The 57,671-nt window shown below is 40.4% G+C and carries 51 protein-coding genes and 1 pseudogene (1 of these 52 only partly in view); 2 read left to right on the top strand and 50 right to left on the bottom strand.

Going from position 1 to position 57,671, the window contains the following annotated elements:
• Window positions 1–110 precede the first annotated feature (110 nt).
• The 7 genes from prmC to nth form a co-directional block, all read right to left on the bottom strand.
• Window positions 111–989 (bottom strand): peptide chain release factor N(5)-glutamine methyltransferase, encoded by an 879-nt coding sequence (gene prmC, locus Q0376_RS07250; RefSeq protein WP_298705880.1) that lies wholly within the window; start codon window positions 987–989, stop codon window positions 111–113.
• The gene (prfA, locus tag Q0376_RS07245; protein ID WP_298705877.1) at window positions 982–2,067 is read right to left on the bottom strand and encodes a peptide chain release factor 1; all 1,086 of its coding nucleotides are present in this window, start codon (window positions 2,065–2,067) and stop codon (window positions 982–984) included. Before prfA ends, prmC begins: the two co-directional genes overlap by 8 nt.
• 34 nt (window positions 2,068–2,101) lie before the next feature.
• Window positions 2,102–3,004: a DUF1385 domain-containing protein gene (locus Q0376_RS07240; RefSeq protein WP_298705874.1), complete on the bottom strand. Its 903-nt coding sequence runs from the start codon at window positions 3,002–3,004 to the stop codon at window positions 2,102–2,104.
• 60 nt (window positions 3,005–3,064) lie between these two features.
• Complete coding sequence (rpmE, locus tag Q0376_RS07235; protein WP_298705870.1) at window positions 3,065–3,262, bottom strand: 50S ribosomal protein L31; 198 nt, start codon at window positions 3,260–3,262, stop codon at window positions 3,065–3,067.
• 83 nt (window positions 3,263–3,345) lie between these two features.
• Window positions 3,346–3,651: a YdbC family protein gene (locus Q0376_RS07230; RefSeq protein ID WP_298705867.1), complete on the bottom strand. Its 306-nt coding sequence runs from the start codon at window positions 3,649–3,651 to the stop codon at window positions 3,346–3,348.
• A gap of 63 nt (window positions 3,652–3,714) precedes the next feature.
• Window positions 3,715–5,289: a hypothetical protein gene (locus tag Q0376_RS07225; RefSeq protein WP_298705864.1), complete on the bottom strand. Its 1,575-nt coding sequence runs from the start codon at window positions 5,287–5,289 to the stop codon at window positions 3,715–3,717.
• Between the two features lies 1 nt (window position 5,290).
• Entirely contained in the window at window positions 5,291–5,929 is a 639-nt protein-coding gene (gene nth, locus Q0376_RS07220) for an endonuclease III (RefSeq protein ID WP_298705861.1), read from the bottom strand.
• A 159-nt stretch (window positions 5,930–6,088) separates the two neighbouring features.
• Here nth and Q0376_RS07215 point away from each other — a divergent pair, with 159 nt between their 5' ends.
• Window positions 6,089–6,319, top strand: coding sequence for a DUF896 domain-containing protein (locus tag Q0376_RS07215; protein WP_298705858.1), 231 nt, complete (start codon window positions 6,089–6,091; stop codon window positions 6,317–6,319).
• 202 nt (window positions 6,320–6,521) lie between these two features.
• On the opposite strand, the gene Q0376_RS07210 is transcribed toward Q0376_RS07215, so the two are convergent.
• The 16 genes from Q0376_RS07210 to mraZ form a co-directional block, all read right to left on the bottom strand.
• Window positions 6,522–7,772 carry a pyridoxal phosphate-dependent aminotransferase gene (locus tag Q0376_RS07210; RefSeq protein WP_298705945.1) on the bottom strand — a complete coding sequence of 417 codons (1,251 nt, stop codon included), beginning with the start codon at window positions 7,770–7,772 and terminating at the stop codon, window positions 6,522–6,524.
• A gap of 233 nt (window positions 7,773–8,005) precedes the next feature.
• Window positions 8,006–8,584, bottom strand: coding sequence for an outer membrane beta-barrel protein (locus Q0376_RS07205; protein WP_298705855.1), 579 nt, complete (start codon window positions 8,582–8,584; stop codon window positions 8,006–8,008).
• Window positions 8,585–8,791: 207 nt separating this feature from the next.
• A complete protein-coding gene (ftsZ, locus tag Q0376_RS07200) occupies window positions 8,792–9,802 on the bottom strand; it encodes a cell division protein FtsZ (RefSeq protein ID WP_298705851.1) in 1,011 nt (336 codons plus the stop codon).
• 167 nt (window positions 9,803–9,969) lie between these two features.
• Window positions 9,970–10,314 (bottom strand): small basic family protein, encoded by a 345-nt coding sequence (locus Q0376_RS07195; protein WP_298705848.1) that lies wholly within the window; start codon window positions 10,312–10,314, stop codon window positions 9,970–9,972.
• The gene (locus Q0376_RS07190) at window positions 10,311–11,009 is read right to left on the bottom strand and encodes a DUF881 domain-containing protein (RefSeq protein ID WP_298705845.1); all 699 of its coding nucleotides are present in this window, start codon (window positions 11,007–11,009) and stop codon (window positions 10,311–10,313) included. The genes Q0376_RS07195 and Q0376_RS07190 overlap by 4 nt, the downstream gene beginning before the upstream one ends.
• A 13-nt stretch (window positions 11,010–11,022) precedes the next feature.
• Window positions 11,023–11,928: a cell division protein FtsQ/DivIB gene (locus tag Q0376_RS07185; protein ID WP_298705842.1), complete on the bottom strand. Its 906-nt coding sequence runs from the start codon at window positions 11,926–11,928 to the stop codon at window positions 11,023–11,025.
• 15 nt (window positions 11,929–11,943) lie between these two features.
• Window positions 11,944–12,876, bottom strand: coding sequence for a D-alanine--D-alanine ligase (locus Q0376_RS07180; protein WP_298705838.1), 933 nt, complete (start codon window positions 12,874–12,876; stop codon window positions 11,944–11,946).
• Between the two features lies 1 nt (window position 12,877).
• The gene (gene murC / locus Q0376_RS07175) at window positions 12,878–14,257 is read right to left on the bottom strand and encodes a UDP-N-acetylmuramate--L-alanine ligase (protein WP_298705835.1); all 1,380 of its coding nucleotides are present in this window, start codon (window positions 14,255–14,257) and stop codon (window positions 12,878–12,880) included.
• Between the two features lie 57 nt (window positions 14,258–14,314).
• Window positions 14,315–15,421 (bottom strand): undecaprenyldiphospho-muramoylpentapeptide beta-N-acetylglucosaminyltransferase, encoded by a 1,107-nt coding sequence (gene murG / locus Q0376_RS07170; protein ID WP_298705832.1) that lies wholly within the window; start codon window positions 15,419–15,421, stop codon window positions 14,315–14,317.
• On the bottom strand, window positions 15,421–16,830 hold the full coding sequence (gene murD / locus Q0376_RS07165; RefSeq protein ID WP_298705829.1) for a UDP-N-acetylmuramoyl-L-alanine--D-glutamate ligase: 1,410 nt from the start codon (window positions 16,828–16,830) through the stop codon (window positions 15,421–15,423). The genes murG and murD overlap by 1 nt, the downstream gene beginning before the upstream one ends.
• 12 nt (window positions 16,831–16,842) lie before the next feature.
• Complete coding sequence (gene mraY, locus Q0376_RS07160) at window positions 16,843–17,820, bottom strand: phospho-N-acetylmuramoyl-pentapeptide-transferase (protein ID WP_298705826.1); 978 nt, start codon at window positions 17,818–17,820, stop codon at window positions 16,843–16,845.
• A gap of 128 nt (window positions 17,821–17,948) precedes the next feature.
• A complete protein-coding gene (gene murF / locus Q0376_RS07155) occupies window positions 17,949–19,325 on the bottom strand; it encodes a UDP-N-acetylmuramoyl-tripeptide--D-alanyl-D-alanine ligase (RefSeq protein WP_298705822.1) in 1,377 nt (458 codons plus the stop codon).
• 1 nt (window position 19,326) lies between these two features.
• A complete protein-coding gene (locus Q0376_RS07150) occupies window positions 19,327–20,757 on the bottom strand; it encodes a UDP-N-acetylmuramoyl-L-alanyl-D-glutamate--2,6-diaminopimelate ligase (RefSeq protein WP_298705941.1) in 1,431 nt (476 codons plus the stop codon).
• Between the two features lie 120 nt (window positions 20,758–20,877).
• The gene (locus tag Q0376_RS07145; protein WP_298705819.1) at window positions 20,878–21,324 is read right to left on the bottom strand and encodes a septum formation initiator family protein; all 447 of its coding nucleotides are present in this window, start codon (window positions 21,322–21,324) and stop codon (window positions 20,878–20,880) included.
• A 155-nt stretch (window positions 21,325–21,479) separates the two neighbouring features.
• Entirely contained in the window at window positions 21,480–22,412 is a 933-nt protein-coding gene (gene rsmH, locus Q0376_RS07140) for a 16S rRNA (cytosine(1402)-N(4))-methyltransferase RsmH (protein WP_298705816.1), read from the bottom strand.
• A gap of 161 nt (window positions 22,413–22,573) precedes the next feature.
• The gene (gene mraZ, locus Q0376_RS07135; RefSeq protein ID WP_298705813.1) at window positions 22,574–23,005 is read right to left on the bottom strand and encodes a division/cell wall cluster transcriptional repressor MraZ; all 432 of its coding nucleotides are present in this window, start codon (window positions 23,003–23,005) and stop codon (window positions 22,574–22,576) included.
• Window positions 23,006–23,531: 526 nt separating this feature from the next.
• On the opposite strand from mraZ, the gene Q0376_RS07130 reads away from it, so the two are divergent.
• Window positions 23,532–24,881 carry a threonine/serine exporter ThrE family protein gene (locus Q0376_RS07130; protein WP_298705810.1) on the top strand — a complete coding sequence of 450 codons (1,350 nt, stop codon included), beginning with the start codon at window positions 23,532–23,534 and terminating at the stop codon, window positions 24,879–24,881.
• 306 nt (window positions 24,882–25,187) lie between these two features.
• Here the strand turns inward: Q0376_RS07130 and trxA are convergent, their stop codons facing one another.
• From trxA to fabD, 27 genes and pseudogenes are all read right to left on the bottom strand, one after another.
• Window positions 25,188–25,511 (bottom strand): thioredoxin, encoded by a 324-nt coding sequence (gene trxA / locus Q0376_RS07125; RefSeq protein WP_298705807.1) that lies wholly within the window; start codon window positions 25,509–25,511, stop codon window positions 25,188–25,190.
• Window positions 25,512–25,606: 95 nt separating this feature from the next.
• Window positions 25,607–25,981: a CoA-binding protein gene (locus Q0376_RS07120; RefSeq protein ID WP_298705804.1), complete on the bottom strand. Its 375-nt coding sequence runs from the start codon at window positions 25,979–25,981 to the stop codon at window positions 25,607–25,609.
• 26 nt (window positions 25,982–26,007) lie between these two features.
• Window positions 26,008–26,973, bottom strand: coding sequence for a tRNA glutamyl-Q(34) synthetase GluQRS (gene gluQRS, locus Q0376_RS07115; protein WP_298705801.1), 966 nt, complete (start codon window positions 26,971–26,973; stop codon window positions 26,008–26,010).
• Window positions 26,974–26,986: 13 nt separating this feature from the next.
• Entirely contained in the window at window positions 26,987–29,026 is a 2,040-nt protein-coding gene (locus tag Q0376_RS07110; RefSeq protein WP_298705798.1) for an ABC-F family ATP-binding cassette domain-containing protein, read from the bottom strand.
• 40 nt (window positions 29,027–29,066) lie between these two features.
• Complete coding sequence (locus Q0376_RS07105) at window positions 29,067–30,317, bottom strand: type II secretion system protein GspD (RefSeq protein WP_298705795.1); 1,251 nt, start codon at window positions 30,315–30,317, stop codon at window positions 29,067–29,069.
• A gap of 230 nt (window positions 30,318–30,547) precedes the next feature.
• A complete protein-coding gene (locus Q0376_RS07100) occupies window positions 30,548–31,300 on the bottom strand; it encodes a hypothetical protein (protein ID WP_298705792.1) in 753 nt (250 codons plus the stop codon).
• A 169-nt stretch (window positions 31,301–31,469) separates the two neighbouring features.
• Window positions 31,470–32,456, bottom strand: a complete 987-nt coding sequence (gene galE, locus Q0376_RS07095; RefSeq protein ID WP_298705788.1) for a UDP-glucose 4-epimerase GalE — start codon at window positions 32,454–32,456, stop codon at window positions 31,470–31,472.
• Window positions 32,457–32,470: 14 nt separating this feature from the next.
• Window positions 32,471–33,904, bottom strand: coding sequence for a glucose-6-phosphate isomerase (locus Q0376_RS07090; protein ID WP_298705786.1), 1,434 nt, complete (start codon window positions 33,902–33,904; stop codon window positions 32,471–32,473).
• 146 nt (window positions 33,905–34,050) lie between these two features.
• Window positions 34,051–34,827, bottom strand: coding sequence for a ribonuclease H family protein (locus Q0376_RS07085; protein ID WP_298705783.1), 777 nt, complete (start codon window positions 34,825–34,827; stop codon window positions 34,051–34,053).
• Between the two features lie 36 nt (window positions 34,828–34,863).
• Window positions 34,864–35,373, bottom strand: a complete 510-nt coding sequence (ybaK, locus tag Q0376_RS07080) for a Cys-tRNA(Pro) deacylase (RefSeq protein ID WP_298705780.1) — start codon at window positions 35,371–35,373, stop codon at window positions 34,864–34,866.
• 91 nt (window positions 35,374–35,464) lie between these two features.
• Window positions 35,465–36,463 (bottom strand): nucleoid-associated protein, encoded by a 999-nt coding sequence (locus tag Q0376_RS07075; protein ID WP_298705777.1) that lies wholly within the window; start codon window positions 36,461–36,463, stop codon window positions 35,465–35,467.
• 87 nt (window positions 36,464–36,550) lie between these two features.
• Window positions 36,551–37,165: a rubredoxin-like domain-containing protein gene (locus Q0376_RS07070; protein WP_298705774.1), complete on the bottom strand. Its 615-nt coding sequence runs from the start codon at window positions 37,163–37,165 to the stop codon at window positions 36,551–36,553.
• 147 nt (window positions 37,166–37,312) lie between these two features.
• A complete protein-coding gene (locus tag Q0376_RS07065) occupies window positions 37,313–38,230 on the bottom strand; it encodes an NAD-dependent epimerase/dehydratase family protein (RefSeq protein ID WP_298705771.1) in 918 nt (305 codons plus the stop codon).
• A gap of 33 nt (window positions 38,231–38,263) precedes the next feature.
• Complete coding sequence (gene brnQ / locus Q0376_RS07060; protein ID WP_298705768.1) at window positions 38,264–39,610, bottom strand: branched-chain amino acid transport system II carrier protein; 1,347 nt, start codon at window positions 39,608–39,610, stop codon at window positions 38,264–38,266.
• A 1-nt stretch (window position 39,611) separates the two neighbouring features.
• The gene (uvrC, locus tag Q0376_RS07055) at window positions 39,612–41,462 is read right to left on the bottom strand and encodes an excinuclease ABC subunit UvrC (RefSeq protein ID WP_298705766.1); all 1,851 of its coding nucleotides are present in this window, start codon (window positions 41,460–41,462) and stop codon (window positions 39,612–39,614) included.
• Window positions 41,463–41,547: 85 nt separating this feature from the next.
• Window positions 41,548–44,388, bottom strand: a pseudogene (gene uvrA / locus Q0376_RS07050) (excinuclease ABC subunit UvrA); the annotation flags it as partial.
• 166 nt (window positions 44,389–44,554) lie between these two features.
• A complete protein-coding gene (gene uvrB, locus Q0376_RS07045; protein ID WP_298705760.1) occupies window positions 44,555–46,786 on the bottom strand; it encodes an excinuclease ABC subunit UvrB in 2,232 nt (743 codons plus the stop codon).
• Window positions 46,787–46,819: 33 nt separating this feature from the next.
• Window positions 46,820–47,254: a hypothetical protein gene (locus tag Q0376_RS07040; RefSeq protein WP_298705757.1), complete on the bottom strand. Its 435-nt coding sequence runs from the start codon at window positions 47,252–47,254 to the stop codon at window positions 46,820–46,822.
• A complete protein-coding gene (ftsY, locus tag Q0376_RS07035) occupies window positions 47,251–48,162 on the bottom strand; it encodes a signal recognition particle-docking protein FtsY (protein WP_298705754.1) in 912 nt (303 codons plus the stop codon). The genes Q0376_RS07040 and ftsY overlap by 4 nt, the downstream gene beginning before the upstream one ends.
• Window positions 48,162–51,713, bottom strand: coding sequence for a chromosome segregation protein SMC (gene smc / locus Q0376_RS07030; RefSeq protein WP_298705751.1), 3,552 nt, complete (start codon window positions 51,711–51,713; stop codon window positions 48,162–48,164). The genes ftsY and smc overlap by 1 nt, the downstream gene beginning before the upstream one ends.
• 150 nt (window positions 51,714–51,863) lie before the next feature.
• Window positions 51,864–53,009 carry an elongator complex protein 3 gene (locus Q0376_RS07025; protein WP_298705748.1) on the bottom strand — a complete coding sequence of 382 codons (1,146 nt, stop codon included), beginning with the start codon at window positions 53,007–53,009 and terminating at the stop codon, window positions 51,864–51,866.
• A gap of 311 nt (window positions 53,010–53,320) precedes the next feature.
• Window positions 53,321–54,058, bottom strand: a complete 738-nt coding sequence (gene rnc, locus Q0376_RS07020; protein WP_298705745.1) for a ribonuclease III — start codon at window positions 54,056–54,058, stop codon at window positions 53,321–53,323.
• Between the two features lie 27 nt (window positions 54,059–54,085).
• Window positions 54,086–55,330: a beta-ketoacyl-ACP synthase II gene (gene fabF / locus Q0376_RS07015; protein ID WP_298705742.1), complete on the bottom strand. Its 1,245-nt coding sequence runs from the start codon at window positions 55,328–55,330 to the stop codon at window positions 54,086–54,088.
• 37 nt (window positions 55,331–55,367) lie between these two features.
• Window positions 55,368–56,324, bottom strand: coding sequence for a nitronate monooxygenase family protein (locus Q0376_RS07010; RefSeq protein ID WP_298705740.1), 957 nt, complete (start codon window positions 56,322–56,324; stop codon window positions 55,368–55,370).
• A gap of 63 nt (window positions 56,325–56,387) precedes the next feature.
• A complete protein-coding gene (locus Q0376_RS07005) occupies window positions 56,388–56,624 on the bottom strand; it encodes an acyl carrier protein (RefSeq protein ID WP_006554975.1) in 237 nt (78 codons plus the stop codon).
• A gap of 40 nt (window positions 56,625–56,664) precedes the next feature.
• On the bottom strand, window positions 56,665–57,408 hold the full coding sequence (gene fabG / locus Q0376_RS07000; protein ID WP_298705736.1) for a 3-oxoacyl-[acyl-carrier-protein] reductase: 744 nt from the start codon (window positions 57,406–57,408) through the stop codon (window positions 56,665–56,667).
• Window position 57,409: 1 nt separating this feature from the next.
• Window positions 57,410–57,671: the final stretch of an ACP S-malonyltransferase gene (gene fabD / locus Q0376_RS06995; RefSeq protein ID WP_298705733.1), read on the bottom strand. 680 nt of this gene lie beyond the right edge of the window; only the last 262 of its 942 coding nucleotides appear in the window; its start codon lies off the right edge, out of view; the stop codon is at window positions 57,410–57,412.

Raw genomic sequence — 57,671 nt, 5'->3', positions numbered from 1 at the left:
GTTCTTCCTGTGCCACTCTCTTTCAACCTCCTTATGCCAGTCGCTTTATGTCATCCCTATGAGCTGTTTACTTTTTAGTCACTTACTTTTTAGTCCATTTTATTAGTCTCTTACTTTTTAGTCCATCTTAGGGCTCGTACGATGCCACCTAAATCTTTAGTCATCGTCACATCCCCATAGGCACCATTGGATTTTGCCAATTCGATAATTGCCTCTTCTTGATGAATGCCTATTTCAAAGGCTAATAAACCACCGGTCTTTAAAAATCGAGGGGCCTGTTCTATTAACTGACGATAAAAATCGAGTCCATCTTCACCGCCATCTAAGGCCACATGCGGTTCATTTAATACTTCCGGAGCTAATGTTTTCATATCATCACTAGGAATATACGGTGGATTAGACACAATCACATCAAAGGCCTCTTCATACGTTGTTGGATCTTGTAATAGGGCCGTAAACATATCAGACTGCCATAATTTAGCCCGGTCTACTAAATGTAATTCGTCACGGTTTAAGGCCGCCATTTGCAAAGCCTCTTTAGAAATATCTAAGCCTAATCCCGTAGCCTTAGGTAAATAATGAAGCAAACTATATAAAATAGTGCCAGGTCCCGTACACATATCTAAAATATAGGGCGCTTCATCAACCGATATTTGACTAAGCAAATCTTCGATAATCGTCTCTGTATCAGGGCGAGGAATTAATACATCCTTTGATACATTGAACATGAGGCCCATAAATTCCTTCTTCCCTATGACAGCTGCCACACTATAACCACTGGCGCGCTCTATAACTAAAGGGCGAAATTTATCTAATTCTTCTTTAGTCATAGGCTTATCATAATGCGTATATAAATATATGCGGTCAACCCCTAGAACGTGAGAAAGCAGTACTTCCCCATCCAAGCGACTCGATTCGACGCCTTTACTGTGAAAATACTGCTCTGTCCATTGGAGCAGTCGACCTATTGTCCAAAGCTCCTTAGGCATTGTTATCCGTCTCCTGCATCTTAGCTGCTTGATCTGCAGCGATTAAAGCTTGAATTAATTCATCTAAATCGCCATTTAGAATTTGATCTAATTTATAAAGCGTCAAATTAATGCGGTGGTCTGTAACACGACCTTGTGGAAAATTGTACGTACGAATACGTTCGCTTCGATCGCCAGTACCAACTTGACTCTTACGATCCGCTGCTACGCTAGCCGCCGCTTCTTGTTCCGCTTTATCTTGCAACTTAGCACGTAAAACGCGCATTGCCTTATCTTTATTTTTTAATTGTGAACGTTCATCCTGACAAGCTACTACAATACCTGTTGGTTTGTGAGTAATACGCACGGCTGATTCAGTACGGTTAACATGCTGTCCACCAGCCCCACTTGCACAATAGGTATCAATTTGTAAATCCTTATCATTAATTTCAATATCCACGTCTTCTGCTTCAGGAAGCACCGCTACCGTAACTGTAGAAGTGTGAATACGACCAGATGATTCGGTCTCTGGTACACGTTGCACGCGATGTACACCAGATTCAAATTTTAATTTAGAATACGCACTATTCCCATCAACGGAAAATACGACTTCTTTAAAACCACCCAATTCAGGTGCATTGGCATCAATAATTTCACAACGCCAACCTTGTGCTTCTGCGTACTTCGTATACATGCGGAATAAATCCCCAGCAAACAAAGCCGCTTCATCACCACCAGCACCGCCACGGATTTCTACAATAACATTCTTTTCATCATTAGGATCTTTAGGCAATAAAAGAATATGTAGGCGCTCTTCTAATTCGTCTTTCTTTTCCTTTAACTCCTTTAGTTCCTCTTGTGCCATTTCACGAAATTCTTCGTCCATGGATTTATCTTCTAACACTTCAAGAGCTTCATCAATCCCTGCTAGGGTTTGTTTATACTCTCTAAATGCATTAACTGTTTCTGTTAGACTTGCGTGTTGACGCGTTAGTTTTTGCCATTCTTGTTGACGGGCAATCACCTCAGGGTCACTAATGCGCTGTTCCAAGTCCATATATTTATCTTCAATTACTTGTAGTTTATCAACTAATACCATCGAAAAAGATACCCCTTTCAGGTTAAACTAAAGTCTAATTTTCATACGCTTCTGCTTCACTAGGTCGCACCGCTTCTAAAGCCTTAATAGCCACTTCAATTTGATCATCTTCTGGCTCACGAGTAGTCATATATTGCAACCACAAGCCAGGAGTGATGAAAAACTGCACCACTGCACTCTCACTGCGCCCTGCTAAACGAATTAACTCATAAGCAATCCCTGCCACTACAGGCATGAGAATAACGCGAGATACAATGCGTTCCCAAAGACTTGGCCAACCAAGAAACGCAAAAACAAAAATGCTTGTTACCATAACAATTAACAAAAAATTAGTGCCACAACGGGCATGTAAACGCGAATGACGTCGTACATTCTCCACCGTTAATGGCATATCGTTTTCATATGTGTGAATCGTCTTATGTTCAGCGCCATGATATTGAAATACACGCTGAATATCCTTAGTTTGTCCAATGCCCCAAATATAAGCTAAGAACAAAACTAAGCGAATCAAGCCTTCAATTATGTTTAATAAGAAATGATTGTCCCCAATGCCAGGAATTAATTTCACAGCATAGGTCGGGAGAGCTAAAAATAAGCCTATCGCCACCACCGTGGAAAACACCATCGTTAAGGCGATTTCTTTATTCGTCATTTCTTCTTCCTCTTCACCGGCCGCTTTAGCTGAAAAAGCTAATGCTTTCATGCCAATAACTAAGGATTCATATAGGGCTACACAGCCGCGCAACATAGGTTTCTTCAAAATAGGATACTTGTCACTAATAGACGAAGTCGTATATGAATCAACCACTATATTACCGTCTGGCTCGCGCACTGCTGTAGCTGTATATCTTGGGCCGCGCATCATAACACCTTCAATGACTGCTTGGCCTCCAACAAATTTCTTTACTCTTTTTTCTTCCAAAGCGTCTCCTCTCATAAACAAATATAGGCAGAGCCGAAGCTCTGCCGTATTATTTGTATAGCTAGACTACAGTAATTATTTACCGTAACGCTTGTTGAATTGTTCGATACGACCGCGAGCTTGAGCAGTACGTTGCTGTCCTGTGAAGAACGGATGGCAGTTGGAGCAAACGTCAACGCGAAGATCCTTTTTAACAGAACCAGTTTTAAATGTATTGCCACAGCCACATGTTACGGTAGCTTCACCATAATTAGGATGAATTCCTTCTTTCATTCTATACACCTCTTTCCACTGTCCAAAACTATGCTTATTGATTATATCATGGAGAATCAGTTAATGCAACTATAGATACAAATTTATTCTTTCTCGCTATCTTGTTCAGCTGCTTTTTCAGCGGCCTTAGCTTCAGCGCGTTCTTTTAATGACTCTTCCATAGCTTCTTCCAAGTCTACTTCATTTAGTAAATCACGTAACGCAATGATTTCTTCTAAGGATAAGGTAATCCCTTTAGTCATACCATTGTATTCACTATCCCAAGAACGAAGGTCAAATTTAGGATTATAACGTCCCCAACTTGTACAAGTTAACTGTTTTTTCCAACCATCTTTATTTTCAGACAAAGTGCCTAATACTTTATAAATTTCAAAATTTACTACTGCCATACTATCCCTCCTCATCTACTGTTATACTGTAGCTTAATTACGTAGGTCTGTCAATTTAGTTTTTTAATTATCAAAGCGCATCGTATCTGGAATAATCTCTTCACTAAAGGAATCCATACGTGCTTCATGAGCCGCTTTTACTTTAGCAAGCTCCCTATCATAAATGAGCGCCTCATCTTTTAACGCCGCAACCAGTGAGTCCAGGGCTTCGCCCTTAATAATTTGACGTCGCACACTCCCCATCAGTTGTAAGAGAGCCGGCGTAGATACGACCATTTGTGCTAAAGTCTTTAAAATACGCTGTCCCTTTTGGCTAGTAAAGAAGCTATACCAAATATACGCGGCCCGCTCATCTGGGAAAAACCAAAATGCCTCATCTTCACGCATCGTTGGCAAATCGGTTTTAACAAGCTCTTCATACTCTTCTTCACCCATAGAACCAGAAAGACTAATAGTCGGTTCTAAAGGAACTAATGCTACACTAGGGGTAGTGCCTTGGCGCTTAACCACTAATTTCATGCCCCCCGCTGCATACATGAGCTTTTGACGATAGGCAGGTAGTTTTGTATCCACCGCCATATAGCCATCTTCACCTAAGGTAGGTAGCTGAGCTTGTAATGCCGGCGCTATACCACATAAGGATAAGCCATAGGCCACCAAAGAGAAGGTGTCCATACTGGCCAACACTTCATGAGGTAAGGCAATAAAGGATGTATCGCGTACCACGCCTTCCTCTACAGGACCAGTACTCTTAAAGCCTGAACTTAGCACTTCAGTAATAAGCAATTTAACTTTCTTTACTTCTTCAGGCATATATACAAATTCATACACACCAAGGGGCGCCCATTCACGCACTAAGTTCAAACGTTTTTGCAAGAGCATAAACTGAATAGCCATACGATTAATGCCCATTTGGTCCTGTACAGCACTAATAGGAATTAAGATATGAGCCGTTCCGTCTTCCGTAGTATTACCTACACGTGTAGCTAATTCTTCCATAATCGTTACAGGCGCTCTAAAAAGTCCTGTCGATGCCGCTACGATATGGTCAAAAATAACATCATCTGGCCATTCTGTAGTAATTGGTGCCGTAGGACATAACTCTTTTACCATGCCCGCCGTTGTGTCGGCAGGAATGTAAAAAAGTAATCGCTCTGGAGAAATTTGAGTCATAATCCAAGGCAATAGATTAATATATTCTTCCACATAGGCAAATAAAATTATACCCTCTTTGTGAGCTAATTCTGTGACAATATTTTTAATAGGCAAGGCTAAAAATTCACTACCAGAAATCCCTTCACCATAGCCCATTTCACTCACAATCATAGGTAAGGCCCCACAATCAGTGGCCCCTGGCACAGAGTTTACATACAAGGCCTTTACAGCATCTGGGTCTACTAGCAATTCATTATAAGGCAATGGTCCAAAATCGCCTTCCGTAACCTTCGCCGTGTCTAATAAAAGCTGTGCTGGCACAGCTGCTGGATTCGTTTTAAAGGACTCATCCGTTCCATCTATAATTCGCTTCATCGCAATGGCACGGACAATTTCATTTATAATTGCATCCCCTTTGATACCTAATGCCTCATAAGGCTTTAAAATTTCTCTTTGAAAATATGATGTATTGATACTTGCCATCTTACGCTTCCTTTCCTGCTGACGGACACACCTGAGCTAATGGACACTCACCACACAAAGGCTTGCGAGCCTTGCAGACTTTTCGTCCATGCCATATAATCCAATGATGTGCGGCACTCCATTTATCCATAGGAATGGCCTTCTTTAATTTTTCCTCCACTTCATCCGGTGTTTTCCCGCGAGCGAGGCCTAAGCGATTGGATACGCGAAATACATGGGTGTCCACTGCAATAGCTGGTGTGTTGAATAAAACGGAAATCAACACATTCGCTGTTTTACGTCCTACCCCAGGTAAAGTAACAAGTTCATCAAAATTCTCTGGTACCTCCCCATGGTATTGATCGACCAAGATTTGACAAGTTTTAATTAAATTAGATGCTTTAGCTCGATATAGGCCACAATCTCTAATTAAGACTTCTAGTTTAGGAACTCCTAAAGCTAACATTTTAGCTGGATGATTATAGGTTGGAAATAAACGTTTCGTAATAATGTTAACCCGTTCATCCGTGCATTGTGCAGATAGCACAACAGCCACTAGGAGCTCAAAAGGATTGCCATAATCTAACGCCACCTTCGCATCCTTATATACTGTTTCTAATATATGAATTTGTTCATTTTTTATCGCTTTTGTTACGCGCATAAGTCACTCCAACTTTTATACTAACTCATTCTAACTTTGCTGCTTTATTATAGCATTATATTACATTATCTCCAAAAACATTCTCACCATACAATAGAGAATAGTCCCTTTATCTATTGCAAAATATGATATAATACAGTATATACATGGGAGGTATCTATGAACATAAATGAAACTTTAAAACGAATTAATGAACTAGCACATAAAAAGAAATCTGGTATTCCCTTAACTGAAGAGGAATTAGCAGAAAAAAAAGAACTCTATAAAGTGTACTTAGGCTTCATCCGCAATCAAGTAAAAGATCAATTAGATCGCATTGAATTTGTAGATGAAGAGCCTACTCCTAAGCAGAGTAATACACAAGCTACGCAATCAAACAAGAAGCACTAGAGCCTAGCCTAAAGCCACAAAAACAAAGCTTATAAAAACAAAAAGCTATAAAATAAACTAAAAACAAAAGCTATAAGAATAAACTAAAAGCAAAGGCTATAAGAGTAAACTAAAAACAAAGGCTATAAGAATTACAATATTATAATAAAGAGCATAAAAATGAGCTCCCTAGTTACTACTAAGTAAACTAGGGAGCTATTTTTTATAAAGCGCCTAATTCTTTCATTGTATTATAAATAGTGGTAGCTAATCCTTGCATCTTTGCCTTAGTAACACTGCAAGCCGCTACACGGACACCATGCCCTAGAGGTACTACAAAGATATGTTTATTGGCCAATGCCTCCACAATTGCCATGCTATCTTCTGTAGGAATGGTCAAGAAAAAACCACCACAATAAGGCAAGCATGGTAAGCCCACAGTCTTAGCTTCTTCTACGAAAATGCGTGCCCGGTCTTGAATCAACTCGCAGTATTCATTGCGCTCTGCCTCATAAGCAGCGAGCTTAGCTGGGTCATTTACAATATTCGCCATAGTGCGCATAGCGGGACGACAAATATTAGACCAAGTAGCACGAGAAGTAATAGCATTGATTTCTTTAAATTCATGCGCTACCTCTTCATCAGAACTAACGCCAATCATAGCGCCTACACGTTGGCCATACATAGTAAAGCCCTTTGATAAGCTATAGCAAACAACCACTAAAATTTCCTTTGGTAAATGGCTGAATTTTTTAAAGAAACGGCGAACCGTCTGTTTTTCACCTGAATAATCAATATAGGCTACGTCACAGGCAATAATTACTTTATTCTTGCCCTTTTGAACCAATTCTTTAGAATATGCAATTACCTTATCCCAGTCAGCATCAGTCAAGCTAAAACCTGTTGGGTTGTTACCTGGCGAGTTAAAGATCAATACTACATTCTCTTGTGCCGCTGCAATAGCATCGGTTTCAGCTTTAAAGCTTTGAAAATTAAACTCTCTATTTTCATCAAATAATTGATATGTTTTTAGATAGCGATGATTGTCATTGCAAATTTGATTATACGCGCCCCAATACCAGTCAGCAGTGAGTACTGTATCTTCAGCATTAGTATAATTATGTACTAAATGATGAATGCCACCGGTGCCACCAGCTGTAGCAACAGCTTCAATAAAGGCATCAGGCTTAGATTCGCCAAAGCACTCCTTTACTACGGCCTCTAAATAATCTGGCAAACCAGCAATCGGAGCATAGGCTACATATTCATTTCTTGGTAAATTTAAATATTCCTTCTCTACTGTTTTTAAGAAAACAATGTCTCCATTTTCATCCATGATGGATCCAATTGTACCATTTATTACCTTATCTTTCCCTAATACTTTAGCCTCTTCTTGCGCTCTTGAATTCAATGCAAAAATGCAGTCTTTTGATTTTTTTCCTCGTGCATGCGAGGCTGCCATACTCATAGTCATATACGACACCTTCCCATCTGTCATAAGTAAATTACTCTTTTATAATAACGAAAATAAACGTCTCTTACAAGAGGAAAAAGCTCCAAACGAGCAAGATTTATGTGTTTTTAGAAAAGAATATTGTATACACTATGGTATTTAAAAATAAAAAAAGGAGTATCTTCATAAAGTATATTTTATGAAGATACTCCTCAATTATAATAGCATTGTATCTATACTACAGTCTAATCAAATTAGAAGTTATAGCCTACACCAGCGTGGAAGCCTTTTACAGTAGTATCATTGCCATTTAAATCGTATTTATCATATTGATAATATACATTTAAATCCCATTCATGAGTTAATGCATAGGAAGCACCTACTTGGTAAGTGTTTTTAATATCATTACCGAAGCCAACTTTTGCATAACCATTTAAGCGATCAGTGAAAGGCATGTAGCCAATAACACCAGCTTGGAAACCAGTTTCATGGTCGCCATCTACACGTACATAAGTACCGCCTGCATAAAGATTGAAATTAGGGTGAATATTGTAAACAGCAGTTAATTCATGATCTTTTAAATCGCTGCCATTGTCAACATTTACACGATTATAAGAATACTGCAAACCCCATTCATCAGTCAAACCTGTTTGCAAGGAAGCACCGAAGCCATCAGCATGACCACTTTCGCCAGTCACCTTTTGATCAAAAGAGTATTCTACAGCCACTTTATTTTGGCCTTCTTCGATTTGAGTTACAGGTACGGAAGCTGCAAAAGCTGCCCCAGTTACCATCATAGCTGCTAAGGTAGTTACTAAAAATTTGTTCTTCATTGTAATTCCTCCCTTTTACTTATAAATCAATCATATTGAATACTTATTCTGTATATAGTGTATCAAAAAACAGACTGCAATAAAAGTTTTTTTTAATTCAATACTAAGATAAAGCTACCAATACTAGGTCTATTTCACCACTATGAGGCAATCAGCCGCCTATACACTTACAGGCGGCCCGAATGGTATTTACAAGAAATTAACTGATTAGCGTTTTGCTAAGAAGCTAGGAATTTCATTGTTGCTCATGCGATCAAATGGAGATTTAGCTACGCCAGTTTTTGGTTGATTGCCAAAGCCTGTAGCGATAACTGTAATTTGAATACGATCGCCAAGATTTTCATCAATAACAGAACCAAAGATAATATTAGCTTCTGGATCTGCTGCTTCAGAAATAATTTCAGCCGCTTCATTGATTTCAAATAAAGCTAAATCGCTGCTGCCAGTAATATTTAAGAGAATGCCTTTAGCCCCTTCAATGGAAGTTTCAAGTAATGGGCTATTGATTGCCATTTTAGCGGCTTCCACAGCACGGTTTTCGCCTTCCCCAATACCAATGCCCATAAGAGCTTCCCCTTGATTGGACATAATGGATTTTACGTCAGCAAAGTCAAGATTGATAAGACCATTTACAGTAATCAAATCAGAGATGCCTTTAATCCCTTGACGAAGTACATCGTCAGCAGTGCGGAATGCATCTTGTAAGCTAGTCTTTTTGTCAACAACTTGTAATAATTTATCATTAGGAATCACGATGATTGTATCAACCTTGCTAGTGAGCATATCTACGCCACCTTCAGCTTGGCCTTTGCGTTTTTTGCCTTCAAAAGTGAATGGCTTAGTCACAACGCCCACTGTTAACGCGCCGAGCTCACGAGCGCATTCAGCTACTACAGGAGCTGCACCTGTACCAGTGCCACCGCCCATACCAGCAGTAACGAATACCATGTCAGCACCTTGTAATGCTTTCATAATTTCTTCGCGGCTTTCTTCGGCTGCTTTTTCACCAACTTCTGGATTACCACCAGCACCAAGGCCTTTAGTTTCTTTTTCGCCAATTTGAAGTTTAACTTCTGCTTTAGAGCTTTCTAATGCTTGAGTTTCTGTATTTGCTACTAAAAAGTCCACTCCTTGTAGACCACTATCAATCATGCGATTAACGGCATTGCTACCGCCGCCACCTACACCAATAACTTTAATGTTTGCGAAATCTGACATTTACGTTCCTCCTCCTGTTGCCCGTAAGTTTTCTATGTATAGTAAGTAATTCGTATTCTTCTTTATTATAACTAGTTTCATTTCATTTTACACTATTTTTTTGAAATTATCTACTCTTTATATAAAGCCAAAGTATTTTGTTGCGCAAAAATTAATCTAAATTGCTCTTATTTAGTACGACGTGACAAAACTAAGCGACGAATGGCCGCCATATTTTGGAAAAGGCGTAAGCCAAAACTAATAAGTGCCACATAGTATAAGTCGATGCCTACAATATTTCCTAAGAATACTAATAAGGCTGCCAATAAAGAATTTGAAAAGAAACCGGTTAAAAAGATAGACAAATTGAATACCCGTTCTAAAGCAGCTCGGGTACCACCAAATACACTATCCAAAGCTGCAAGTAAAGCGACTGAAGTATATTTAGCATAAATAGGAGATATTTCTATAGGCGACATCACACCTAAGAGAATCCCTATAATTAATCCGCCGGCGATAAATACATAAATCATGACTTCCTATCGCCTCCTTCAGCCGTCACTTTTACATGCTCTTCTCTAAAAGTACCTGAAAAGGCTGGTATAGCAATTTGCTCTTCTTTTTGAATTTTAAGTTCAATCCCCCAATACTTTAATGTATCTACTACGCCACCGCGCATAGTAAGGGAGGCGGATAAAGTTTTTGGATCACCAATAGCTTTAATTACAAAAGGAGGGCCAAATACTTTCCCATTGACCATAATGGTAGGTCCTGCGCAACGAACTTCTGAAGTACCTAGTAAACGTTGATCGTTTACTGCAATTGCTTCTGCACCACCAGCTCTCAGTTCGTTGAGGACTCGCAAAATATCTTCATCATGAATTAAATATAAGTTAGGATTTTCATTATCCTTCACGGGAACCTTACTATCATTTATCGTAATGACCACCCCTGGGCCACTCACATCAGTAAGGCCTGCTCTTTGTTTCAGCAAGTTAATGTCCTTCATGGCACTGGCCGATACATCGCCTTGCTGAATTTTCTCTAATTGTTCTCGAAGTTCATCGCGCTCCTTCTGAGCTGCAGTTAATTCACGTGCCAAGTCACCAGCACGTTGTAAATTTACATTGCTCTGCGCTATAGTCTGTGTCATCCGATATTGACTCACAAACATCAAGCCCATGAGCATGCTAACGGCCGCAATGGCCCAACGACCTTGCTTTAACATGATTCCTCTTCCATTAAGGCGTCTTTACAAAAGGCGCCTTTACATTAACGTCAACATATTCAGCTGCTACCCCACGAGCCTTAATATCGCGCAGCATATTTTCAGATAAAGGCCCTTTTTTATCTAAATCCGTCATATCGCCTAAACGAAGTGGCAGTCCATCTACAGTATATGCAACTAATTGCTTAGTATCGCCTACATTAATTTCTGATATACTCTTAGTGCCCTCTTCACTTAAAGAGGATAAGTAGGTCAACGCTCCTTTAATGGCTTGGTTTTCAATCATATCACCAAGCAGCACATTCCCTAGTTTAACACCAGAAATAATGGGCGCTGTCGTATCTTCGATGGCGGGTCCTATATTGATTACACGACCAGCTTTATCCAAAGTGGCAAATCCAAATTGAGTCGCCACCACAGCAGCCGCCTTGCGATCTTTAATAGTAACCTCTAAGGTTAACGGAAAGGCATAGGAAACTTTCGCCGTCTCTACCCGTAAATCATGCTGTAAGCGCTCTTCCAAGTGATTCGGATTAATTTGTACTAAATTAATAGGATTGCGAATATTTCCCGCTGCCATTACATCAGCCACCGTAACCTTATCGCTACCTATGACCTGAATCGTACCAAAGGGAATTGGTAATACCAGCAATAAGAGCCACAAGGCTAATAAAGAAAGTCCAATAAGGGCTAACCGTTTACGCCAAGTACGCCTTGGCCCACTAGAACCATTTGCCCCACCAGGACGTTTTACCACTTTTCGCCGTGGCGCTATCTCTTCCTCATCAGAAGGCTCTTGATCAAAATCATATAAAGGACGCGCCCTGCGATTTTGCTCTAAATCCTCTGCAAAGGATCTCATTTGTTTGGGCTCTACAATATAAGAGTTTGACGAATCACGACCATGTTCTTCACTCATATATGTGTCTCCGTATTAAAATTTACCTAAGCCTGCGGAGAGTAAAATTCGTTCACAAAGTTCTGGGAATTCAATACCTACGGCCTTAGCTGCTTTTGGCACTAAAGAAGTAGCTGTCATGCCTGGAATCGTATTGTATTCAAGAACATATGGCTCCCCTGCATCATCCGTCATAATATCTACGCGGATTGTACCAGCACATTGAAGTTCAGCATATACAGTCTCTCCAATGGCCTGCATCTTTTTAGTCAATACCTCATCAATTGGTGCAGGCACTAAATAATCAGTAGCACCAGATGTGTATTTAGATTGGTAGTCATACTCACCAGAATGAGGGCGTATTTCAATAACTGGCAATGCTTTGCCATCTAAGACAGATACAGTGAATTCACTACCTGCCAAGTATTGTTCAACCACTAAAATAGGGTCATATGAAATAGCCTCTCTAATGGCTTCATCAAGTACAGCCTCATCACGTACAATGGTAACGCCAATGCTAGACCCCTGAGTGGCAGGTTTTAACACAACAGGCAAATTAAATTGCTCTTTAATATGTGCCACAATAGCCTCTGTGCTAGTCAATTTAGCATTATACGATACGGAGCGAGCTGTAGGAATCTGTGCCCCCATGAATACATCTTTACTGATTTTTTTATTCATCCCCACCGCTTGTGCCATAATGCCAGAGCCAGTGTAAGGAATGCCAGCAATTTCTAAAAGACCTTGTACAGCTCCATCTTCACCAAATTTACCATGAATGGCAATAAATACAACATCGCCCTTCAAGCGTTTAATATCTTCAATTAACGTAGCTGGCTCAAATTCTAAGGCCGTTACTTTGTAGTCTAAACTTTGTAAAGCCTCTGCAATAGCGACCCCTGTGCGTCTTGATACTTCTGCTTCTTTTGATGGTCCCCCCATCAATACAATAATATGTTTATTTTTCATTTCAAGCCTCACCCTTTAATACTTCAAGTAGTTTAGGACCGTATTGATTGATATTGCCAGCCCCCATAGTCAACACTAAATCATCGCGTTTTAATAAAGGTGCCACCACCTTTGGTACATCATCTATATTAGCAATATAATGTACCTTTTGGCCTGTAGTGGCTTGTACCATATTAGGTATGGAATGCCCATCAATACCTCTGATTGGATCTTCCCCTGCACTGTAAATATCAGTGATGAATAGTACATCCGCTTTCTGAAAAGCAGAACCAAATTCTTTTAATAATAAACTAGTTCGCGTAAAGCGATGTGGTTGGAATATACATACTACGCGATGTGATTCCAACGCTTTAGCAGCACTTAATGTGGCATTGATTTCTGTAGGATGATGAGCATAATCATCAACTACCCAAATACCTTTTTCATGGCCTTTTGTCTCAAAACGACGTTTAGCCCCAGTAAACTTACTCAAGGCATTTAAAATATGCTCCATAGGGATGCCACATTGACGAGCTAACAATAACGCTCCTAAGGAATTTAACGCATTATGAGTGCCTGGCACACGAAGGCGCACTTCACCAAGTATTTCTCCCGCAGCAGTAGTCGCTTCATATACTAAAATGCCTTTATCATAATGTATATTTTTAACCACTACATCATTGCCTTCTTCTAAACCATATGTCATGAACTTACGGTCTACTTTAGTCATAATATGTCGAATATTTTTATTATCACCACATACTACAGCCGTACCTTCTTGAGGCATTTTTTCTACAAATTGAGTAAAGGCCTGTAGTAAATTTTCCATAGTACCATAATGGTCCATATGGTCATTTTCAATATTCGTAATCACAATGTACTGAGGATTGAGTTTTAAAAATGAACCATCACTTTCATCAGCTTCCGCAATGCTGTATTCACCTTTGCCCCATGCACTGCTGCCGCCTAGATAGTCAACTTCCCCACCAATAATAACTGTAGGATCTAAGCCGGCTTCCACGAAGATTTGACCTAACATTGAAGTCGTCGTGGTTTTACCATGAGCACCTGCTACAGCAATGCCTTTAGTAATATCTAATACAGCTTTTACAATATCCGAGCGATGTAGCACAGGAATACCAGCCGCTTGAGCTGCCACAAGTTCTGGATTATCTTTATGAATAGCCGTAGAACGAACTACTGCATCAACACCATTTACATAGTCTGCATTATGACCGATATGAATGGTAGCGCCCATTTTACGGAATTTTTCAGTCGTTGCTGACTCTTGAATATCAGATCCTGATACATCATAGCCTTGACTGATTAAAATATTAGCAATAGCTCGCATACCTGAGCCAGCAATGCCTATGAGATGAATTTTATGTATGCCTTCTAACATGGATGAATACTCCTTACAATTTTTATTTACAAAGTCGCCGCTTATTAGCGATGTCTATTATTTCGCAATTTCAAGGGCCAGTTCCGCAATATGATGGGCTGCCTCAGGTTTACCTAATTCTTTGGCGGCCTTAGCCATGCGCACTAACTCACCAGGATTTTGTTTATAATATTCTATTTCACTAATTAAATCTTTACCGCGAAGCATCTTATCTACAATCATGCGTGCTGCCCCAGCACTCACTAAGGCTCTCGCATTATAGGTTTGATGGTCCTCAGCGGCATAAGGATAGGGAATTAATAATGAGGGAATGCCACGCACCGTAAGCTCTGCGAGACCCACAGCACCGGCTCTAAACACCGCTAAATCTGCTGCAGCTAAGGCTTTCGGCATGTCATGCATGTACGGCACAATGAGAGATGATTCGCTATAACTATCACCGCTCGTAGCACCTAATGCGTTTAACACAGATTCGTATTCATTCGTCCCAGTCACATGAATGAGTTTAATACCTTTTACATCCTTAAAGTATTTGTGAACTTCAATCATCGCTGTATTAATGCTGCGCGCCCCTCTAGAACCACCAGCAATTAACACTGTAAACTCATCATCACGTAAGTTAAAAAACGCGCGTCCTTCCTCACGTGAGTCCACTAATACTTCAGGTCGTACTGGATTGCCCGTATATACTACGCGCTTAGCACGATGAAAAGCTTTCTTTGCATCTTCAAACCCTACTGCCACCACGTCTACAAAGCGACTTAATATCTTGTTGGTTACCCCTGCAATAGTGTTTTGTTCTTGAATTAAGGTAGGCACTTTACGCAATGCAGCCGCTAATAAAATAGGGCCACATACATAACCACCCGTTCCGATTACAATATCAGGTTTAAAATCAGAAATAATTTTATTCGCTTTTACTAAGGAGCCCATTGTTTTGCCTAAGGTCACCAACGCACGCCAAGACAAATTGCGATCTAAGCCTTGCACAGGTAGTGTTTTAAAAGGGATGCCTTCCTTTGGTACAATATTTGCCTCTAAGCCATGGTCTGTACCAATGTATAAAAACTCTGCATCGGTCATGGCTGCTATTTCTTTGTAAATCGTAATGGCTGGGTAAATATGTCCCCCTGTGCCACCACCAGAAATAATGATTCGCTTCATTATAGTGCTCCTTTTTCTGTTGAAGCCACCGAACGCCTCATGTCTTCAATAGACTGAGCCAAGGTCTTTACTTCATGTTTAAAATCATCACCGCGTTCTTCAAAACAATGATACCAATCAAAGCTTGAGCAAGCTGGCGATAGTAATACAATATCATCAGGAGAGGCTAATTCAAAGCCTTTAGCCACCGCTTCTCCCATAGAATTTACATAATAAATCTGTGTCACACCGGCAGATTGAGCCGCTTCACCAAAACGTTTGGCTGCTGCCCCCATAAGAACCAATGCTTTAGTACCATGCGCTACGGCTTTCATAAAGTCCGTTAAATCCGTCATTTTATCATACCCACCGGCTAATAAAATAACGGGCTTAGTAAAGGCTTCTAAAGCCTTAATGGCGGAATCCGTATTTGTTGCTTTAGAATCATTATAAAAAGTAACGCCTTCAATGGTGCTCACTTTTTCAATGCGATGTTCCACCCCTTGGAATTGAGCAATTACAGTATGTAATTGTTTCGCCTCCACGCCCAAATGATAAGCCAAGGCAATAACAGCCAAAATATTTTCAATATTATGATGACCTGGAATGTGAATCTCTGAAGTGGTAATAACAGCTTCCGATTCACCACCTCGTGCAGCATAGCAAGTTTGGTCTAAAAAATACGCTCCATCAGTGACGCGCTTTGTTTGACTGATGCAAAGTACTTTTCCTGGCACTCGATTCGCCATGCCAGCTACAATCGGATCATCTATATTTAAGACAGTAACATCTTCAGGCCTTTGATTTTTGAAAATCTGTTCCTTCGCCGCTTGATACGCTTCCATCGTCTTATGACGTTGCAAATGGTCTGGTGTAATATTTAGAACAATGGCCCCTACGGGTCTAAATTCATTTACACTTTCCAATTGATAACTCGATAGCTCTGCTACTAAATAACCATCCGCGGGAATTTGAACAGCTTCTTCACTAAGAGACTGTCCAATATTGCCACCCACTTTAATAGGCTTGCCCGTCATAGCCATGGCTTCTGCCAACAAAGTGGTGGTAGTAGTTTTACCATTAGTGCCAGTAACGCCAAGAATCGGGGCCTTTGACACTTGGTAAGCAATCTCTACTTCACCCACAATATCTATGTGGCGACGCTTAGCTTCTTCTAAAATAGGAATTGTAAGAGCAATGCCTGGTGATACTACGACCAAATCAGTAGTATCGAGCAAATCATTTTCTTGATATCCTGTAATAATGGTAACACCACTCTCAGAAAGCAAGGTTGTATCTTCTGGGGACAATTCAATTTTTTTATAGTCATTTAATGTCACCACCGCACCTAATGAGCCTAGTACATGAGCAACGCCCATGCCACTTCGACCAGCCCCTAGTACGAGGATTTGCTTACCCTTAAAATTCATAATAACGCCTACCTATCGCATAGCAAATAATAATAAACCTAGCACTGCACAAATACAGCTAGCTAACCAAAAGCGAGTAACAACCTTTTGCTCTCCCCAACCGGATAACTCAAAATGATGATGAATTGGACTCATTTTAAATACCCGAACACCACGTGTTTTAAAGGAAATAACCTGAATAATAACCGACAGTGCTTCCATAACAAACACCCCACCGATTAAAATGAGGAGCAATTCTGTTTTTGTTAGAATCGCCATACCCGCAAAGGCGCCACCTAGTGCTAAGGAACCTGTGTCCCCCATAAACACTTTAGCAGGATTTGAGTTGTAGTATAAAAAGCCTAACACTGCACCACAAAGGGCAATGCTAAAGAAGGATACACTCGCACCTGCTGCATTATCTTGAAATACGAGCATGCCGATTACTGTATACGCTATAGCCGCGGCGGCAGACGTACCAGCAGCCAAACCATCTAAGCCATCTGTCAAATTAACGGCATTAGTAGTACCTACAATGATAATAAATACTAAGACATAATAGAACAATCCTAAATCAACGGATATATTTACTAGAGGAATCCACAAGGATGTCGATAAAGTCATGACTTCTGTTGCTAAGTAACAGAAAATAGCAGACATAATAATTTGACCCAAGAGCTTTTGTTTTGCTGTAAGGCCTAGATTACGCTTCTTAACTGATTTAATAAAATCGTCAGAAAAACCTAATAAGCCGTGACCAATAGTGAGAAATAGCAAGATCCAAGTACTCAATGTCCAAGGAGCAAAAATAAGAACCCCCACTACCAATGCTAAGAGTAAGAAAATCCCACCCATTGTTGGCGTACCAGCCTTTGCTTGATGCGCTTTAGGTCCTTCCTCACGAATACTTTGCTGCGCATGTAAGCTCCGTAACATGGGTATTCCTATTTTTCCTAATACTAACGTTATTACCAAAGATGTAATAAACGTATATAACAATTGCATGGTCATTGCACAAATCGCTCCTTACTTTCTATATATAAAGGCATATATAATTATAGGCCGTTATCTATGGTAGTACATTACACTAAGTAATGCAAATATATTTCCTCACTTTTTGAAAAAAACAGTATATTAGCTTATTTTCCTGCTTCACGCTCTTTAATTTCAGCTACTACCCGTTCCATCCGAAGACCGCGGGACCCTTTAACTAAAATGACATCACCTTTTTGTCTATTATCAAAATACATATTAGCCATATCGAGATGACTCGAGCACACATACGAGGCTTTAAGGCCCGCGGCCTTAGCTTCGCGGGCAATCCAACGAGCGGCTTCACCGAATGTATATACTTCACTATATTGTTCTTCTACGAGTAATCGACCAATTTGACGGTGACTCTCTTCTGTAAATTCGCCTAATTCCAACATATCGCCTAACATGGCAATTTTTCGCTTACCTTCTAATTGGCCCAATGCTTTAATCGCTTCGCCCATAGAAGCCGGATTCGCATTATACGAATCGTTTAATATAACAATATCAGGGAAGGATATAATTTCTTGACGCATAGGCATGCCACTAAAATGACCAAGACCTTTAGCAATTTTCTGCGATGATATGCCCAACGCGCGCCCCGCTGCAATAGCTGCTAAGGCATCGTACACATTGTGTTCCCCAATCATAGGTAAGAACACATCGAATACTTCATCAAAGGCGCGGCAAGTAAATTTAATGCCATCTTTTTTATAGCGCAAATTAAATCCAGAAATAGTAGCGGCCTCTTTAATGCCATAAGACATTTTCTTACCCTCAGTAAACTGTCCCATTTGGCTCACTATATCATCATCTTGATTTAAAATAGCTACCCCATCGGATTTAATATGATGGATTAATTCGGCCTTTGCTTTGCCTATATTTTCGCGAGACCCTAGCAATTCAATATGGCTATTGCCTACATTCGTAATAATCCCCATAGTCGGTTCAGCAATGCGCGCTAATTCATCAATTTGGCCCAAACTACGCATGCCCATTTCAACTACGCAGGCTTCATGATCTGGAGTAAGTTGCAATAATGTCTTAGGCAAGCCAATTTCATTATTATAATTTTTCTCTGTTTTTAACACCTTAAATTTAGTGCTAAGTACAGCTGCCACCATTTCCTTAGTTGTCGTTTTGCCCGAAGAACCAGTAATAGCTACAACCGGAATATCAAAGCGTTTGCGATGGTAATTAGCTAATTGTTGATAGGCCAGTAAAGGGCTTTCTACTTCTACGCAAATAAGGCCTTCTACAGCTTTCCCTGTCTTTACAATAGCCCCGATAGCACCATGTTGTTTAGCTTGATCTAAAAAATCATGTCCATCAAAAGTATCACCAGTGAGAGCTACGAACAAAGAATCCGCTCCAATGGTGCGTGTATCCGTTGATACACTAGTAAAATTTGTTGTACCTTCTGTTTTGCCTTGATAGGTGCCTCCGGTTACTGACAACACCTCCTGAAGCGTAAACTCTGCCATATTATCTCTCCTTTAATGCCTCTCTAGCTACTTCACGGTCATCAAAATGAATTGTTTTATCTTTAAGAATTTGATAGTCTTCATGGCCTTTCCCAGCAATAATGACTACATCACCTTTGCGCGCATCTTTAATAGCTTCAAAAATCGCTTCACGGCGATCTGTAATCACCTTGTAAGACGACTTATCTCGCAAATGCTCTTTCACACCTGCCGCCACTTGCGCCACAATTTGTTCTGGATCTTCTGTCCGCGGATTATCGGATGTTACATAAATCTTATCCCCATATTGAGCGGCAATACCACCCATAATTGGTCGCTTTGTAGCATCCCGATCGCCACCACAGCCAAAAACTACTAAAATTTGATTATCTACAATCTTCTTCGCAGTTTCTAAAATATTTTCTAAGCCATCTGGCGTATGTGCATAATCTACAACTACCGCAAAATCTTGCCCTTCTTCTACTAGTTCAAAACGCCCTGGTACAGCTGTAAAATTAGCCAAAGCATGAATAATTTGTTCCATGGATACACCTTCAAATAAAGCGGCTCCAATGGCTGCCAATGTATTATATACATTAAATAAGCCAGTAATCTTCATATGAATGGGATACGCTTTGCCTTTATACATCACATCATATTGCGATGTTTTAGACGTAATCGTTAAATGTTCCCCTTCTAATGTGCCCTCTCCTTTAGTGCCATACGTAATAAGGGGCGCACTATTTTTCTCCATGACGCGCTTACCATAAGGGTCATCGATATTAATAACAGCACCCTTTTTAGCTTTACTCTGATTTGGGGCACTAACTTGCTCAAATAATTTGCACTTCGCAGCTAAATAATTTTCAAATGTTTTGTGAAAATCTAAATGGTCCTGCGTCAAATTAGTAAATACCGCTGTATCATATTCCACTCCAGCTACGCGGCCTAGGGCTAAGGCGTGGGACGACACTTCCATAATGCAGTGAGTTACCCCTTCCTCAACCATTTGACAGAGAATATGCTGTAAATCCACCACATCAGGAGTCGTATTATGAATAGGATAGGATGTATTGCCAATCAGCGTGTGAACGGTACCAATAATCCCCACCTTATGTCCTTGACTGCGTAAAATATGACCAATAATATGTGTCGTTGTAGTTTTACCATTTGTACCAGTAACGCCAATCATGCGCATTTTACTAGCTGGATAGTCATAAAAAAACGGCACACATTCCTGCATAGCCACTCTTGTATCTGCCACTGTAATAACTGCCACATGATTAGGTACCGAAACAGGTTCTGATACTAACAATGCAACAGCCCCAGCGGCTATAGCCTTATCGATAAAAGTATGACCATTTACATGTGCACCGGTTAAACAAATAAATAAACTCCCTGCTTTGACTTCTCTTGAGTCAGCCGTTATGTCCTTTACTTCTGTTGTGCCCATGCCACTCGTTAGGTTTGCACCAGTTATACTCTGTAGTAATTCATTTATAGTTTTCAAAATTAGTTCCTCCACTTCAAACAAGGAAAAGCAGCTCCCATTTAGAGCTGCCTCTTACCATAGCTAATCAACGATTGGTTTCGTAACCTTAACCTCACGTTCTACAGTAGTACCTTTGCTATTAAACACAAAAGCATCGGGCAAAACCATTCCCAATTTATCTTGCGCTATTTGTTGAATCCGTGTGGGCGAGCGAAGCTCAGCTACACTTAAACTTAATTCATCATTATCTCGTGAAAGTTGGACAATTTCATTTTGCATTTTTACTAATTCATAGCCCGCATCCACTTTTTGATGTACCATATAGTCTTTAATTGACATAAAAATAGCCAACATGGCCAATATGGAAAAAATTGCACGCAATTCCCGACTTACAGCACTAAAATTAATCGTACCCGCTCGTTGCTTAGCACCAACTTGTGCCGGTACATAAGCTTTTGCCTGTGGCTCTAAGGCTCTCATGCCTATAGTCTTTCTCGCCAACATACCATCATCTCCCACAACTTTCATATATCTAAAAACTCATTTTTTAATTTTATGAGTTATACATACTAAATCATTTTTGTAACTTACCTTAGCGCTTATCTCTTTTCAGCTAGCTTTTTCAAGCATTTCTATTATCTACTCAAAAGGTTTTGCTATGCACTTACGCTTTTGTAAGTCACTTAAATTTTTTCTGCTACCCGCAACTTCGCACTTCGTGCTCTCGGATTGTTTTCTACTTCTTCAACACTAGGCTCAATAGCCTTATTGCGAGCTTTCACAACAGCCTTGTGATGACATACACACACTGGAATATTCGGTGGGCAAATACAGCCTGTACTTAATTCCTTAAAAGTCTGTTTTGTTATGCGATCCTCAAGAGAGTGGAATGTAATGACCCCAATCCGGCCTCCTGGCTTCAAGAGGCTAACAGCGTCTACAAAGCTATCATGCAAAATGCTTAATTCTCCATTAACTTCAATGCGAATGGCTTGGAATGTGCGTTTTGCCGGATGAGGACCTTCCCGTCTAGCCCCTGCAGGAATTGCCTTTTTTATAATTGCCGTCAATTCACTAGTCCGCTCGAGAGGCTTTTCTTGGCGCCCTTCAACGATGAACTGGGCAATGCGTTTAGCCCATCGTTCTTCGCCATAATCCCAAATAATACGAGCTAAATCAGCCTCGCTATACGTATTAACAATAGTAGCGGCGCTGATTTTTGACGTCTGATTCATGCGCATATCTAAGGGGCCATCATGCATATAAGAGAAACCCCGATCAGCTGTATCCAGCTGATAACTCGATACGCCAAGGTCAAAAATGAAGCCATCCACTTCATGAATCCCCTTCGCTACTAAAGCCTCTTTTAAATCACTAAAATTTGTAGGAATCGTCATGACCTTACACTTCAATGATTTAAGTCGCTCTGTAGCTACCGCCAAAGCATCTTGGTCTTGATCTAAGCCGATGAGCAAACCATCTTCGCTCAATAAGGATCCTAAAGCTAATGAATGCCCCGCTCCACCGAGCGTACAATCTACATAAGTGCCATGAGGATTCGTCATGACAGCCTTAACAGTTTCTGTTAGCAATACACTAACATGATTAAATTCCACCTTGGCACTCCTTTCTAAAACTACCTTGCACAGGCTAACCTATTACCCTACACATAGGTAAAGCTCAGACTACTATTCACATAGGAAAATCAGTCTCATATGTAAAAATCAGTTTATAAAATACGTGTGAGATTCAAATTATAGCTGTATAAATTTAGATATTAAAAATCTAAATCTTCCATGCTTTCTGTAAGCGCCTCTATACTTCCTGACGTAGCACCATTATATGCTTCCCACTGAGGGCGGCTCCAGATTTCAATAAACCCACCTTGCCCCACTACGATAGCTTCTTTGTCTAAAGAAGCATGCTTACGCAATGGTGCGGGCACTAAAATACGGCCCTGTTTATCAAATTCTACTTCGGCTGCATTACCAAAGAAATGACGTTGTAAGGCACGTACATTAGCCTTGGTACTTGGCATAGCATTCAGTTTATCCGCTTTCTTTTGGAAGGTTTCTAGAGAATACACGGCGAGACAATTATCGAAACCTTGGGTAATTACACAGCGTTCTCCCAAATCTTCGCGCATTTTTGCTGGGATAATCATTCGTCCCTTCGTATCAATCGTATGTGAATGATTGCCTAAAAACATAATTGTCTCACCTCCTTACAAGCCCTCTTTCTAATCCTCCACTATATGCTAAATTCTACCACAATTCCCCACTTATTAACAACAACATATACAAAATTTTCTGTAATTTGTCAAAAAAAATATTTTTTTCTTACTTTTTTCTTATTTTTTCTCTTTATTGCCGATGTTTTGTACTATTTTAAAGAGTGTATGTTCGACTTTTAAAGTAATAAAAAGAGTGGCTTCTGCCACTTTACGTTATTGATAAAATTTTTAAACCACTTTCTACCACCATAAAAATTTTTGAACCACTTTTTACCACTATAATTTTTTAACTACACTTTAGAACTACAAAATTTTTGAACCACTTTTTACCACTATAAGTTTTTAAATCACACTTTAGAACTATAAAATTTTGAAGCCTATCCCCCTATACTCTTTTACTGTCCTCCACCATCCGTCCCTAGCACATTTATGAACACATTATTATTCCTACTCGTCCTATGTTATACTGTGTATATAAAACAAAAAGAAAGGATTTATTCTCATGGGTAGAACAACTGAATGCTCACCAGCACAAGTCTTTAATCATCCCTTTAGGGAAATTCATCGAAAAATGGATTTATTGCTTTTTTTAGGTCGATTATTGATGGAAAATGGCGCCAACACCAATCAAATTGTCCGCGATGTTATGCGCGCCTCCACTTATATGGGTATTCCTCGCAATTATGTGCACATGCACATAACATATACAACACTAATGCTCAACATTCACACCGACGAACGGTCTTACACGGCCTTCCATAAAACCTTGCATCATGGCGTGAATATGACTACCTTATCATTTTTAAGTAAATTAACATGGCGTGCCTTAGATGAAAATTACACGCTCGATGAGTTTGAGGCTCAACTTCAAGAAATTGCCTCTACGCCATTAAAATATCCCACGCCTATTTTAGCCATTGCCGCGGGCATAGCTTGTGGCGCCTTTGCCATAAATTTTGGTGGCGACCTATTATCTGCACTAGGCACTATACTATGTGCCCTTATCGGTTTTTATACAAGACGATGGTGCAATCATTTTCAAATTAATTTCTACTTTGGCATTGCCACTGCCTCTTTTGCAGCCACTGCCGTATCATTCTTATTGCATGCTCTTACAGGGTGGAATTCGCTGCTCTATTCTATGATTAGTTGTACTCTATTCATGGTCCCAGGCATACCACTCATCAATGCAGTAGACGATACAATCAATAACCACATTATGTCCGGCATGACTCGTGCCATTAATACATTACTTATTGTAGGCAGCATGTCAGTGGGGATTGCCACGGCACTTTACTTTGATCACATCTCCACCTTCACCCACATTAGTGTGACACCTGCACAGCTAACACCTTATCAAATGGTGGCCGGTGCGATCGGGGCGATTTGTTTCTCCCTAATTTTCAATACGCCCTATCGCCTGCTCTACTTAATCGGCATTGGTGGTGCCATTAGTATATTAGTGCGCAATGTGCTTATTGTCCAACTAGGATTCACCACTATTGGTGCTAGTTTTGTAGCCGCTGCCATTATTGGTATATTAGCACTTAGCATTTACAAAAAAGTGCGCACTGCCCCCCTTGTCATTGCCATCCCATCAGTTATACCAATGATTCCTGGGGTGCTGCTCTATCGTTTTCTATATGGTGTACTCACCATCAATACCTTAACGCCTGAAAGCTTTATGATAACCTTACGAAGCGGCATAACTGGTGCTTTAATTATCATCTGCATTGCCATAGGCGTTTCCATTCCACATATTTTGGCCCGTGGATATTTAGACCGAAAAAAAGAAAAAAACTTACAGCAATTTATTCATGCTCGTCGCCATCGTCAAATTAATTACGATTAAAATAATAATTATAAATTCTCCATAAAATAATAATTATAAATCCTTCGTAAAATAGTCTTATTCGATCCCATAGTCTTGCATGAGCCCTTGGCCTTGTACGAACCCTTGGTCTTATAGGACAAAATGGCATAAAATCTAGGGTTGTAGGACAAAATATACAATACTATAAATCTTGAATAATCGCATAAAAAAGCCCCGTATGTACTGGACTGATGAGTTCAAACTCATTTTCAGCCCATCCATACGGGTTTTTCATATTATAGCTTAATACGCACTTTTATGGCTTACTACAAACTTTTCTAACTATTAAACATGTGCCATAATAGCAGCTTTTAATTCTTCTTTTGGTACGAAACCGATTTTGCGATCAACTACTTCGCCATCTTTAAGAATTGCAAAAGTAGGTAGTACTTCAATATTGAATTTTTGTGCAAGTGCTGCTACTTCATCAGTATTTACTTTTGCAAAATTAACTGTATCGCCAAGTTCACCTGCTAATTCTTCAAAAATTGGCATCATGCGTACGCAATAACCGCACCATGGAGCCCAGAAATCAACCACCGATACACCTGCTACAGATGCTACTTCTGCGTCAAAATTTTCTACTGTTAATTCTTTAATGTCTGCCATAATAATGACCTCCTTATATTTTGTATTCTTTCGAATATGTTACCACTAAATCAGAATTGAAGTAAGTTAAGCTTAAGCTTTACATCAATTAGCCATTACTTAATTTGAACTAATACACAGTCTTGAATTACATCAAGCCCTAATTGTTTAGCCTTCGCCACCACCGCCGGTTTATCAGCACCTGGCTGCAACCATACAGTCGAAATATTTAAGCGTTTACACTCATCAAGGGCAATTAATCCCACTGTTTCTGGTACCACAAAGTCTACAACATCTGGCACCTCTGGTAAATCGCTTAAAGCGCTATAACAAGGCTCGCCTTCGATTTCCTCTACATTCGGATTTACTGCATATACAGTGTAGCCATGTTTACGAAGATGCATTAAAATTTTATAGCCAAATTTTTCTTTTCGACTCGTTGCACCTAGTACAGCCCACACTTTTTTTTGAATTGCTTCACTAAGGTTCATTTTGTCACCTCAATTCCCTTCTCTTATTATATCTCAATATCGAAATTTGTCAATTTGATTTCTTTATCTTTTAGATATAAATTCTCAAAATAAATATCTTTAATCGAGTCCATAGAAAGGCTACTAAATCGCTCTAAATAAGACTCCTTGATAAGCCCTGCTGCAGACGCTAAACGACCTAAAATCATAGGCGCACTATAGCCAGCTTCACGGAGCTCTTTAATAGTAATGCTCTTTTGCCTCTTTGATAAACGGCACCCTTTTTCGTCCACCACTAATGGCACATGACCATATTGAGGGGGCCTTTCGCCAAATACTTCATAGAGCCACAGCTGGTCCCCTACAGCCGGTAATAAATCATAGCCGCGCACAACTTCCGTAACTCCCATATGAATATCATCATATACAACGGCTAAATTGTAAGCAAACATACCATCGGCGCGTTTTACTATAAAATCATCGAACGCCGGACGAATGTAAGCCTTTTGTGGGCCTTGCCACAAATCATTAAATGCATATGAACGCTCTTCCACCTTTAAGCGCCACGAAGGCATTTTTTGTTGCTGTAATTGCTTTCTTTCAATATCACTCAAATGACGGCAATGACCATCATAATGAATAATGCCATCAGCGCCATGAGGTGCTGAACTAATACTATGGAGGCGTGCCCGATTGCAATAACAAGGATAGATTTGCCCCTGCGCTTCCCATTGTTGAAGCACCGCTTCATATAAATGAGTCCGCTCACTTTGCCAATACGGTCCATCAGGCCCACCTACCCGTGGACCTTCATCCCAACTCAGGCCAAGCCATTCGAGATCAGCTATTTGTGCTTCCCCTAATTCACGTTTTGACCGTTGCGTATCAATGTCTTCCATACGAAGCACATAGCGACCATTTTGCTGCTTACAATGTAGCCAAGACAGTAAGGCTACCCAAATATTGCCCAAATGTAAATGCCCCGTTGGGCTCGGTGCAAAACGACCTTTCATAGTAGCCTCCTTATTAGGAAGACGCCAATTCTTCCCAAGTTTCATACAATTTACTTAGGGCCTCATTAGTTTCTTCCAAAGCCTTCGATGTGTCTGTCAAGAGTGCCGTATCATTAATTACTTCAGGATTTTGTAATTGCACTTCATACATTTTAATAGTCGCCTCTAAACGACAAATCTCAGTCTCCACTTCCGCTAATTTCTTGGATTGCATAAAGGCATTTATTTTTTTCCCTGAGTTAGACTTATTTTCAGAATTGGCTTTATTCCCTAAATGGGCTTTATTATCTGAATTAGCATTAGCTCCTAAATTAGGTGTATCTACAGAATCAACTGTACTATCTAAAGTCCCCTGTTCAGTATAAGATTCATTTCCAGTCCCTTGAAGTGCTGAATTTGCTGAGCCTTGATTAACTGACTTAGCCTCTTTTACTACATCCTCTTTTTGAGAAGCACCTAAGGCCTTTTGCTCATTTAATTTTTCTTTATAATAAGAATAATTCCCCTCATAGGACTCTATATGCTGGCCTCCCAATACTAAGGTTCGCTTTGCTACTTTATCTAAAAAGTAACGGTCATGAGATATAACCAGTAAGGTGCCAGAAAAATTCATCAATGCCTCTTCCACAACTTCTCGAGTCGGTATATCTAAATGGTTAGTCGGTTCGTCAAGGATTAAGAAATTATCACCTTGTAAAAATAATTTAAGCAAACTAAGACGCGCTCTTTCACCACCTGATAATTCCTTCACGAGTTTAAACACATCGTCTCCTCTAAAAAGGAACATGCCAAGCACATTACGGGCCTTTTCTTCACTGTAATTAAACTCGCTCATAATCTCTTCCGCTACAGACCAATTAGGATGCAATTCTTCATGGTCCTGCGAAAAGTAACCAATGGACACGCGACTACCTAAATCAATAAAACCAGCTTCAGGCTGTAAATCACCCACAATGGCTTTCAAAATAGTAGATTTCCCCGCTCCATTAGGTCCAATTAAAGCAACTGCTTCACCACGGCGAATCATAAAGCTCACATCTTCTACAATATCGCGTGTGCCATAAGCTAAAAATAACTCTTCAACAGTTAATACCTTATCAGCGCTAATCTGTGCTTTAGGGAATACAAATTTTAAATTTTCTGAACTTTCTGGTGCATCCAAGCGCTCTAAGCGATTTAATTGGGATTGGCGGCCGCGCGCCATTTTACTCTTAATACCAGCCCGATATTTATCAATATATTCTTCTGTTTTACGAATGTATTCTTGTTGCTTGTCATAGGCCGTTTGCTGCGCCTTGCGCTGCGCCTCTCTTTGCTCCACATAGCGACTGTAATTGCCGCGATAACTTTGTGCCACTTCATGGTCAAGCTCTACAATACGAGTGGTTACACGGTCTAAAAAATAACGGTCATGGCTAATAATCAAAATACCGCCACCATAAGAAGTAAGATAATTTTCTAGCCACTCTAGCATATCCATGTCTAAATGGTTAGTCGGTTCATCTAAGAACAAAAAATTAGGGCGACGCACCAAAGCCTTCGCTAAATTAATGCGCGTTTTTTGTCCCCCTGAAAACTCCGATACAGATTTTGTCAAATCCTCATCACTAAAGCCTAAACCATAGGCAATACGCCGAGTCTGCATTTCATAATCATAGCCACCTAACCACTCTAAACGATCTTGAATTTGTTCTAATCGCTTTAATAGGCTTTCATTTTGTGGTGAAATCTCTAACTCCTTAGTTACCGCATGTAGTTCTTGTTCCCAATGCTGCACATCAGCAAAAGCTTTTTGAATTTCTACGGCCAAACTTTCATCGCCTAAATTAATATCCTGTTGTAAATAGCCAATGGTAGTAGCTGAGTCCTTTACTACTTGTCCATCGTCTAAGTCTTCAATACCTAAAATGCATTTCATCAATGTAGATTTACCAGCTCCATTAGGACCTACTAGGCCCACCCGTTCGCCGCGCTTGATTTCAAACGACACATTGGAAAATACACTACGCACGCCAAAGGATTTAGATAAACCTATCATACGGATTCGTTCCATTACTTAATTCCTCCGTTCTATACTATCGTTACTTATTATATCACAGACCGGAGGTATTTGGCTGACGTAAGAGGTCTGCCTTTACAAAAATATATAATTCCACCCTGTCCTTAGTTTTACGGGCATGCTGAAATAATTTTCCCAATAATGGTATATCCCCTAATAAAGGTATTTTAGACATTTGCTTGCTCGCACGATTATCCATAAGGCCACCAATGACAAGCACATCGCCAGTTTCTAAATGAACTCTCGTCTCTGCTTGTCGCGTCGTAATACGATAGGCCTTTAATTCATTAACCATAGTGGGGCTACTCACTTCTGCATAAATCTCTGCATCCACCCCTGAATCAGCACTAATTGTGGGCGTACAAGTAAGGCGAATCCCGGCCTCTTCGTATTCTACAGTGGTTCGACTTTCTGTGCCATCCTTAGTTTCTACTAATACAGGTATGCGGTCACCTATAAGTATTTTCGCTGTCTCTCCATTTACAGTTGTTATCGAAGGTCTTGCAATAAGAACTGTACGGCCTGTATTCTCTTGAGCTTTTAATTCTGGTTTTATAAAAAATTTATATGGCTCTCCACTGGGCATTTTCCCAAAATGAATACTGCCATAACTACCCGTATCATCTTCACCATGACCGGTCAAGCTCTGCCAAGACCATTGAATACCGGTTTCCTTCATAAACGAATGCTCCACTGCCACTATGGCCGCTTCAAATCGCACTTGCTGGGGCACTACATCAATATGACCTAATACAGTTTTAATATGTCTAAGCTCCGCATCAGTACCATAGACTAACACTTGATTGGTATCCCTTAATACCTGAATATGCTTTTCCTCTATAATAGCCTCTAAGGCCTGCCCTAAGGCACTGGCCTTCATATGTTTTGGGGTGATTAACTCTGCATTACGTGCCCCTTTTTCCTCTAAACCACTGCCATCAAGTAAAATAACATCATTTTCTTCAGTCATAGTGAAATGTTTTAATTTTGCCAATCGCCTTAGCGCCTCACGGGCGGTTTCATTTTGAATCTTAATACTCACAGTACCCGCTAATGTTTCTGCACCCATAATATTTAAACCTTCACTGCGTGCAATAGACGTAACTAAACTACTCAAACTCGTATTAGTAGCCGTCATACTTAAACCGAGCACATCATAGGGCGTAGAAACTAATAGGACTACTACCATACTTAGTCGCTTAACTTCATGTATGTTTAACCATTTATGGGCATACGAAAATACCAATTTGAGAAATCTCCCCTTAAAAATTTGATGCCACCTCATACTACCTCCCCAGGCAAATTCGTCTCATCGAGCCTTACTTATAAAATACAGCTATGTTATTCTTCTAGTTCTAGTTTAATTTCTTTTAACTCTATTTTTTATTATTACTGTGTATTTATTCGTTTTTTCTATTACTGTGTATACTCATTTTTACTATTCCTTTGTATCCTCACTTTTACTATTTCTTTGTATCCTCATTTTTACTATTACTGTGTATCTTGTTTTTGTTATTACTGTAAATATACTCGTTTTTGCTGGCCATGTACCACCATATCAACATAATTACTACCAATGCTTTGCACCCGTATGCCTGTGGGGCCTTCACCTACAGTATAACTACCTTCTCCTTGGGCCGTTTTAATAATAGCTACTGCTGTAGCACCTTGGATTATACCAAGTAACAGGGGCTCCTCCTGTTGTCCACTCCATAGTCTTTGGCCCTTATCTTTTGCCATCACATCAGAGGTACTCCCCCTTTCAGTACCCACTCCATTATGCTCCACAGCGTCCTCTATATTACGATGCCTAATCCTATCTACACTACGAATCTTAAGCCCCTCTACGTTGCGAGCCTCAGTATCTTCTACATGGCGGCCCCTAGCCCCTTCTACATTAGGCGCCCCACTCCCGTCTTGCACTAAATCGCTATTAGATACTGTTAATACCCTATAAAAAGGATTTTCAAAAGGACGGCCTCGTAATGTGCCCTGTAAACTCAACACTTGATGCCCCATGTTTTTACCCCCAGCCGAAGTTTCTTCCTTATGGCCCCTTCCCTCATACGTCTTAGCACCATTGACCGCAGAATTTCCAACCTCAGGGGAGTGTACACCTGACTCATTCGTGGATACTAAAAAATTTGATATGTACATTTTATATGCACCATATAGCAAAACAAGGCAAAATAAAAAGACCGCCCCGTACAAGAGGCGGCCTTTCTTATAAACAAAAGAACGCAAATCTTGTAGGGTCAGTCTTTTCATATATATCCTCTTATATTATTAACATTTCAACGACTTCATACTATATGCTAGAAGGCGTATACATACTACGCATAAACGTCCTGCCTATGACAAAAATATAGTTATGTACGCTAGCCTTGAATTATTTACTATGACCTAATAACTATTCACATGCTATAGCCTAAAATACTTACTTGCCATATCCATTAGGATGGTTTTGATGCCAGCGCCAAGCATCACCAATCACTTGCTTTACCTCACTATGTACAGGCTTCCAGCCCAATACAGTTTGTGCTTTTTCCGATGAAGCAATCAAAGTACCTGGATCACCAGCACGGCGTTCTCCATAAATAACGTTAAAATCAATCTCTGTAACAGCTTTAGTGGTGTCCACAATAGATTGTACACTAAAGCCACTGCCGCTACCTAAATTGAATACATTGGATTCGCCGCCATCCCGTAAATATTCCATACTCAAAATATGAGCTGAAGCTAAATCATTTACATGAATATAATCACGTACACAAGTTCCATCTTCTGTATCATAATCAGTACCGAATATAGTAATGGCCTCTCGTTTTCCTAAAGCAGCTTCCAAAATTAATGGAATCAGGTGTGTTTCTGGCGTATGATCTTCCCCTATTTCACCACTACTATCAGCACCAGCAGCATTAAAATAACGTAATGCCACATAACGAAGACCATAAATCTTGCTATAGTCCTGTAACATTTGTTCAATCATAAGCTTTGTACGGCCGTACACATTGGTAGGATTCAATTCTGAATCCTCTTTAATAGGCACTACTTTAGGTTCTCCATATACAGCAGCGGTCGAAGAGAATACAAAATATTTAATGCCAGCCTTACGAGCAGATTCAATAAGACGGTAGGATCCAACTACATTATTTTCATAGTAAATAGCTGGATTTACCATGGATTCACCTACTTGTGAATGTGCCGCAAAATGCATAATCCCTTCGATGCCCTTATCTTTTAAGACATTGACTAGGGACGGATCTGCTATATCCATTTCGATAAATTCCACACCGTCAGGCAATGATTCCACATGGCCGCACGATAAATTATCCAAAACAATCGGCGTATGACCTGCTTTACAAAGTGCTCGTACTGTATGACTCCCAATATAACCAGCACCGCCAGTAACTAAAATTTTCATTACGAAAATCCCCCTTATTCTTTATGAGCTGCCAATTTAGGTCCTAATAGTTTTTTATATACTTCCACACCTGGTTGATTAAATGCATCTACGTGAGCCAATTGGCCTTCATAGAATATAGCCCAGCACTGCATGAACATAAAAGCACCTAAGAAGAAGGCATTTAAAGTAGGTAGCTCAATGGTTAAATTAAAGCGTTTATCCCCTGTTAAAGCTTCACTATTAGCCTCTAAGGCGGTATTCATGATAGTAGCCAAATCTAAGCCACTAAATGCTTCTAATGTAGGAATATCTTTATAAGTATGAGGTACTACAAGCTCAGTTTCCCAATCGGCCACTTTAACAAATGTAACTAATTTATTCAAGCGTCCTTCTTGATGCTCCTGTGTTTGCGCATGCATATCCGTAGTCCCTACGGCAACAACTGGAGTACGGCCATAGCGACCTTTGCCATCATCTTTACCTTTACCTAAAGATTCTGCCAATAATTGTACATACCATTCAGCTAAGGATTTTAAAGAGTCCCCATAAGGCATCATTACTTCAATATTGCGTCCATATTTTTCAGAACCAATATATTTTAAAATAGCACTTAACAAAGCTGGGTTTTGAAGAATATTACCACTCTTACAAGCTTGGTCGATTTCTTTAGAGCCAGCTAAAAAGGAGCGAATATCAAAACCAATTACGGCACCGATAACTAAACCCACTTCAGTAAATACAGAGAATCGACCGCCTACACCATCTGGTACAGCAAAAATAGGCCAACTTTGCGCAACTGCTAATTTATGTAATAAAGTTTCTTTTTCATCATCTCTTGGATCTGTTACAGCAATAACTTCTACACCAATGCCAGCTTGTAATAAAGCTTCTTGTACAACCATAAAATTAGACATTGGTTCAATCGTAGAGCCCGATTTAGAAATAACAATGAGCATAACCTTAAAGTCCCCGCCCTTGCGAGATGCACTGGCTTTAAGCGTATCAATTAAATCTTTAGTGCGCTTAGAGTCTACATTATTACCACTGAAATAAAGTTGCGGATATCCGTTCCGCTCTTCACGAGTTTTTTGATTCCAAAACTCACCACAATGTACATCAAATAACACTTTACCGCCTAAATAAGAACCGCCAATACCAAAGCTAACAACTGCATCAATATGTGCCTTAGCATGAGCACCTAAGTCTTCTAAGCGTTTCATAACAGCTTCGGAATTTAAATGACCATCTTCAATATAGGGAAGTTGTGGAAATAATACTTTTTCTGGTGTGCCATCTTTAGATAAATGACCATCTACAATACCATTAAAACGCACTTTAGCGGCTGCTTTAACAGCATCGGCTACATTGTCAAATTCATTGCGTATATCTGCTTCAGTTACAGCCCACTCATTTAATACGTTAGTATAATCAAACGTAAACCCGGAAGGCAATACAATCTTACTCATAAAGAGCCTCCTTTATTTTATATTTTTAATTAGTTTTATCAATACAATATGTACCTCATACTATTGTACCCTTAGAGCGTACACCATGCAATAGGTATATCTATAAATTTCTATGCAATCTACACATAAAAACATTATATTTGCCTCTAACATTTAGTAGTCCCTGCTTTAGCTAATTGATCAGCTCGCTCATTATATGTAACGCCCGTGTGAGCCGCCACTTTATGAAATTGTATATTCATAATTGGCAAATATTCCTTCACAAATTTTGCATACGATTGTGTAAGCGGATTATTTGTTTTCCACCGTCCTAAAGCCCACATTTCAATCCCCATATAGTCATAATATAAATGCACTGTATGGGCCCCACAGCGCTTGGCTTCTTTGAGAACATGCATGGCCCCTAATAATTCACCGGACACATTCCAATAATTTGTATAAAACGGATCCTTTGTACCAAAGGAAAAGTCCCAACTCGTGCCTTGGAAAAAAATAACGCCGCCAGAGCCAACAGCCCCACGATGCTTATCATAACTACCATCAATATAGGCCACCATGTCTGTTTCAGGAATATCGGCTAATTCTGCATCACCTGTTGCTGTCTTAGTCCTTACCATATTTGATTGGACCCCAGTCGTTCCTACGCGATTCCCCGTCATATGTGCTCCAGATGTATTCACGCCGGGCGTTTTAGACGGCTCCATTAATTCTAAGGCTTCCGCTAAGGTCATTCGTACTTCAGCCTTAGGAACATTGTTACTGTTGTCACTAGGTCCACCTAAAAAAGCCTTCGCCTCTGCCAATGTAGGAAAGGATTTGTATACGGCGCCACTAAAGCCCTTTACCTGTGCTTCACAATCGGCCCAACGTTCATAAATCCCCGGTGTATGACCGCGCTGTACTGCATAATATTTTTTTGCCATAGTATAGTAATCCTTAATTAATACAAAGTAATATACTTACATAGTTAAATCTACGAACTTTGCTTTTACAACAGCTTGTAAGTCTTGTGGCTTTACTTTCACCTGTTTACCAATCATGCCTGCACTCACATAAACTGTATCTAAGGCTTCCATAGAAGCATCAAAGTAGGTAGGGAATAATTTTTTCATGCCAATCGGTGAACAGCCACCCCTAATATAGCCTGTTAAGCCTAATAAATCTTTTACATGTACTAATTCTACTGATTTATTACCACTCACACGAGCCGCTTGTTTCAAATCGAGCTCAGCCGCTACGGGAATACAAAACACTACAGGTCCCGTCACATTGCCCTTACCAACTAAGGTTTTAAATACTTTCTCCTCCGGTAAATGCAATTCCTCCGCCATATGAACGCCTGCATTACGCCCTACTTGAGGGGGCTTACCGCCAATTTCCTCAACTTCATAGGTCAATACTTCATAAGCCACTTTATGCGTGTCTAACATACGCATAGCATTCGTTTTTTTATGATCTTTTTTACTCATTTATGTGCCTCCATTTAGTTAACACTTCGTTACCAAATATAAGCCAATAGTTTATTTAAAATCCTGCTATATTTTGTCTAATCTTGCTATATTATTTATTTAAAATCTTACTAATATTCTTAAGTTCAATACGCAAAGTACCATCAGGATTAGTAACAATTTCAATAAACTCACTATTTTTCATATATTCTACAGGAAAACTAATTTCAATCCCTGTATCAGTTTTTATTTTATGCTTTTCCCCGACTTTAGCGGCAAATTCTCTATTAACTGGCAAAGGACGGAGCATATCTTGTTCAGCAAGAGCTTGCTTGGCCGCCTCTTGTTGCACTGGATTCGAAGCAAATACAGTTTCTACAATAATCTCTGGATTAATTGTGTCTGAAACTTCTGCATTCTTTGAAATCATAGAGCGTACTTCAACTAATTCTGCTACGCCATCACCTTCATGAGCTTTAGCCACTTTATCCACAATACGCCGCACTTTAGCCACCGTATCACGAGACGATGGATTCGTCCCAATTTGAAGTACCTTATCAGCTAAGATATAGGTAATTTCACCATCATACTCGCCTTTAGGCTCGAATAAGCGAACTGAGAAATCTTCCACATTAATAGCTAAAAAAGAACGCAGTTTTTGGCTAGGCATGGGGAGCACAGCGCGATTAGCGACCAATTTTGTAGCTAATGCACCACTTTCACCACTAATGGTGCCATGTGTATAGCCATCATGAGCTTGACACAACAAAACACAGAGATACGTATGATTAGCGGCGGCTTCACAAATAATCGCATCCATTAAACATGGTTCAGTAGCTTGCTTCATAAAATTAAAAATTGTTTCCCCCAAAGATTTCCCCAAGTCTACTATATCTATACGCTCTTCACTGTATTGAGTAATCAGTTGTCCTACGGGACTGGAGGGATTCAAATGTCCCTGACGTAAGCCGGGATCCTTAATTGCTTTTTCCACATGTGCACTAATATAATCTTGGATTGTTTCCTCACCTAATTCGAGTTCACCTTCAGAAAAAACAGCTAAAGACGAATGAAAATCAAAAATTTGCAATACTGCTTTATTTATCTGCATGACGTAACCTTTCTTCCATATAATTTGAAAAAGCCTTGTCCCGCAATGTCTGCGGGAACAAGGCCAATCCTTTGATACAAAATTCTATTACCCTTGTACGTAAGGACCAAATAAACCAGCAAATAAATAGGAACCTTTTTTACCAAGTGTAGCCGCTAAGAAAGATGCGACCGCACCGAGGGCAGCCATAATGAGGGCATTGCCAGCATCGACGCCATACACATAGGCCATATAGCACTGGGCCACCGTCACTAAGAAGTATACAATACTCAAATAGATTTTCAACTTCAACACAGGTGCTGTCGTTGACTTATAGCGCAATTTACCACCGATATAACCAGAAATAGCACCTACTAAGCAAAGTAAAGGCATTACAAGAGCTACCATCATAGTGAAATCAAATAGACGATAGGATAAGTTGTAAGGAACCAATAATGCCAATAAAGGTAAGCCTAAAGTAAGTGCAGAACCCACGATTGGGAAATGCACAGCAATTGGATGCAAATGTAAATCCAATAATTTTTTACGTGTTGGATTTAATTTACGAGGAGTATATTCTGCCCAAACGGTCTTAGGAAAGCCACAAGCTGGGCAAGGTTGATCAGCTTTATCTGCAGTTTCAATATACCCACAAACTCGGCAAATAATATACTGAATCCTTTTCTCTTTCTGCTCTTTAGTTTCCACAATAATCTCCTTCATATTAACTTTATACAAACAACCTAATTATACATTTATTTTATCATATATAATAGCTCTTAGGCTATAAAAAAAGTCGCAAATAAACCTTTATAGAATCGCAAGTTTTGCATGTAAATCTTGCAATAATTAATAAAATTCATAATTTTTTTACTTATCAACAAAATATTCAAAAGTTTCTTTTAAGCCCTCTACTAGGGATACTTGCGGCTTATAAGCTAAGTCTTTACCAATTTTTTCCAAACTTAACAAGGAATGTTTAATATCTCCAATTCGTTCCGCTTCGTAATGAACTACGAGGGGATGACCTACAATGTCTTCAAAAACTTGCACTAATTCATTTAAACTTGTGCCTGTTTCAGTGCTTACATTATACACCCCAGTAACTTCAGGATGTATTAAGGCTTGCATATTGGCCTCTACAACATCACCTACATAAACAAAGTCTCGCGTCTGCTCACCATCACCAAAAATAGTTAAATCCTTCTGCGCCTCTAAATGTTCACAGAAAATACTAATAACGCCACCTTCACCGCCGTTTCCTTGGCGTGGACCATATACATTGGCATATCTAAAGCAAATATAGGGAAGATTAAAATTCTCTTCATAAAGACGCAAATAGCTTTCTGTAGTCAATTTTGTCAAACCATAAAAGGACGCTGGATGTCCTGTCATCGTCTCATCTAAAGGCAAAGTAGTTAAATCGCCATAAACGGCTGCTGACGATGGCATAATTATTTTATCTACCTTGGTAGCCACACAAGCATTGAGTACATTGATGAGCCCCATAAGATTGACATCACAGTCTAAGGCTGGGTTTTCCATAGAAATAGGCACCATCGTTTGTGCCGCTTCGTGAAATACATATTGAGGCTTAAACTCTTGAAATAAAGGTAAAAGTGACTCACTACGAATATCCATTTCCACAAACTGCGCGTTAGGATTAATATTTTCCACACTACCCGTGCTTAAATTATCAACTACGAGGACCTGATGATGTTCAGCAATCAAGCGATCCACTAAATGGGAACCGATAAAACCAGCTCCACCGGTTACACATATATTCACTGCTCTACCTCATTTCCTACCTGTAAATCCTAACTACTGCTGTTCCTTTTTCACTGCTATATAAACTAAGCCAAGCACGAAACCTACTGCCGATGGTACTATCCAGCCCATACCAAGATTAAAGAATGGCAACGCTTGATACACTTGCAAGAGTTCCTGCACCACCGCTGTTTTACCTAAAAATTCTGGCAATGTATTTAATGCATCTCCAATGGCTGCTATAAATGCAAATACAGTAGTCGTAAAATATACAGCCTGACGTTCTTTAAATAATGGTGCCAAGAATGTCAATAAAATAATCGTAATCGTCAATGGATACAATAGCATTAAAATGGGAATAGCTAAAGCAATAATCTGAGTTAATCCTACATTACCAATTAAAAAGGAAATAAGACCAAATACATACACGTATTTTTTATAGCTAATGGAATTAGGAAATAACTCTACAAATGTTTCAGAACAAGCACAGAATAAACCTACAGCTGTTTTTAAACAAGCTAATGTTACAATAATGGCCAATAACACAGCCCCTACTGAACCAAAGTAATAATTGGCTGTTTCTGCTAAGGCTATCCCACCATTAGCGGACAAGGTTAATACACCCAAACTAGTAGCCCCTACATAGGCTAAAAAGGCATAAATAACAACCATCAATACAACTACAACAATGCCAGATTTTACCATGCCTACGGCCAAATCTTTTGGCTCCGACACGCCCACCGCTTGCATCGCTTTAACTACAACAATACCAAAAGCTAATGCTGCTAGGGCATCCATTGTATTGTAACCTTCAGTAAAGCCTTTGAAAAAGGCCATCGTTTGATAATCTCCACTCACTGGCGCGGTACTAATGGAGCCCATAGGATGGATTAAGGCCGTCACCAATAAAATGGCCAAGAAAATCAAAAATAAGGGATTTAAAATTTTCCCAATATAGGTCATTAATTTACCAGGATTCATAGCAAAAAATAAAGCGATTGCAAAGAATACAAAGGTAAATACCCCTAAACTCATGGTTTGCATATCACTGCCGATGTACGGTGCTAATCCAATCTGATAGGACACAGTAGCCGTACGTGGCAAAGCAAATGCGGGGCCAATGGTCAAATACAATAAAATGGTAAATAATTTAGCATATGTAGGGTGAACCCTAGAAGCCAAGTCAAATAAGCCAGAGCTTTTAGATATGCCAATGGCTACTACACCTAAAAAAGGTAAGCCAATAGCCGTAATTAAAAAGCCTACCGTAGCTATCCATACAGAAGCCCCCGCTTCTTGCCCCATATGCACGGGGAAAATTAAATTCCCTGCCCCAAAAAACATCCCAAATAACATGGAACCAATAACAATTGCTGAACTCAGCGACAATGTCCCTTTCATTCTATGCTCCTCCTCTAATTTTTTCTCCATCAATAGTAGCACGCTTTTCTTCTTTAGACAATCTAAAAAAGTTATATACCGCTTCTGCTGATTTTTTATTCATCCCCGGTACAGCACTTAGTTCCTCCACGGAGGCTCCCTTAATCTGCTCTAAAGTACCTAAGACATCCCAAAGCGCTTTACGACGCTTCGGCCCAATGCCCTCAATATGATCTAAAATCGATTCTAAATTCCGTTTTCCCCGAAGTTTGCGGTGATACGTAATGGCAAAGCGATGGGCTTCATCTCGGATTTGCTGTAAAAGCTGTAATTCTGGGGAATGATGGGACAAAATAATACTGTCCGATTGCCCTTCTACAAATACCTCTTCAATGCGCTTAGCCAAAGAGATAACGGGCACATCTGTAACCCCTACAGCACGGATTAAAGGCAAGGCCGCATTAAGCTGACCTTTACCACCATCAATAATAATCAAATCTGGCATAGGCCAATCAGTTTCGTTGCCATAGCGACGTGCCATGATTTCAGCCATAGATTTAAAATCATCAGGCTTGCCTTGCACTGTTTTTAATTTAAAGCGGCGGTATTCTTTTTTCGCCGGCTTACCATCTTCAAATACTACCATGGACGCCACAGTCTCACTCCCTTGAGTATGAGAAATATCAAAGCATTCCATGCGTTCTGGTAAGCGCGGTAAATCTAAGACTTCTGCTAATTTCTTAACTGCACCACCACTCTTATCTAAATCATGCTGCCATTGACGACGTCGTTCGGCTAAGAAATTCTCCGCGTTTTCTGCGGCCATCTTCAGCAAATCCCGTTTGAATCCTCGTTGTGGCACGGTAACATCTACATGTTGCCCCTTCATTTCAGAGAACCATGACTCAAATAAAGCCCGTTCTTCTGTGTCATAAGGGAGCAATACTTCCTTAGGAACAAAGCTAGCACCACTATAATACTGTTTTATAAAATCAGTCATAATGCTTTCTTCATTGTCCCCTTCATTTTTAATGAAAAAGTTTTCTCGCCCTAACATACGTCCTTGACGTATAAAAAACACCTGCACGCAAACCATCAAGCCTTCCATGGCAAGACCGATAACGTCGATATCCCCCCGCTGTGTTACCATGCGCTGCTTTTCACGAAGCTTATCCAAGGCTTGTAATTGATCGCGATACAATGCGGCCTTCTCAAAATCTAATGACTCAGCCGCCTCCTCCATGGATGCTTTCAATTCATCCAGTAATGGAATATGCTTCCCTTCTAAGACCTGAACAATTTGGTCAATATACTTACTATATGTATCAGCGCTGACTAATCCAGCACAAGGGGCTTCACAAAAGCCTAAATGATATTGTAAACAGGGGCGAGGAACCTTCATATTTTGACAGGTTCTAAGAGGAAAATGACGACGGAATAATTTTATAGTTTGATGAACCGCCGTCACATCTGTAAAGGGACCAAAATATTTAGCCCCATCACGTTCCATGCGCCGCACCATAATAACGCGAGGAAATTCCTCTTGAACAGTGACTTTTAAATACGGATAGGTTTTATCATCGCGAAGCATAATATTATATTTTGGATGATGTTCCTTAATCAAAGTATTCTCCAAAATGAGTGCTTCCATCTCTGTTTTAGTTTGAATTACTTCTACATCCACAGCGCGGCGCATCATGGCTGTTACTTTAGGAGCCCGATTACTATCTTGGCGCACATAGGAACGCACGCGATTGCGAAGATTAATTGCCTTCCCTACGTAAATAATTCGCTTATATTGATTGCGCCAGAGATAGACCCCAGGCGTAGTGGGTAAATGACTTATTTTTTCTAATACATCTTCACTAACCATATTAGTTCGCCTCTACCGTTTTAGTAGCCTTAGCCTTTTTACCAGTCTTTTTAACAGTCTTAGTCTTTTGAACAGTCATTTCTTCCTTAGCCGCTTTCATAAACTGTTGTGTTTTAGCTAGGACTGGCCCTAAGAATTTACCTGTATAACTTGCTTTTAGCTTACAGATTTCTTCTGGCGTCCCCGTCCCCACTATGGTGCCGCCTCGATTACCGCCTTCTGGACCTAAATCAATAATATGATCCGCCGTTTTAATAACATCTAAATTATGCTCAATAACCACCACTGTATCGCCACCATCTACTAGCTTTTGAAGTACAATGAGCAGTTTTCTAATATCCTCTGCATGTAAACCCGTTGTTGGTTCATCCAAAATATACAAAGTCTTACCTGTACTGCGTCGTGCCAATTCAGTAGCAAGCTTTACACGTTGTGCTTCACCACCAGATAGAGTCGTAGCTGGTTGCCCCAAACGTATGTAGCCAAGACCTACTTCTTGCAAGGTTATTAGTTTACGATGAATTTTGGGAATGGCTTTGAAAAATTCAACCCCTTCATCCACCGTCATATGCAATACATCGGCAATGGATTTGCCCTTATATTTAACTTCCAAGGTCTCCCTATTATAGCGCGCCCCTTTACAAACCTCGCAAGGTACATACACATCTGGCAAGAAATGCATTTCAATTTTAATAATCCCATCACCTCGGCAGGCTTCGCAGCGCCCACCACGCACATTAAAGCTAAAGCGCCCTTGCTTATAGCCTCTAATTTTTGCTTCCGGTGTTTGACTATACAATTCACGAATCGAATCAAATACGCCTGTATAGGTAGCCGGATTGGAACGTGGCGTACGGCCAATAGGGCTTTGGTCAATATTTATAATCTTATCAATATGCTCGGTGCCACGAATTTCCTTATGTGCACCCACCTTATGATAGGACCGATATAATGTATTAGCTAATCCTTTGTAGAGAATTTCATTAATCAACGTGGATTTCCCAGACCCACTAACACCAGTAACTACGGTGAATACACCGAGAGGGAATTTCACATTAATATTTTTTAAATTATTCTCTTTAGCACCACGAATTTCTAATACATTGCCATTAGATTTACGACGCTCTAAAGGTAAGGCAATGAATTTTTTACCGCTTAAATATTGCCCTGTAATGGACTTAGGATTAGCCATTACCTCCTGAGCTGTACCTTGAGCGATGATTTCACCACCATGTTCACCAGCACCTGGACCAATATCAACTAAATGGTCTGACGCGAGCATCGTATCTTCATCATGTTCAACGACTAGTAAAGTATTACCTAAATCACGTAACCCTTTTAAGGTGGCAATAAGTCGATCATTATCTCGTTGGTGTAGACCAATAGAAGGTTCATCTAAAATATACAAAACCCCTACTAGGCCGGAGCCAATCTGTGTGGCTAAGCGTATGCGCTGCGCCTCACCACCGGATAAGGTGCCGGCATTACGACTCATAGTCAAATAGTCTAGACCTACATTATTCAAAAACATAAGGCGCGCATTAATCTCTTTTAAAATCTGCGCTCCGATAAACTGTTCTCGTTCTGAAAAATCGACTGTATTGAAAAATTCCACCGCCTCACTAATAGTGAGGTTCGTAACATCCACAATGTTCTTATCCCCCACTCGTATAGCTAATGCTTCCGGTTTTAAACGGGCACCGCCACAAGTTTTACAAGGCTTAATAGCCATAAATGACTCAAAACTTTCCCGCATCGTATCTGATGCGGCTTCACTATACCGACGTTTGACCATCGGTAATATGCCTTCATAAGGCTGTGTATAAGTTTTAATCTCACCACTCATATTTTCATATTCAAAACTTACCATATGAGGGCTACCATTCATAACTAATTGCTGCAATTTTTTAGGTAATTCATTATATGTAGCCGATAAATCATACCCATGTTCTTTTAGTAAGCCTTCTAATTGACACATAAACCATGAGCTGCGATTGGCACTTAAGGCACGCACGGCGCCATCAACAAAAGGTATATCCCCATCAGGGATTACCCGCTCTTCATCCACTTCCATTGTACTCCCAATACCTGAACAGGCTGGACAAGCACCAAAAGGACTGTTAAAGGAAAACATGCGTGGCTCAATAGGTGGCAAGGAGATATGACAATCAGGGCAAGCAAAATGCTGACTATACATATGCTGTGGCCCATCTACCTCTTGTACAATAACCAAGCCGTCCCCCCATTTAGCAGCGGCCTCCATGGAATCAGTTAAACGTGATACAATTCCGTCTTTCACTACTAAACGGTCAATCACAATATCAATGGTATGTTTCTTATTTTTCTCTAATTGGATGTCTTCGTCTAAATTGCGAATTTCTCCATCCACACGAATACGGACAAAGCCTTCTTTGCGAAGCTTTTCTAGAACTTGTTTATGCTCCCCTTTTTTACCTACAATATAGGGCGCTAAAACTAAAATTTTAGTTCGCTCAGGCAATGTCATAACACTATCAGTCATTTGTTCAACAGATTGTTGCGTAATAGGTTTGCCACAGCTTGGACAATACGCACGACCTACGCGAGCAAATAAAAGTCGCAAATAATCGTAAATTTCTGTCACCGTCCCTACAGTGGAACGAGGATTACGACTCGTTGTTTTCTGATCTATAGAAATGGCCGGTGATAAACCTTCAATATAGTCTACATCAGGCTTATCCATTTGCCCTAAAAATTGACGCGCATACGCAGATAAAGACTCTACATAACGTCGCTGCCCTTCTGCGTATATTGTGTCAAATGCTAGGGATGATTTACCAGAACCACTTAGTCCTGTGATGACTATAAATTTATCGCGAGGCAAGGCCACATCAATATTTTTCAAATTGTGCTGCCTTGCACCTTTTACAATAATTTCTTCTTTCACCATGACCTCCCGGTAAAGAATTATATACATAACACTACGCATAGTAAGATTGATAATCTAGTACATGGGCTAGCATGCACTATCAAGCACTTGCCGTTTACCACTTAGCAATTTACTACTTACTACTTAATACTTACTACTTAATCCTCACTGCTCAGACTTACAATTAACGTTTGCGCCCTTTCCGTTCATGAGCATCTTGCAAATCTGATAATTGCTGGCGCAACAACCCCAACTCATCACGATATTGAGCAGCTTTTTCAAACTCTAATTGCTTAGCAGCCGCTTTCATTAAACGCGTAGTGTCTTCAATTTTATTAAATATATCTTCAACTGTTACTTCTGTTATATGTGCTGTGTTCGCATCTTCACTAGCCCCTGAAGCCATGCCTTTACCCCTAGCACTGCTAGCTGTACCCGTGTTAGCCTTACCTTTAGCTTTCGTCTTATCTTTAGCATGAGCACCTTTAGCCGTCTCACTTGTTTTGGCACTACCTTTCGTTTTCTTAGGGCTGCCATAGGAAGTAATCGTTTCCGCCACTTGAGACGCATCTTCTTCCAGTTTAGTTAATTCAATTAATTCTTTTACTTCTTTCTTAATTGATTTTGGTGTAATATTATGCTCTTTATTATAAGCTTCTTGCACTTCACGGCGTCGCTCTGTTTCACTAATAGCGCGCTCCATAGAGCCTGTTATGCGATCTGCATACATAATAACACGCCCATTTTCATTACGTGCTGCACGCCCTATTGTTTGTATTAAAGACGTATCACTGCGCAAGAATCCTTCTTTATCCGCATCTAAAATAGCCACTAAGGATACTTCTGGCATATCAAGGCCTTCGCGGAGTAAGTTAATCCCCACGAGCACATCGAAAACGCCAGCCCGTAAGTCTCGTATAATATCGGCCCGCTCAATGGTGGCAATATCAGAATGTAAATAGCGAACCCGAACGCCCACTTCTTTTAGGAACTCCGTTAAATCCTCTGCCATCTTCTTAGTCAAGGTAGTAACGAGGACACGTTCATTCTTTTTAGCGCGCTCCTTGATTTCACCTAGTAAATCATCCATTTGCCCTTTAATTGGTCGGATTTCTATGACTGGATCCAATAAGCCTGTAGGACGAATGATTTGCTCTGCTATATTCGTTTGTACTTCCATTTCATAAGGGCCTGGCGTGGCCGATACATACACTATCTGATTAATTCGTTCTTGGAATTCTTCAAATTTTAATGGACGATTATCTAAGGCTGATGGTAAACGGAAACCATATTCAATTAAGTTCTCTTTACGTGCTCGGTCACCATTGTACATAGCACGCACTTGAGGAATGGTTACATGCGATTCATCAACTAAAATCAAAAAATCCTCTGGAAAATAATCCATTAATGTGTAAGGTGCTTCCCCAGGTTTACGATTAGATAAAAGGCGGGAATAATTTTCAATGCCTGAGCAATACCCCATTTCCTGCATCATTTCAATATCATAGCGGGTCCGTTGTTCTAAGCGCTGCGCTTCTAACAAGCGGTCCCGACTCTTTAAATACGCCAATTGTTCATCTAATTCCGCTTCAATGCGCTCAATAGCAACGCGCAATTTATCCTGCGTAGTTACATAGTGTGAAGCTGGGTAAATCGCCACATGCTTGCGCTCTGCAATAATTTCACCGGTGAGAACATCAATCTCTGAGAGGCGATCAATTTCATCCCCAAATAGTTCAATTCGTACTACACGCTCACTATAGGCGGCTGGAAAGACTTCAATAACATCGCCATGAACACGGAATGTGCCACGAGTAAAATTAATATCATTACGCGTATATTGAATGTCCACCAATTTCTTTAAAATTTCATCGCGACTTTTCTCCTGCCCCAAACGAAGACTCACTACTAAATCACTATAGTCTTCTGGGTCACCGAGACCATAAATACAGCTTACAGAGGCCACAATAATTACATCGCGCCGTTCAAATAAGCTCATGGTCGCACTATGGCGCAATTTATCTATTTCGTCATTAATTGACGCATCTTTTTCAATATAAGTATCAGTAGATGCAATATATGCTTCTGGCTGATAAAAATCATAGTAGGACACAAAGTATTCTACTGCATTGTTAGGAAAAAAACTTTTAAACTCGCTACAAAGCTGCGCTGCTAGTGTTTTATTATGAGCAATAACTAAAGTCGGTTTTTGGACTCCTTCAATAAGCTTCGCCATCGTATAGGTTTTCCCCGTACCAGTGGCTCCTAATAAAACTTGAGCCCAATCGCCTTGCTCCACCCCTTTTACTAGGGAATTAATGGCCCCTGGCTGATCTCCCATAGGTTTAAAGGGAGCTTCTACTTTAAAAGGTGTGCCACTGCCTTCGTAATTGCGATGTATGGATGGATGTGCCATATATATCCTCTTCTTTATAAATAGTACATACTATTACTTATGTGCTGCGCTAGCTGCTGCCGCGGCGGCTTCTTCAGCACGAACCCGTTCAATATGTTCCTGTAATTGTTGGCGCTCTTTTTCATTGAGCTCACGGCGAATTTCATCGCGCTGAGCTGCCGTATCAGGACCTTCTAAGACCTCAATAAGTAAGGCTACAGCCTTTTGATTAATACCGATTTGAAGGGCAATCTCCATAGGCAGTTCCCACTGCTCTGGCGTAAAATGTTTAATGCGCTCATCTAAGTCTTTCCAATTAGCTAGTACTAATCTCGTTACAGGACGATACATTTCTGTACCAATATATTCTGCTAAATCACCCAATAATTCTATTGCTTCAGTAGATGCACCATAATCATTCTTTTGATTTTCTAATCGTGCATAAGCTACTAAAGTCTCTCTCGTCAATATATCTTTCACTCGAATCATTCCTTTTCAAACAAAGCATTGGCAAAGTCAGTGGCATTAAATGGTTTCAAATCATCCATTTTTTCGCCAATGCCAATCCAACGAACGGGAACCCCTAGTTCTTCTTTTACAGAAATTACTACGCCACCTTTGGCAGTTCCATCTAATTTAGTTACTACAATCCCCGTAATAGGCACGGCTTGACCGAACAATTTGGCTTGGCTCACTGCATTTTGACCTGTTGTACCATCTAAGATTAACAAGGTTTGATGCGGTGCTCCAGGCACTTGACGGTCTGCTACACGGCCAATTTTCTTCAATTCTTCCATTAAATTAGTCTTAGTATGTAAACGGCCTGCCGTATCAACAATAACAATGTCTGCATGACGCGCCTTAGCGGAAGCTAGTGCATCAAATACAACAGCCGCTGGGTCAGCCCCCTCCTGATGCTTAACGATAGGCACGCCTACTCGTTCGGCCCAGATAGTTAACTGTTCCGATGCAGCAGCTCTAAATGTGTCAGCCGCCGCTAAAATAACTGATTTACCTTGTTGTTTATAATAATTAGCCAATTTAGCAATGGTCGTTGTTTTACCTACACCATTAACCCCTACGACTAAAATAACTTCAGGGGAATGAAGAACTAATTCTTCCTCTTGATCACCTAGGAGCTGTTTAATACAGGCTTCAATGGTCGGCATAACATCGCCAGTATTTTTAATTTCCCCACTAGTTACACCACGGCGAATTTCCTTCATTAAGTACTCTGTCGTTTTAACACCTAAATCACCAGTAATCATGGCAACTTCTAAATCATCAAGAAAGTCTTCATCAATCTCTGCATACCCAATAATTACATGTTCAATCGTTTTAGTAAATTTTTTCTTTGTATCTTTTAAAGCATTGCTAAATGCATTAAATAATCCCATTACATATCCTCCTTCACATCTTCAAAGGCTACCGTCAATAAGCGAGATACCCCTCGTTCCACCATAGTAACACCTTGGAGCACTTGTGCCGCCTCCATAGTACGCTTACGATGAGACACTACAATAAACTGCGTATCCGATCCCAAGCGCTGTAAATAGCGACCAAACCGTTCTACATTGGCCTCATCCAAAGCCGCATCCACTTCATCGAGTACACAAAATGGGGCTGGCCTAAAATCTAAAAATGAGAATAATAGGGCAATAACGGTTAAGGCCCGTTCCCCACCGGAAAGCAAGCTCAATTGCTGACGTTTCTTTCCTGGTGGTTGAATATAAAAATCGATACCGCTATGTAAAATGTCCTCTTCATCAGTGAGCACAATTTGTGCTGTACCGCCCCCAAATAATTGGGCAAATACAGTTTGAAAGCGTTCGCCTACTTTTACTAACACATCACCTAATTTTTCAGACATGGCTGCATCAATTTCACCAATAACAGTTTCCAATTGAGCTTTAGCTTGTTCTAAATCATTCCGTTGCGTGGAATAAAACTTGTGATTATCCTGCGCCTTTTCATACTCTTCAACTGCTGCAGGATTAATGGGACCTAAGGCTTCCATTTGCGCACGTAAATCTGCCTCTTGAGCGCGCCAATCGGCTACCGCTCCTTCTGGCTTCAAGTCTTGCCCCTCTTCCTTAGTAAAACCCAACTCTTCTAAACGCGCTAAGGCCTGTTGGCTGTTAATTTCATACTTTGCAAGCTGCCCTTCCATCTGAGCCAAGCGCTGTTGAATATGGCGCAACCGCCCTTCCATAGTATGACGCTCATGGCTCATACTGTCTAAGCTGAGCTTTTGCTCCTTAGTTGTATCATAAAGAGTTTGCCGCTTAGTACCAACTTCATTAACCTTAACTTCTTTTACTTCTATATGTGCTTTCAATTGCTGTAAAGTAGCTGGAATCGCTTCTTCAGCCATATATTTAGCCTGTTGTAGCTCCTCCTGTAATGGTACTAAACGGTTTGTAGCCGCTTGAATGGCTTCTGTCCATTCTTCAATTTGCTGCTTTCGATGGGCTTGTAATTGACGCAAACTTTCACAAGCTAGGTGTGCTTCATTATATTCCGTCATGGCTAGTTGATGCGCCTCTTGACTGAGTTTTAATTCATCAAGTATTTGACTTTGGCGACTTGCGCCATCAAGAGTAGTATCAAAATTAGCTAGCGCCGCTTCACGGCCTTGCAAGGTCTGTTCTACGCCACTAATAGTACGCTGTAAGTCCTCTATTTTCTGACGATTTTCACCCAGAATTCGCTCCTTACGACCATGACGCTCTTTCCCTAATTGCAGTGCGGCCTCTGCATTCATAACCGCTAAATGAGCCTGCTCATACTCTCGCTCTTGGGCCTGCAATTCACCTTCCAAACCGCTGATTTGCCCGCTTAACTGGTTTAGCTCGTTTTCTAAGATCTGCATTTGCCCGCGAGATGTATAAATCTGCGCTTCAATTTGCTGTAATTCATCCTTCCGGGCCATAACAGACGCTTTGCGACGCTTCACATGACCGCCAGAAAGAGAGCCGCCTGGTTGAAATTGTTCGCCCCCCAATGTGACGATGCGCAGTTGTTGTTTATATTGTTTTTGTAATGCAATGGCCCGTTCCATCGTATCGACGATGAGAATACGGCCCAAGAGATAATTGAAAATGCCCTCGTACACAGAATCAAACTGAATACAGTCTACTGCGCGGCCTAATACACCTGCTTCCTTTAAGGCCGGTGTCTGTACCACCTGTCCTTTTACAGTCTCAATAGGCAAGAATGTAGCCCGCCCGCCTTGAGTGCGTTTTAAAAATTTAATGCCTTCAGACGCAATCTGCGCTGTTTGGGCCACTACATGGTTAATGGCACCCCCTAAAGCAATGTCTAAGGCCACCACAAATTGCTGCTCAACGGTAAATAAATCACCAATGGCACCAGCAACACCCGTGCGCCATGGTTCCTTCGATTTTAGAACATTACGGGTACCTTCAGTATAGCCTTCGTGCTCTTCTTCCCATTGACTTAATACATCTTGACGCCCTTCAAGAGCCTGTACTTGACGACGCAGATTTTGCAAGGCTTGTTCCTTCTGTTTTCGTTCATCTAATAGTTCCTGTAATGAGGCCCGCTGATCAGCTCGTTTATTTTGCAAAATATGTTGCGCTTCCATTGTGTGCTGATGAGCCGCCTCTAAATTGACTAACTCTTCACCTGTGGAGTGGGCTTCCCCTTCTAAATCAAGAACTAATTGATTCACTTCGTTTAATTGCAAAGTTAAACGCTGTAATTCCTGTTTACTCTGCTCCACCTGCGACACTAAGTCAATTTGCTGGCTATAGCGAGATTGTTCAGCTGCTTGTAAAGCCGCTAGTTCTTGCTGTTTTGCCTGTACGGCAGCTTGCGCTTTATCTTGAACAAGTTTCAGTTGAGCCACTTTATGCTCCTGGGCCGTTAAATCCCCTTCACTATCAGACACAAGTTTTTCATGCATCAACTTCTTTTGCTCATCAGTCGTGCGAGATAAGGTCAATTCTGTAACACGGCGTTGCAAATCTTCTACGGCATGCTGAGATGTGCGTAATTTCTCTTCTTCTAATTTAGCATCCCCTTGCAAGGACGTAATCTCATGCTGCAATTCATTAAATTCAGTATCCAATTGACGAAGTACATCTTCTTCTTTTTCAGTATCTAATTTCAGACGTTGGTAATTAGCATCTAATTTAGTGAGCTCTGTTTGAAGCTCCACATCTTCTTGGGTAAGCGTAATCTTATCATTTTCTTGCTTTGTAAATAATCGATCGGCCACCTTATATTCGTGAAAAGCTAGTGCTCCATCATATTGCCGCTTTTGTTGACTTAATTTACCATGCAATATCGTTTTTTCAGCCTTCTCTGCTAAAGGCCCTAATTGCTCTTCTAAATTCGCCATTAAATCGCCTAAACGCTCCATATTGCGCTCTGTTTGCCCCATACGACGAAGAGCTTCTTCCTTATCCATCTTTGAACGAGCAATCCCGGCTACCTCTTCAAAAATTAAGCGCCGTTCTTCTGGCTTACTATTTAAAATAGCATCCACCCGATTCTGACCAATGATGGCCATAGAATCACGGCCTAAACCAGTATCGGCAAACATGGCATGAATATCTTTTAAACGACAAGCTTTGCGATTGATGAAGAACTCACTATCGCCATTACGATAAATTCGACGTGTAATAGCCACTTCAGGAAAATCAGGATGTAAGCCCTTATCAGCATTATCAAAAATAAGGGTCACTTCAGCAGAACTTAAGGGGCGGCGTTTTTCCGTACCAGAAAAAATAATGTCTTCCGCCTTTTGACCACGCAACTGGCGTACATTAGACTCCCCTAACACCCAACGCATGGCATCGGTAATATTACTCTTGCCACTCCCATTAGGACCTACAATAGCAGTCATGCCTGGAGAAAATTTTACAATTGTCTTATCTGCGAAGGATTTAAATCCCTTCATTTCCAATCTTAAAAGCTGCATGCCTACCACCTTTATACATCCAATGAGTTATATTTAAAATCATAATATCGAAATTTTGTTTACCCTTAATTATAAGCTATTTTAGCGGTATTTGTCTATTTTATAAGGAATAATCTGACTATTAGTATGAAATGATATGTCCACTTAGATTCACAATACATATGACAAATGTTTCCATAAAACCATAACATGAGTATCGGGCACAGTATTATCTTCCACCCAATGCCACTGAAGGAGCGGATACGATTCTTTAAAGTACTTCATATTGGATTTTTTTAAGCCCCTAACTTTAGAGGTCAAGCTCCGTGGATAGGTAATCCGAATAATCCGGTCTTCTATGCAGGTCATAGTATCACAGTCACTCACATTTTCATTGGATTCAATATAATCAGATGATTCGTTATGCTCCATACGCCCCTCATTCGCTACCAAGGTCCTCACTAAGTTCTCTATGCGCAAGCGCCACTGATGATTAATCACCATTTCGCCCATGGCCGGTTCATAAGGTCCTCCTACAAGACTCACACCTTCATCGAGCTCTTCGGTACTCTGCAATCCTGTGCGAATTATATAAATGCCCTTACCTTCTAGATACGTCTTTAAAAATGCACTATACGCCACGGCTTGTTCAACTGACAAGGGCGTGTACAAACCAGCCTTTGTTTGTTCTGCTAATTCCGTATCTTCAATGACGAGAACGGGGTAAATGCGACCAAAATCTGGTTTTAGTCGACCAATTTGAACGGCTGTATTTACTAATGTATGCCAAGACTCGCCAGGCAAACCGGGCAAAAGCTGAATGCCCACACGCAAGCCATTATCTTTCAATCGCCCTACTGCATCTACCACATCGGCCGCTGTATGGCCGCGCTTAGAACGAAGTAAAATAGCATCATCCATGGATTGTACGCCAATTTCAACCGTATCAATACCATAGGCTTTAATACGATCGATAGCCTCTTGCCCTAGTGCGTCAGGTCGCGTTGAACACCGTATACCGTCGATTTCACCGGATTGTAAGGCTTCATACGCTGGTTCTAACAACTGTTCCTGTAGTGATACTGGCAAAGCGGTAAAGCTCCCACCATAGAAAGCAACCTCCCAGTATTTTTCCTGTCGCTTCGTCCCTACATAGTCTTTTATAGTTTTGCGAATATCACTCTGCACAGCTAATACACCATCGCTAGCAATGCGATGTTGGTTACAAAAAATACATTGCTGTGGACAACCTGCATGAGGAATATAAAATGGAATGAGCCCTAAGGGCTTTTTATAAAATTCTCGATTCGCACTCATAGAGACTCCTAAATTTACTTAATTACGCCTTACACTAAAATAGTCTAACACTATTAAATTTAAACCATATTATAAAAATATAATCTTATACTATTATGCTCTTACACTTACTATTATGTTCTTACACTTTCAAGGCCATAATGTATAACTATTTTTACACCAATTTAACTATTTTTACACCAATTTAACTGCTTTTACACCAATTCTAGATTCAACCCTCAGCTCTAGATAAAGTCAATTTTAGATACAGCCCTTTTTATACAGAAAAAGGAGCGGCCAAACCGCTCCTCTAACTACCTATGTTTCAATTATTATTGACCAATTACATCTTTACATAAGGATTTGCTTTCCAAGTACTCTAATGTAACTTGTGCCGCATGTTGTTCTGCTTCCTTCTTGCTTTTCCCAGTCCCCGAGCCATAGGAAACACCTTCAATGCGTACTTCCATACAAAATACCTTATCATGGTCAGGACCTTTTTCACTAATCAAAGTATATACAATCTGCTTTTCCCCAGCCTGTTGTACATACTCTTGTAGCATGGTCTTATAATCCTTCCCTAATTTACCTGCTTTAGCCTTTTCTAAATATCCTTGCAAATGACTCAATACAAACTGAGAGGCAATCTCGTAGGATGTGCCTACATATAAAGCACCAATGACAGCTTCAAATGTATCCGCTAAAATAGAGGCCCGTGAGCGTCCACCAGACGTCGCTTCACCCCGTCCTAGCAACAAATAATTGCCAAAATTTAACGATGCACTACAAGCAGCCAAAGCCGTTTCACAAACGGTAGCAGCTTTTATCTTAGTCAGTTCACCCTCAGTCATTTGAGGATATGTTTTAAATAAATATTCGCCAATAATTAAATCAAGTACCGCATCTCCTAAGAACTCCAGACGTTCATTGTGCTGAACTCGTTTGGCGCGATTTTCATTCGCATAAGACGTATGCGTAAATGCCCTATCTAGCAAGGCCAAATCTGTTAGTGGCACACACAAACGCGCCACAAGCTCTCGAAGCGAGGCTTCGCGAGCTTGGTGCGTCATTGTCTTATGTGTTCTACGGCCCTTCAATTAGTCCTCGTAGCGACGAACTAATAGAGTCGCATTGTGGCCACCAAAACCAAAGGAGTTGGAAAGAGCACAGTTAACTTTAAGTTCACGGGCTCCCTCTGGCACATAGTCTAAATCAAGTTCTGGATCTGGATTAGTTAGGTTAATTGTTGGGTGAATCTTGCCTGTTTCAATAGCCATAGCCATTACAATAGCTTCGATAGCCCCAGCTGCACCTAATAAGTGACCTGTCATAGACTTAGTGGAATTGATAGCGAGTTCTTTTGCATGGTCGCCAAACAATTCTTTAATAGCCAATGTTTCATTTTTATCATTAAGGCCTGTGGATGTACCATGAGCATTAATGTAGTTAATTTCAGAAGGATCAATGCCAGCATCTTTGATAGCAAGTTCCATACATTTGCGAGCTTGTAAGCCACCTGGTGCTGGAGCAGTAATGTGATACGCATCACCATTGCTACCATAACCGATAACTTCCGCATAAATATGAGCACCACGTGCTTTAGCATGTTCTAACTCTTCTAATACTACGATGCCTGCCCCTTCACCCATTACAAAGCCATCACGTTCTGAATCAAATGGACGAGATGCTTTTTCAGGTTCATCATTGCGTGTGGACATCGCTTTCATAGCTGCGAAACCAGCAACAGCTGCTGGAGAAACAGCTGCTTCAGTACCACCAGCGAACATAATATCTGCATCGCCACGAGCAACAATGCGGAATGCATCACCAATAGAGTTTGTACCAGAAGCACAAGCAGTAATATCAGTAATTGCTGGACCTTGTAAACCAAGTTCAATGGATACACGGCCAGACACCATGTTTGCAATCATCATTGGTACTGCGAAAGGACTTACACGATTAGGTCCTTTGTCAAACAAGGTGACATATACATCGTGGATTGAATTAATCCCACCGATGCCTGTACCTACTACAGTGCCACAACGATCGCGATCTTCTTTGTCTAAATCAAGTTTAGAGTCTTGAAGAGCAAGTACAGCTGCAGCGATAGCAAATGCAGAAGAGCGATCCATACGACGCGCTTCTTTTTTGTCTACGCCATATTTAGTAATATCAAAATCCTTAACTTCACCAGCAATGCGTGTAGCATATTCAGTGGCGTCAAAATGCGTAATTGGGCCGATACCAGATTGACCTTTCAACAACGCTTCATAAAATGCTTCTTTACCAATCCCAACAGGTGTCACAGCACCTAAACCGGTAATTACAACACGTTTTTCCAATTAATTCACCTCACATGTAAACTCTCTTTGAAATACATTAATCAATAGCTGAGACTTCTTTGATTAATTTTTCAAAAATCTCTTTCACTGGCAAAATTTCATCTACTTTTCTCATATTATTGCCGGAGAATACAAGCCCATTTTCTACATCACCTTGTTGTGCCCGTTCTAAGGCTTTAATCAAGCAGAACTTATGAGAGCAATGCTTTAAGCAACGGTCACACACTTTAGGTGGAGCCACTGTACCATCCAATACGGAAGCTGCAAATTTATTGCGAATTGCCTGACCTGGCAATCCCACTGGACTCTCGATTAAAACAATGTCTTCAGGCTTATCAGCGCGCACATACATTTTTTTGAGCTCGTCTGATGCATTACATTCTACACTGGCTGCAAAACGACTGCCCATTTGTACGCCATGAGCGCCAAGTTTTAACATTTCTACAATGTCTTTCCCATCAAGTACCCCACCGGCACCAATGACAGGGATATTTTTAACTGCTTTAAGTACTTCAGGTACAATTTCACGAGATGAACGATTAGTACCTAAATGTCCACCTGCTTCACTACCTTCTACAATTACTGCAGCGGCACCTAAGCCTTCAGAAATTCGGGCTAATTTACCACTGGATACAATTGGCACGATAGGAGTTCCAGACTCTTTGCCCATACCAAACATATCGCGTGAAAAACCTGCCCCTGCTACCACGAGGTCAATGCCTTCTTCAATAGCAGTTTTTACTAGGCCAGCAAACTCAGAGGCTGCTACCATCGCATTTATACCAATAATACCCGTAGGTGATAATTTTCTAGCTAATCTTATTTCATAACGTAATTCATCAAATGGCATACCGGAGGCCGCAATAAGACCAATGCCACCTTCATTAGCTACAGCTGCCGCAAGGCGTGCTGTAGATAATCTGATTGCCATGCCACCTTGAATGATAGGCACTTTTGCAACCAAATTCCCTATGCGAAGTTCAGGGAGCTTCACTATAAATTCCTCCTGTTACGTATACCGATCAGGAGGCCGAAGCCTCCTATCGGTGCACAAGTCTTACGCTTCTTTGATAGAATCAATATATTCTACCGTATCTTTAACTGTTTTAATTTTTTCAGCTACATCATCAGGAATCTCTACATTGAATTCTTCTTCGAAAGCCATGATCAATTCAACGATGTCTAAGGAGTCAGCTCCTAAGTCGTCGATGAATGTAGAATCAATTTTAACTTCAGCTTCGTCAACGCCTAACTGTTCCACAACGATCGCTTTTACTTTATCAAACGTGGTCATTGTGATTTCACCTCCTTTCAATGGAATCTAATTTATGATACTACATCACCATGCCACCATCAACATTGATTACTTGGCCTGTAATATAGCTTGATAACCCACTAGATAAGAATACAGCCACATTCGCTACTTCGCTTGGTTCTGCCATGCGATGCATTGGAATGGTTTCAACCATGGCATCTTTCACTTTATCTGGCAATACATCTGTCATGTCAGTGTGAATGAAGCCCGGCGCAATGGCATTAACAGTAATGCCACGGGAGGCTAATTCTTTTGCACAAGTTTTAGTAAAACCAATCACACCAGCTTTAGATGCACTGTAATTGGCTTGACCCGCATTACCAGTAACACCTACAACAGATGTCATATTGACGATTTTACCACTGCGCTGTTTCATCATAATTTTGGAAACAGCCTTTGTTACTAAATATACGCTTTTTAAGTTGATGTTAATCACATCATCCCAATCAGCATCTTTCATACGCATAAGTAAACCATCGCGTGTAATACCAGCGTTGTTTACTAAAATGTCGATATGACCAAATGTTTTATGCGCTTCCTCAACCATAGCGGCTACTTCATCAGCATTGGACACATCAGCTTTAATTTTAATCGCTTTGCGACCAAGAGCTAAAATAGCATCTACTGTTTCTTGAGCAGCTGCTTCACTACCACTGTAGTTAACAACTACATCAGCACCTACTTGAGCCATGCGAATCGCAATGGCACGGCCGATGCCGCGAGAAGCACCAGTTACTAAGGCAACCTTATCTCCTAAATGCATTTTATCGAACCCCCTCTAAAAATTCAAGCGTTTTAGCCAAGGACTCTACATCTTCTACATTAGCTAATTGCATTTCTTTATTAATCTTCTTAGTGAAGCCAGTCAATACTTTGCCTGGGCCAACTTCTACGAAGTTTTGAACGCCATTTTTAATCATTGTATCAACGCAGTCTTCCCAAAGTACAGGGTGAGCTGCTTGAATAACTAAGGATTTTTTAATAGCGTCCGCATCAGTTAAGATTTCACCAGTAATATTAACAACC

It is taken from the genome of uncultured Veillonella sp. (assembly GCF_937981445.1).
Lineage (GTDB): Bacteria > Bacillota > Negativicutes > Veillonellales > Veillonellaceae > Veillonella_A.
Note: the sequence above shows the minus strand (reverse complement) of the source record. Positions and strands in the feature narration are given on the sequence as shown.

What these genes read in the sequence shown, in the direction of transcription:
- prmC (WP_298705880.1), bottom strand. Translation starts at nt 989, where the DNA reads ATGCCTAAGGAGCTTTGGACAATAGGTCGACTGCTCCAATGGACAGAG.
- prfA (WP_298705877.1), bottom strand. Translation starts at nt 2,067, where the DNA reads ATGGTATTAGTTGATAAACTACAAGTAATTGAAGATAAATATATGGAC.
- Q0376_RS07240 (WP_298705874.1), bottom strand. Translation starts at nt 3,004, where the DNA reads ATGAGAGGAGACGCTTTGGAAGAAAAAAGAGTAAAGAAATTTGTTGGA.
- rpmE (WP_298705870.1), bottom strand. Translation starts at nt 3,262, where the DNA reads ATGAAAGAAGGAATTCATCCTAATTATGGTGAAGCTACCGTAACATGT.
- Q0376_RS07230 (WP_298705867.1), bottom strand. Translation starts at nt 3,651, where the DNA reads ATGGCAGTAGTAAATTTTGAAATTTATAAAGTATTAGGCACTTTGTCT.
- Q0376_RS07225 (WP_298705864.1), bottom strand. Translation starts at nt 5,289, where the DNA reads ATGGCAAGTATCAATACATCATATTTTCAAAGAGAAATTTTAAAGCCT.
- nth (WP_298705861.1), bottom strand. Translation starts at nt 5,929, where the DNA reads ATGCGCGTAACAAAAGCGATAAAAAATGAACAAATTCATATATTAGAA.
- Q0376_RS07215 (WP_298705858.1), top strand. Translation starts at nt 6,089, where the DNA reads ATGAACATAAATGAAACTTTAAAACGAATTAATGAACTAGCACATAAA.
- Q0376_RS07210 (WP_298705945.1), bottom strand. Translation starts at nt 7,772, where the DNA reads ATGACTATGAGTATGGCAGCCTCGCATGCACGAGGAAAAAAATCAAAA.
- Q0376_RS07205 (WP_298705855.1), bottom strand. Translation starts at nt 8,584, where the DNA reads ATGAAGAACAAATTTTTAGTAACTACCTTAGCAGCTATGATGGTAACT.
- ftsZ (WP_298705851.1), bottom strand. Translation starts at nt 9,802, where the DNA reads ATGTCAGATTTCGCAAACATTAAAGTTATTGGTGTAGGTGGCGGCGGT.
- Q0376_RS07195 (WP_298705848.1), bottom strand. Translation starts at nt 10,314, where the DNA reads ATGATTTATGTATTTATCGCCGGCGGATTAATTATAGGGATTCTCTTA.
- Q0376_RS07190 (WP_298705845.1), bottom strand. Translation starts at nt 11,009, where the DNA reads ATGTTAAAGCAAGGTCGTTGGGCCATTGCGGCCGTTAGCATGCTCATG.
- Q0376_RS07185 (WP_298705842.1), bottom strand. Translation starts at nt 11,928, where the DNA reads ATGAGTGAAGAACATGGTCGTGATTCGTCAAACTCTTATATTGTAGAG.
- Q0376_RS07180 (WP_298705838.1), bottom strand. Translation starts at nt 12,876, where the DNA reads ATGAAAAATAAACATATTATTGTATTGATGGGGGGACCATCAAAAGAA.
- murC (WP_298705835.1), bottom strand. Translation starts at nt 14,257, where the DNA reads ATGTTAGAAGGCATACATAAAATTCATCTCATAGGCATTGCTGGCTCA.
- murG (WP_298705832.1), bottom strand. Translation starts at nt 15,421, where the DNA reads ATGAAGCGAATCATTATTTCTGGTGGTGGCACAGGGGGACATATTTAC.
- murD (WP_298705829.1), bottom strand. Translation starts at nt 16,830, where the DNA reads ATGAATTTTAAGGGTAAGCAAATCCTCGTACTAGGGGCTGGTCGAAGT.
- mraY (WP_298705826.1), bottom strand. Translation starts at nt 17,820, where the DNA reads ATGACCATGCAATTGTTATATACGTTTATTACATCTTTGGTAATAACG.
- murF (WP_298705822.1), bottom strand. Translation starts at nt 19,325, where the DNA reads ATGGCAGAGTTTACGCTTCAGGAGGTGTTGTCAGTAACCGGAGGCACC.
- Q0376_RS07150 (WP_298705941.1), bottom strand. Translation starts at nt 20,757, where the DNA reads ATGGGCACAACAGAAGTAAAGGACATAACGGCTGACTCAAGAGAAGTC.
- Q0376_RS07145 (WP_298705819.1), bottom strand. Translation starts at nt 21,324, where the DNA reads ATGAAAGTTGTGGGAGATGATGGTATGTTGGCGAGAAAGACTATAGGC.
- mraZ (WP_298705813.1), bottom strand. Translation starts at nt 23,005, where the DNA reads ATGTTTTTAGGCAATCATTCACATACGATTGATACGAAGGGACGAATG.
- Q0376_RS07130 (WP_298705810.1), top strand. Translation starts at nt 23,532, where the DNA reads ATGGGTAGAACAACTGAATGCTCACCAGCACAAGTCTTTAATCATCCC.
- trxA (WP_298705807.1), bottom strand. Translation starts at nt 25,511, where the DNA reads ATGGCAGACATTAAAGAATTAACAGTAGAAAATTTTGACGCAGAAGTA.
- Q0376_RS07120 (WP_298705804.1), bottom strand. Translation starts at nt 25,981, where the DNA reads ATGAACCTTAGTGAAGCAATTCAAAAAAAAGTGTGGGCTGTACTAGGT.
- gluQRS (WP_298705801.1), bottom strand. Translation starts at nt 26,973, where the DNA reads ATGAAAGGTCGTTTTGCACCGAGCCCAACGGGGCATTTACATTTGGGC.
- Q0376_RS07110 (WP_298705798.1), bottom strand. Translation starts at nt 29,026, where the DNA reads ATGGAACGAATCCGTATGATAGGTTTATCTAAATCCTTTGGCGTGCGT.
- Q0376_RS07105 (WP_298705795.1), bottom strand. Translation starts at nt 30,317, where the DNA reads ATGAGGTGGCATCAAATTTTTAAGGGGAGATTTCTCAAATTGGTATTT.
- Q0376_RS07100 (WP_298705792.1), bottom strand. Translation starts at nt 31,300, where the DNA reads ATGAAAAGACTGACCCTACAAGATTTGCGTTCTTTTGTTTATAAGAAA.
- galE (WP_298705788.1), bottom strand. Translation starts at nt 32,456, where the DNA reads ATGAAAATTTTAGTTACTGGCGGTGCTGGTTATATTGGGAGTCATACA.
- Q0376_RS07090 (WP_298705786.1), bottom strand. Translation starts at nt 33,904, where the DNA reads ATGAGTAAGATTGTATTGCCTTCCGGGTTTACGTTTGATTATACTAAC.
- Q0376_RS07085 (WP_298705783.1), bottom strand. Translation starts at nt 34,827, where the DNA reads ATGGCAAAAAAATATTATGCAGTACAGCGCGGTCATACACCGGGGATT.
- ybaK (WP_298705780.1), bottom strand. Translation starts at nt 35,373, where the DNA reads ATGAGTAAAAAAGATCATAAAAAAACGAATGCTATGCGTATGTTAGAC.
- Q0376_RS07075 (WP_298705777.1), bottom strand. Translation starts at nt 36,463, where the DNA reads ATGCAGATAAATAAAGCAGTATTGCAAATTTTTGATTTTCATTCGTCT.
- Q0376_RS07070 (WP_298705774.1), bottom strand. Translation starts at nt 37,165, where the DNA reads ATGAAGGAGATTATTGTGGAAACTAAAGAGCAGAAAGAGAAAAGGATT.
- brnQ (WP_298705768.1), bottom strand. Translation starts at nt 39,610, where the DNA reads ATGAAAGGGACATTGTCGCTGAGTTCAGCAATTGTTATTGGTTCCATG.
- uvrC (WP_298705766.1), bottom strand. Translation starts at nt 41,462, where the DNA reads ATGGTTAGTGAAGATGTATTAGAAAAAATAAGTCATTTACCCACTACG.
- uvrB (WP_298705760.1), bottom strand. Translation starts at nt 46,786, where the DNA reads ATGGCACATCCATCCATACATCGCAATTACGAAGGCAGTGGCACACCT.
- Q0376_RS07040 (WP_298705757.1), bottom strand. Translation starts at nt 47,254, where the DNA reads ATGATTCGAGTGAAAGATATATTGACGAGAGAGACTTTAGTAGCTTAT.
- ftsY (WP_298705754.1), bottom strand. Translation starts at nt 48,162, where the DNA reads ATGGGATTATTTAATGCATTTAGCAATGCTTTAAAAGATACAAAGAAA.
- smc (WP_298705751.1), bottom strand. Translation starts at nt 51,713, where the DNA reads ATGCAGCTTTTAAGATTGGAAATGAAGGGATTTAAATCCTTCGCAGAT.
- Q0376_RS07025 (WP_298705748.1), bottom strand. Translation starts at nt 53,009, where the DNA reads ATGAGTGCGAATCGAGAATTTTATAAAAAGCCCTTAGGGCTCATTCCA.
- rnc (WP_298705745.1), bottom strand. Translation starts at nt 54,058, where the DNA reads ATGACGCACCAAGCTCGCGAAGCCTCGCTTCGAGAGCTTGTGGCGCGT.
- Q0376_RS07005 (WP_006554975.1), bottom strand. Translation starts at nt 56,624, where the DNA reads ATGACCACGTTTGATAAAGTAAAAGCGATCGTTGTGGAACAGTTAGGC.
- fabG (WP_298705736.1), bottom strand. Translation starts at nt 57,408, where the DNA reads ATGCATTTAGGAGATAAGGTTGCCTTAGTAACTGGTGCTTCTCGCGGC.